The sequence below is a fragment of the Chryseobacterium urinae genome, assembly GCF_030518295.1.
GTDB lineage: Bacteria > Bacteroidota > Bacteroidia > Flavobacteriales > Weeksellaceae > Chryseobacterium > Chryseobacterium mucoviscidosis.
On sequence record NZ_JAULSJ010000011.1, the window covers coordinates 1 to 57,671 of the forward strand.

Sequence of the window (57,671 nt, forward strand, 5' to 3'; positions counted from 1 at the left end):
CATCCCTTAATTTCGCGGCTTTAATAAAATCAAGATTTTTCGCAGCAGCTTCCATTTCCTTCTGCTTTTGCGCGATTACTTTTTCCATGTCTTCAGAAGTGTAGCTTGCTTTGGCTTCAGCAACTTTCTGTAAAATTTCTTTTTGTGTATATTTTTCATCCGGAAAATCTTTGCTTCTTCCGACGAGGCTTTCAGAAATCTTCTTATTTAAAGCTACCGGAACTTTGCCGTGTTCTTCGTTGTACTGCATTTGTTTTGCACGTCGGTATTCAGTCTCATCAAGCGTTGCCTGCATCGATTTTGTGATCTTATCGGCATACATAATGGCTCTTCCGTTAAGGTTTCTTGCGGCACGGCCAACGGTTTGGATCATCGATCTTCGGCTTCTCAACATCCCTTCTTTATCAGCATCGAGGATGGCTACTAAAGATACTTCCGGTAAATCCAGACCTTCTCGCAATAAATTTACCCCGATTAAAACATCAAAAAGTCCCACACGCAGATCCTGCATGATCTGGATACGTTCCAAAGTTTCTACATCGGAATGGATGTACCGTGTTCTGATCCCGAATTTGGTAAAATATTTTGTTAATTCCTCCGCCATTTTCTTGGTTAACGTCGTTACCAGAACCCTTTCGTCAAGATCCGCTCTCTTCTGGATTTCCTCCATTAAATCATCAATCTGATTCTGGGTAGGCCGGATTTCAATAATAGGGTCTAAAAGTCCGGTCGGACGGATAATCTGCTCAATATAAGCACCTCCTGTTTTTTCCAGTTCATAATCCGCAGGAGTTGCCGAAACATAAATAACCTGATTCTGAATGGCTTCAAATTCTTCAAATTTCAAAGGACGGTTATCCATTGCGGCAGGAAGCCTGAATCCGTATTCCACCAAAGCTTCTTTGCGGCTACGGTCGCCTCCGTACATCGCATGAACCTGTGGAACTGTAACGTGGCTCTCGTCAATCACCATCAAATAATCTTTAGGGAAATAATCCAATAAACAGAAAGGTCTTGTTCCCGGTAATCTTCCGTCGAGATACCTCGAATAATTTTCAATTCCGGAACAGTAACCCAGCTCTTTAATCATCTCCAAATCGAGTTCGGTTCTTTCCTGTAATCTTTTGGCTTCCAGTGGTTTTTCAATAGAATTGAAAAAATCAACCTGCTTTACCAGATCATCCTGAATATCGCGGATTGCGCCGTTCAAAGTTTCTTTTGAGGTTACAAAAAGATTGGCAGGATAAATCTGAATCTGTTCAAAAGCTCCCGTCACATTTCCTGAAACCGGATCAAAGCTCTGGATTTTTTCAATTTCGTCCCCGAAAAACTGAATTCTGATTGCGTTATCCGCATAAGCCGGGAAAACATCAATCACATCTCCCTTTACACGGAATGTACCTCTTTGGAACTCGTTTAATGTTCTGGAATATAGTGCATTAACTAAAGAATGAAGAAGTGCGGTTCTGGTCACTTTTTCACCAATCGCAATGGAAATTAAAGATTTGTGAAATTCTGTCGGGTTTCCGATACCATAAATACATGATACGGAAGCAACAATCAGAACGTCCCGTCTTCCGGAAAGTAAACTCGCGGTTGCGGAAAGTCTTAGTTTTTCAACTTCTTCGTTGATACTCAGGTCTTTTTCGATGTAAGTTCCGGTTGTGGCGATGTAAGCTTCGGGTTGATAATAATCGTAGTAACTTACAAAATATTCAACGGCATTTTCAGGGAAGAATTCTTTAAACTCCATGAAAAGCTGTGCCGCCAAAGTTTTGTTATGAGCTAAAACCAAAGTCGGCTTTTGGACATTCTGCACCACATTGGCAACGGTAAATGTTTTTCCGGATCCGGTAACTCCTAAAAGCGTTTGGTATTTTTCCCCGATTTCGATTCCTTCGGTGAGCTTTTCTATCGCTTGTGGCTGATCTCCGGTAGGTTTATATTCTGATTGAAGTTTAAAATTCATAAAAATTGTGATGTTATCCTAACAAAAATACGAAAGATATATTTGACATCAGAAAGTATTTCATACCACAGATTCAGCTTTAAATAAAAGTTCAAACAGATTTTATATGTAAAACAAAAACAGCACCCAATCTGAATGCTGTTTTATTTTAAAAAAATCGATCCTAATTTTGAAAAGACATCGTTAGTGGAATTCTCATTCTGTAGCGAACTTGTTTTCCGTCTTTTTCAGCGGGTTTCCAAACGATGTTTTCATTGGCTTTTTTGAAAGAATTTATTGCTTCTGTATTAAATGCTTCATTGTTTCCTGATGCTTTTATATCCGCAATATTTCCGTCTTCCAGAACAGTGTAGTTGATTTCAGTTCTGTACGGTTCTTTGCTTACATTAACTTTATTTCCGTCAAATGATTTTGACATTTTATTCCTCATTTCGTTAATTCCTCCCGGATATTGAGGAAGCAATGTGGGCTCATCTTTTACCATTTCATTTATAGTACTTTGTGAAGTTTCCTGCTTTAATATTGTGTTTTTATCCTCTTTTGGTCGGATGGTATCCTGAACTGCTTTTTCAGTATTTGCTTTTTTTAAAAGTTCTGCAACGTTCTCAGTTTCGTTATGTAAAGCATCATTTTTGAAAGCATTACTATTTTCTTCATTATTTTCAATGATCCGATCTTTCACAGGTTCTGAAATTGTTTCATGTGTTTTTTCGATCATCTTTTCGATTGGAGTTGCATAGGTTTTCTGTACAAATAATCCAAAAGCAATCAGTAAAATCGGAATGCTGATTACTTTTTTTAAGTCTGCCAGCTTAGATTTTTTGGTGTTCATCATAATAAATCGTTTTTTGGTGTTTTTGAAATTGAATGTATGGGTAAGGTTATAGTTTTGGCTTGAAATAATTTCTTCCAGAATTAAATTCTGATAGTCTTTTATGGTAAAATCATTTTTTAAGACAGATTCGTCCGCCAGAAATTCATGATTGGTAATCATTGCTTTTTTGTAGAAATACACAGACGGATTGAACCACGTAAAAGCCTTTATGATTTCAACAATAATAATATCAATGCTGTGTTTCTGTTCCAGATGACTCTTTTCGTGAAGAAATATTCTGGAATCTATTTTGTTGTCAATCAGATAGTTTTTTCCTAAATAAATTGTATTCCAGAAGCTGAAAGGCGAAATAGGTTCATTTGTGATGATGATATTTTGATTCTGATAGATCATTTTTTCACCCTTCAGATTTTTAATTTTTACATATGAAATAATAGTTCTTATCAGGAAAATCAATGTTACGATTCCGTACAATATCCAGATCAGATTCATCCAGTTAAAACTTTCCTGTTTCGGCGTAATGTCCATAACCTGTTGTGTTGCTTCAATCGTTTTCTGCAAACGATTAACAGTTTTTTGAGCTTCCGATTGAATGGAAATGAACGGAACGGTGCAAGAAAATACAAGGGAAAACAAAAGGTAAAACCTATTGAAACCATACATTTTCTCCTTCTGCAAAGACACGTAATATCCAGCCAAAAGCAAGGAAGAACACAGAATTATTTTTAAAATGATCATCATTTTTCGTCGATTTGCTGGTCGATAATTTCACGGAGTTCTTTCAGTTGTTTTTGAGAAAGCTTTGCATTGGACGTAAAAAACGATGCAAACTGCGTTACGGAACTGTTGAAAAAACGGTCAATCATGGAAGTCATTTCTTCTTTGAAATAAGCTCCTTTCGCGATCTTTGGATAATATTCGCGGGAATTTCCATACAATTTGTAGCCAACAAAATCTTTGTTCTGCATTCTTTTCAGAAGGGTAGCAATAGTGGTTGTGGCTGGTTTTGGTTCAGGGTAGGATTCTAAAATGTCCTTCATGAAAACTTTTTCTTTTTCCCAAAGAATTTCCATGAGATCTTTCTCAGAATCGGTCAGTTTTATTTCTTTCATATTCTACGGATTGTTATTTGTTTCTACAAATGTAGAATAAAAATTTAAACTACCAAATTTTATGGCATTATTTTTCCATTTGAAATTAAAATGATAATCCTAATTCAATGAAAATCAGTAAATTTTATATTTCAGCAATCAGTTTAATTCTCCTGTTTTCATCATGCAAAGAAAATAAACTTAATGCCCAAAAGCTCGGAAAAGACGGAAGCGTAGAAACGAAAGAGCCTAATTCTCCCGAATATAAACCTGCTTTTGCCGGACAGACCAGAATAAAAGCTGTAAAAACCTCGACGCCTTACAAGGTTGAAATTTTAAATAAAGATCTTGGAAAACCTTGGGGAATTGTCAATTTACCGGACGGAAAATTTTTAATTACGGACAAAAGAGGATATATGAATGTGGTTTCTGCCGACGGAAAAGAAATTTCAAAAATCGAAGGCTTCCCGAAAGTAGATTCCAAAGGGCAGGGCGGAATGTTAGACGTAGCTTTAGATCCTGATTTTAAAACAAACAATTTCATTTATTTCAGTTTTTCAGAACCTTATGAAAATGGAAATCATACTGCGGTTGCAAAAGGAAAACTTTCTCAGGATTTAAAAATGATTTCTGAAGTAAAAGTAATTTTCAGAGCAACTCCAACGTACGACGGAGACAAGCACTATGGAAGCCGATTGGCGTTTGATAAAGACGGAAATCTCTTTGTAAGTACAGGAGAAAGATCAGATAAGCAAACCAGAGTTTATGCTCAGAGAACAGATAATTATTTAGGTAAAATCTTAAAAATAACGAAAGAAGGACAGCCGGCTCCCGGAAATCCTTTCATGGGAAAAACAGGATTTAAACCTGAAATTTATGCGTACGGAATCAGAAATCCGCAAGGTATGGCAATCGATCCGAATGGAAATTTGTGGGATGTAGAAATGGGACCGAGAGGCGGAGATGAGATCAATCTAATAAAACCCGGGAAAAATTACGGTTGGGGAGATGTAACCTATGGAATCGAATATTCCGGAGATAAAATCAATAAAGGAACCACTCAAAAAGTGGGAACAGAACAGCCTGTTTATTATTGGGATCCTGTGATTTCGCCAAGCGGAGTTACTTTCTACACCGGAAATATCGAAGAATGGAAAGGAAATCTGATGATTGGCTGTTTAAGCGGGGAACACATCAACCGAATTGTAATGAAAGATAACAAAGTGGTGGGTGAAGAAAGGCTTCTGGAAGATCAGAACGAAAGATTCCGCGATGTTCTCAATGGAAGCGACGGAGATTTGTACGCTGTTACGGACAGCGGAAAATTGTATAAAATTTCTAAGAAATAAATAGTTTTAACCGAATAAATAAGGACTTCTGAATTTACGGAAGTCCTTATTTATTATTGGTATAAAGATTAAAATTTGAAATTAAATCTTGCAAAAGCCTGTCTTCCTGCAAATCCCATCTGTACAGGATCAAAAATACCTCCCGATTCTGTATTTCCGGCTGAAGCTGCCTCTCTTTGCAACGTAGGATATCGGTTGAAGAGATTTTTACTTCCGATCGTCAGATTAATATTTTTAGAAAATTCGTAGCCGAAAGAAAGATCCGTGGTTACTTTTGGATTGTATATTTGGTAATCGTCCGGTCCGTTATAGCCTACAAGAGTCACTTTATCAAATCTTACCAACTGTAAATTAGCATTGAATTTACTGATCTTATAATTCAGGTTTAGATTGATCTTCGTTTTCGGTGCAGAAGCTAAAATAAAAGCCCTTTCTCTCGGACTGAGATAAATGTCTTCTTTTCCTTTCAGCCTGTCGGAAGTATTCACTTTTGTGATCTCCATTTCATTGTAGTTTCCGGCTAATGTTGCTGTCAGTTTTCCTTTTCCGATATTTTCGTTAAAACTTAAAATAACATCAACCCCTTTAGTTCTTGTATCTATTGCGTTGGTGAAAAACTGAGCCTGATCGATGCGGTTTTCAATTAAAATATTCCCGATCGCATCATCATCCTGCGAGAAATTTCCCGTTAAAACAATTCTGTCTTTTACCTTGATGTAATATCCATCTACTGTTGCCGTAAATTTCCCTGTGTTAAAGGTAAATCCTGCACTTCCATTCACAGAAGTTTCCTGTTTAAGCTGCGGAATTCCTACTGCTTTCGCCAGATTACTGTCATTAGACGCCAGTTGAATGGTTACCAGATTTCCGCCCTGAAAATTGGTAAACTGTAAGCTGTAATATTTCTGAGCCAGAGACGGTGCTCTGAAGCCTGTAGAAAAAGATCCTCGGAATGCAAACTGTGGCGTTATTTTGTATCGTGTTGCAAGTTTTCCGTTCAGTGTGCTTCCAAAATCATTATAATTTTCGAATCTTCCGGCAACACTTACCATCCAGTTTTTGGTAATGTCGAGTTCAGTATCTACATACGCTGCAAAATTATTTCTGGACTTGTTAATTTCCTGAGAATTTCCGGGAAAACCCTGAGAACCGCCCGGTCTTACATCTCCGCTTAAAGGATTGATTACCAATAATGTTGAAGGGGTACTTGCCGTCACGACATTTCCGTTCACGTCATACATCGCGTAAGAAGCTTCTTCTCCTTTGATAATATTGAATTTTTCATATCTGAATTCTGAACCGAATGCCACATTCAGCCCTTCCAGAACCGAAAACTGTCGGGTTGCATTGAAACCTGTTGTATTCTGCAGCAGAGAATGTCCTCCCGCATCAAAACTCGTAGGTGATTTTACGCCTAATGTTGCATTGATGGTATGATCGATCTGATAGGTAAATCTGTTGCTTCCAAACGCATTATACGCATCCACTTCCCAGTCTGCCACTTTAAATTTTAAGCCATTGTCAAAAGTAAAATCTGAAATGCTTGTATCCTGAACGGGATTGAAGCCATTAGGATAAACCTGCGGAATATTTCCGTCTGCATCCGCGCTTCTTGTCCATGCATAAGCGTCTGTATTTCTGTGCGAAAAGCCCTGTCTGGAATAAAATTTTAAATTATCTGATATAGGAATCTCAATATTTCCGAAAAAATAAAAATTCTGTGATTTTGCATCCCCGAATCGTTGTCTCGGAGCATCATATTTTTCAGGATTGGCATTACGGATCGCATATTCTTTATTCACAAATTCTGCCGTAAAATTTCCGAAACCGCCTTTAGAACCTATTTTTGTTCCGTAATTTCCGTAAAAGTCAAAAGTATTTCCGTCTATTTTTCGGTCAGAAACCACATCCTTGTCTCCCGGACTTTTAAAAAGATTCACTCCGTAAAAAGCATTGCCTTCAAAACCGTGATTACGGTCATTTAAGATAACGTTAATCACTCCCGCAATCGCATCCGAACCATATTGCGCAGAAGCTCCGTCACGAAGAACTTCAATTCTTTTGATAGCTCCGATAGGAATCGTGTTCATATCCGATCCTGTATTTCCACGGCCTTTTGTACCAAAAAGATTGATTAATGAAGACTGATGATATCTTTTTCCGTTGAGCAAAAGCAAAGTCTGATCGGGACCAAGTCCTCTTAATGTTGCAGGATCTACTGCATCCGCTCCGTCTGATCCGGATTGTTTATTGGAATTGAATGAAGGTGCTGAAAACTGTAAAAGCTGGTTGACTTCAATCTGCCCTGTTGACTGGCTTACCTGTTTAATGTCGATGATGTCAATCGGAACCGGAGTGTCTACAACTGTTCTTTTTTTATTCCGGCTTCCTGTAATGGCAACTTCATCAATTTTTCCTTCTTTTGATATGGTGTCGTTAATCTGCTGAGAATACAGAACGGAAGATGCTCCAAGAAAAAATGCACTTATGTATTTAATTTTCATATTGTATTAGATTTAAATTGACAATTATATCAAAAATATTAATTTTTATTTTTAAATCGTTAATAAAATATGGGTTTGTTTGATAAATGTATTTAAATTAAATAAAAATTATGATATCATGGAAAAAATGAATGGTATTTTAAATAAAGAAAAAAAAGTTTTCGGGAAAAAGTTTTAGCCTTTTTTAATTAAATCGCAAAAGCAGTTAAGTCTGAAATTAGGGTAAGATATATTTGAAAAAAAACGGATTCAAGTTTTATTGAATCCGCTTCTGTATTTTTTAAAAACTATTGATTATTCTGTTCAGTCCTTCGGTGAGGATTTCCTGTGAGGTTGAAAAACATATTCTTACGTGTCCTTCAGCGCCTTTTCCGAACCACCGTTCCGAGCCGGGAACAATCGCTACTTTTCCTTCTTTTAAAACGTGTTGTGCAAATTCGTCACTCGACATACCGTTGTTGATTTTAGGAAAAATAACAAAAGTGGCTTCGGGAAGATTAGGAATTAGAACGCCCGAATTGCTCAGCATACTGTGGGCTAAATCTCTGTTGTGCTGTAAATGCGTAAGAAAATCATTAAACCACGGTTTTGCTTTATCAATGGCAACGCTTGCTGCAATCTGCGATAATGTAGAAACGCCTTCGATGGTAGAATTGAACATGGATTTTTCTGTGAAATCATCCATTAATTCCTGATCGTTGCATAAGACCGCACCAATTCTCAATCCTGCAATTCCAAACGATTTTGAAAATCCGAAAACGGTAAAACTTTTCTTTTTAGCATTCTCGGAAACAGAAGAGTAGGTGTTGAATTCTTTTTTATCATAGACAATATCGCTCCAGATTTCATCGCTCATTACCCAAAGATCATGAGCTGCCGCAATGTCTGCAATTTTCTGTAAAATTTCTCTGGAATATATTCTTCCGACTGGATTGTGAGGATTACATATGCTGATGAGTTTTGTTTTCGGAGAAATTAAAGAAACCAACATTTCAAAGTCGATATCTCCGGTTTTAGAATCTACCGCGCACAATTTAATGTTTCCGCCAACCGAATCCACTGTTTTTTTGAAAAGGAAATCCACCGGATCGAAAATAATCGCTTCGTCTCCGGGATTCAGCACATATTTGGCAACCATATACATGCCCATTGCGGCACTGTTAACAGCCAATACGTTTTCTGTTGTAAAGCTGCCTTTTTTACCCGTGTTAAAATGCTCTGCAACGCTTTTCTTAAATTCAGGAAGTCCGGAAAAAGGGCCATAGCTTAAATAGCCGTCCTTAATGTATTCTATGATTCCGTTTTCTATTTCTTTAGACATTCTGAAGTCCGGATCTGCTGCCGTTAAAGGGATAATTCCTTCTTCCAGGGTTGCCCATCTTCCGTTGTAGGCTTTTCTTTTCAGCGCTTCAAAATTGATATCGTTGTTTGTAAACATTTTATTTGTATGAAATTGGTAAAGTGTTTTTAGGCTGTTCGTTCAGAGGTAAAAGGAATTGTTCCAGCAGGGCTCTTCCGTTTCTGATGTGGATTTCGATTTCAGATTTCCGGTCTGCCTCGTATTTGCTGAACGTTTCCTGAAGATCATTTCCTTCGGCTAAAAGTTGGGTTAAGGTGAAAGAGTCTTTCAACGCTGAGGTAACGCCCTGACTTGTAAAAGGAATCAGCGGATGTGCTGCATCGCCGATGAAAACAACATTCTGATGATAAAAAGGATTTAATTTTTCAAGCTCATAAACTCTCCAGATGTGTGCATTTTCATAGCCAGAACCTTCGATAATGGATGAAATCAGAGTATTCCAGTTGCCAAAATTATCCAGCATAAACTGCCTGATGCAATCCGGAGTGTAATCTTCGTTGATGAAATGTTTGGTGATATCAAACTGGCAGTACCAAAGGATTTTTGAGGATGAAAGTTTTAAAACGCCAAAAGTAAGTCCGCCGTTTTCATGATGGAATTTCAGAAAATTGCTTTCGATTTTGCCTGCCAGTTCTTCGTTTTCAATGATGTTTACCACTTCATTTTCCAGAACGGCTTTCATGATTTCATCCTGAAAAATAGTTCTTCTGATGCGGCTTCTTGATCCGTCTGAAGCAACAACCACATCTGCTTCCAGAATAGTATTTTCGTCCAGTGTAATTTCTGCTTTTCCCTCCGAAAATCCGTTCAGCGCAACCGTTGAATTGTAAGAAATTTTATCTGAAGGAATTCCTTTGGCAAGAATCTCGATCAGGGCGCTTCTGGAAACTACAAAAACATCATCCAGATCTTTTTCGGAAAGAATTTCTCCGCTTTGGTTATAATGGATGTATTTTTTCAGAAAACTTCCTTTTGCGTAAAGGTCATTAATATCAATAATGGCTGAAAGATGTTCAATTCCTTCTTTGGGAAGGATAAATCCGTGTCCTTTCAGATCATTTGGGGTTCTTCTTTCGTAGAGATGATAGTCGATATTATTTTTTTCCAAATAATTTGCCATACTCAGACCGGATACACCGGCTCCTATGATTGCAACTTTGCCCATCTTTTTTATTGTTGTTAGTTTTGTTTTAATTTGTAAAATTTTCATTAAAAATGAATAATCTGCGAAAAAAATTTATTCTAAAAATCAGATGTATTCTTTTAATGAACAGGATAAATGTTTTCTTTAGTGCTGTATTCAGCTAAATAAAGAAAATGATCGCAGAGAAGATCTTCTGCAATAGTATTTAAGTAAAAAAGAAAGACTATTCCGGTGCCTTGAAAATATTATCATCCGAATGGAACCCTGCAACACCGCCGCTTACCGCAAATTTCATTGCCGAAGCCGCCGTCATCCCTACAACAGGTTTAATGTTTTTTTCTTCGGTAACGATTACCCAGCCCGAAATAGCATAAGAATGGGGGAGGTATACCGCTACATAATTGTGTTTTTCAACGTCTGCCATTTCTTTTTGCGTTAAAAAACCAATTCTCCATATTTCAGGATTTTCGTTGGTTTTTACCCAGACAGGATCGTTGAATTTTTTTTTGTCTCCTACAAACGAGGACATTACATCTTTTGTTGGAGTATAAATGTGCTTTACACCGGGAGTTTTTTCAAGAAGACGGTCCATAGAATCGAAAAAGAACTTTCCGACTACGAATTTGTTTCCTAAAAACCCAAGAAGTGCCGTAATTAAAATGGTGGAAATAAAAACCAGCCCCGGAATTTCCTTGGCGACAGAAGGAATAATATTATCAATAGACGTTACAACATACCAGATAACAAAAATTGTCAGCCCGATCGGACCGATAATGACGAGTCCCTGAAAGAAATTTTTCAGAAAAAAATTGGCAATATTTTCAAACGTCAGTTTTTTCAATGTATCTTTTTTTATCCGTGGATGGTTTCGCCTTTTCCGTAAGACTGAATGACTTTGGCTTCATATTCCAGCCATTCTTCCCAGCGTTTGTTTACTTTTTCTTCGTCTCCGAGCTGTCTTGCAAACCCGATGAAAGTGGTGTAATGGTTGGCTTCCGAAATCATCAGTTCTCTGTAGAAGGTTTTAAGCTCTTCATCTTTAATATTTTCAGTCAGAACTTTAAATCTTTCGCAGCTTCTGGCTTCGATCATGGCTGCAAAAAGCATTTTATCGACAATAAGATCATCCCTGTTGCCGCCTTTCTGGATAAAATTCACCAGTTCGTTTACATAATCGTCTTTTCGGGTGCGCCCGAAAGTATAGCCTCTTTTTTTAATAATCTCATGAACCTGACGAAAATGCTCCAACTCTTCCTGCGCAATCGCAAGAAGTTCCGTTACAATTTCCGGATATTCAGGAAGCATGGTAATTAATCCTATCGCGTTGGTAGCGGCTTTTTGCTCGCACCATGCATGATCCGTTAAAATTTCTTCGATGTTTCCTTCAGCAATATTTGCCCACCTTGGATCGGTAGGAAGTTTCAACTTAAACATGTTTTAAAATTTTCTGTAAAATTAAAATAATTTGCGATACGATTAAAGTTTATTTAAATATTCAGAATGTTTAAAAAATATTTTTCTTAATAATTTAAAAATCTTGGTATTTAATTTGTTTTAACTAAGAAACCAAATTAAAAATATAAACAATGGAAACTATTACCACTTTAAAATCTAAAGCAGGAGCTATACTTTCAGCAATGCTTATTCTATTCATGTCGGCTTTCAGCTTTGCTCAGGAAACAGCAACGGGCGGCGGAACGGTAACTACTGAACAAACAACCACCACGACAACAGAATGGTACACCAATCCAACGTACATCATTATCGGAGCTGTTGTTTTAATCGTTATTGTTGCCCTTATTGCACGAGGCGGAAGAAGCAGAGATTAATGAGAAGCCGTTTTGCTTCTTAAAAACTCTAATATTTTCCAACCCCATTCATCAACTTTTTTCAAGCCGGCTGAAATGATGAATGCCAGAATAATATTGATCCCGTAGATTAAAATCATTAAAATCCACCAAGGCATATTTCCCTTCATTGGAACAACTAAAAAGTAAACCAGTGAAGAGCTTATCCCTTGTGCGAAATAGAAAAATATCGCGTTTTTACCAATGTAGGTCACCACATTTTCTTTTGTGATCTTTAATCGGTTATAAAAAACAAAAAGCGTTACCAAAGAGAAGAAAGTCCAGATAATGTACGGGATTTGTGGCGGAAATTTATTTTTATTGATTTTGTAAAATATTTCCTGTCCGTAAAACCCGAACAGTCCTGCCAGTGCAACCGCAACCAATCCGTATAATACAGGAATCATCCTGTCGGGAATTTTCTTGCCTTTCATTCTGTTTCCAGTTAGAAATACAGTCATGTAAAAAGCAACATATCCCACCTGTCCCGAAGGATAAATTTCCGGAAAAATATTAAATAATAAAGTTAATCCGGCACAGAGTCCAATGAACCAGTTAACATGTTTCGGAAAGAATTTTAATATTAAAACTCCGAAAACCGTTAAAATATAATAGACTTTTAAATACCAGAAGCTCCCCATTACCACTGGGAAAGTATCTGCATTGATGTATTGGTGAAGATACCAGTTGCCCAAATTTTCCCATTGCGGAGCGGTAGAAATACTTGTGGTGGCGTACTTTGATCCGAAGGTTGAATAAAAATTCCGCAGCCATTCCAGAGAAAAGAAAGTGAGTCCGAAAACTTTAAAGAAATAATCCAGAAAGAAGAGAAGCGTTACAAAAATCATATACGTGATCTGCAGTTTCAGCAGTCTGTATAATGTTTTTTCGATATTGGAACCGGATGTAATTCCACTTAAGGCATAAAACAGGGCAACATCGAAAACTAAAGAGAAAACCCTTACTTCCGGCTGAATATAAAACTGTCCCGACCAGAAAGCGGTATGGATAAAGATAATTGAAATGGTAGCCAGTCCTTTTGCGAAATCAATATAGAGGTCTCTGTTCATTTGTTACGTATGATGCTTCAAAAGTAAGAAACTTTACGAATATCCAGATAAAGAAAAGAGACAGGAATAATGTCCTGCCTCCCGAGAAAGATATTTCAAAAATGATGATTTACTTTAAGTTTTTAAATTCTTCAGCAGAAATTTCGCCGGTCTGAATTTGTTTCAGCTCATCAAGATACTGCTTCATGTAAGCATCAAGTTCCGGATACTGGCTGTTTTTTGCCATTTTGTAGGTTCCGTTTAAAACTCCCTGATAATAATAGAAGAAGTTGTAATCGAAATCTGCTGCAGTAAGGCTGTACTGTCCTAATAAAAATCCTAAACGGACTGCGGATCTTCTCTGCGGAGGTGTTCCGTGGTGTCCCGGACTTGTGGTCTGATAATCTCCGATGCTCTGTGCAAATTCATAAGCGGCTGCAATCTGTGCAAAACTTGTCTGGTTGTAGCCGTTGGGTCTTCTCAGGTAATATCCTGCAAAGCCGTCTGCTTCCAGTTCATTGGGTCTTGCTGTGGATTCTGTTACCGTAGGAAGTCCGAAAATATACTGTAACTGGTGACCATACTCATGGGCAAGGATCATTGCATTTACAATATCTCCTCCTTTTGCTTTTGCATCATAATAAATGGCATAGCCGTAATAAATTTTTCCTGTAGAATACGAAATGGCATTGTAGGTAGAGTTAAAATTTGAGGGATCATTCACAAACCTTAAAGTCGGGTTGCTTCTTCCCCACATACTGGCAATTTTTGTCATCTGGGAATTCATAAAGTTGGTGTCTGCAGAATTCTGTAGTGAAGTAAGCAATACAGATGAAGAACTCCAGTACTGATCTACGTAATAACAAACTTTTTCAAGAGCATTCGGCTGTTCCGGTTTCAGGTTTTCTGCCTGTTGTTCCGGTTTTACAGGCGTTTCCATGGTGTCGTCGTTACATGCTGACAAAGAAAGTGCAGCGATGGCTCCCAAAAGAATCGGGAATTGGATTTTTCTTTTCATATATATAAATATTTTGGTGAAAACGAAGATATACATAAAAACGGAATTACATATCACTTTATTGTGAAAAATTATTCAAAACATAGTTAAAATTTTATTTTAAAAAAGATTGAATTGAATTTGAACAGATTAGAAAATATTTCTTATATTTGCACCTCGAAATAACTAAAAATCTATAAACAATGTTTGCAATTGTAGAAATAGCAGGGCTTCAATACAAAGTTGAGCAAGACCAGAAGTTGTTTGTAAACCGTTTAAAAGGAGATAAAGGAGGAAAAGTATCTTTTGATAAAGTACTTCTTACTGTAAACGGAGCAATCACGGTAGGCGCCCCAGCTGTAAGCGGAATCACTGTAGAAGCAGAGATCCTGGATCATGTAAAAGCTGATAAAGTAATCGTTTTCAAAAAGAAAAGAAGAAAAGGTTACAAAGTGAAAAATGGTCACAGACAATCTTTAACTCAAATTCAGATTACTGGTATTACAGGATTTGAAGGAGCTAAAAAAGCAGAAAAACCTGCTAAAAAGACAACTAAAAAAGCTGACGCTGAAGCAACTGAAGGCGCAGAATAATTTTTTAAACCAAAAAACCTTAAAATAAAATGGCACACAAGAAAGGAGTTGGTAGTTCCAAAAACGGTAGAGAATCTCACTCTAAAAGATTAGGTGTAAAGATTTTCGGTGGTCAAGATGCTATTGCGGGTAACATCATCGTTAGACAAAGAGGTACTCAGCACCACCCAGGTGCAAACGTGGGTATCGGTAAAGATCACACTTTGTTCGCATTAGTTGACGGAAAAGTAGTTTTCAGAAAGAAAGCAAACAACAGATCTTTTGTATCTGTAGAAGCAAACGCATAATTTCAGCGTTTTATAAAAATTAAAAGCCTTGGCAATTTTGCTGAGGCTTTTTTTTGTGCAATGAAGTAAGGAAAAGTTAAAGTTTTTATATTTATTCAATTTAACGGGAAATATTTATATATTTGGTAACTATCAAATAACTAATATATTGCGTAAGCCGAAAAGCAAACAGAGTAGGCGACAAATTAAACCAAACTAATATGAAAAATCTAAAAAAATTAACAAAAAGACAGCTTAAAGCTATTGCTGGAGGAGAAAGATGTCCGATTCCCGCAAATTGGTGTTACGAATGGTGTACGTGGACAGCATGGCAAAAACAACACTGTATTAATTCGGTTATTGATGTAATGCCTTGTGACTGTTAAATCTGAAACTCAAGCTTCATGTCGGGGCTTTTTGTCAACTTTATAAAATCTATTACTATGAAAAATTTAAAAAAAATCAAAAGACAGGATCTTAAAAATGTAATGGGAGGAGCTTCTCCGGATCAGGGATGTTTACCGTGCGATGTCTATTGCAGCATTCCGGAAGGGCAGAGACCGCCGTGTAAAATTGTGTACATTGTAGCGCATTGCAATAGCTGCAAAGGTTATGGTGAAGAATCTTAAGAAATAAAAAAAACTCCTTCGCGCTGAAGGAGTTTTGTATTTTAAAAGCCGACCTGAAAACCTGCTTTAATTCCGAAAGTTGAAATATCCGGTCTGTTGAGGTAATTTCCGCGCCAGTTGAAATCCACTCTGAAAATTCTAAGGTTTCCGAAGCCGATATTTTCGATTCCGAAACCGTATTCATAATAAACGTGTTCGCTTGGAGCAGAATATTTGAATCCTTCCACATTAATTGCTTTTGAAGCATCGCTTAATGTTCCGTAGGCTCCTCTGATAAACGCAATTTCTCTTAATTTCAATTTCTTGATCAAAGGAATATAAGAAAGGATTTTTCCGTTAAAATGATGCTCTAAATGCAGCGTTGTATAAGTGTCTGCAACAAATTCATAATAATTAAGCTGTGCAAAAGTATTTTGCGCCAGACTGTACGACTGGTTCCCCGGAATTACATTCTGCAAAGCCAACGGAACCGTATCGAAGTTCTTTCCGGCTTCAAAGTTGATTAATGTTTTTCCCCAGCTTCCAATTAAGACGGGTTTATAGAACATGAACTGCAGTTTGTTATAATTAAAATCTGACCCGAATAATCCCTCAATTCCTCTTGTGTATTTTAAGACAATGGTCGGAGCCAAAGTTCCGTGCTCATATCGGTCGATTCCTGTTTGGGAGAATTTTGCACCAGGTCTTGCAATTAAACTTAAAGTAAAATGCGAATCGTTGGTTGTTTTTCTCAGATCTCCGTTTTTGTAATACATCAGATTAAATCCGTCTGGATTTGCCGATTTAATGCTTTGCATGGTTCCGTCTAACCTGATCTGGAAGTTTTTCCATGGCTCAATAGACGTAAACAGGTTGGTTTGATTAACGGAGCTTAAAGAAGCATTTTCCCCCCTTGCGAAAAGCGTTGAAGAAGCAAACGTTCTTGCCATAATTCCGTCATCATTCGTGAGCTGAACTCCAAGCTGTAAAATGTCTCTTCTGGTTCCTGCGCCTACTGTAAAACGGTTTACTCTGTTAAACATAAATCTTGCTTCAGCACCATATTTCACCTGTTGGTCTTTAAAGCCGTAAGCGGTGTAAAACTGAACTCTCCAAGGATCATTTCTTGTGAAATACGTTCTTGCTCCGATTCTGATTCGGTCTCCTTCCACATCATTTTTTCCGTAAACGGAGAAAATAGGACCTAAATCTATTCCTTTTGTAATGTTGTAATATCCTGAACCCAATGTTTCGTAAAGTTTCACAATACGGTTGAATTTTGGGGTCTGCTGAAGTTTATCAAGCATGTCATAAATTCCCTGTTCGCTTTTTGAGAGAGAATCCGGTCTGGCTTTTACCCAATATGCATCGTCTTTTTCTACGAATTTATCATCATATTCTTCCTCGGTTCTTTTGAAAATTTTATCTTCAAGAGGTTTGTTGAACTGATATTCCGAATAATCGACTGATCTTTTAGCAATGATGCTTTTAGATGTTTTTTTCTTGGAAAAAGGCGTCATTTCAATTTCCGTCACAAATTTTCTTGGCAGAAAAGTATTTTCGTCTGGATTATCATATTCCAGTTCTGTAGAAATTCCGTTGATGAAGTTTACGTTGATTTTTTGAGTCGATTTCAAAGTTGCCCCTAAAACTGCATAACTATCGGTGTCAATATATAAGTATCCCTGAAATGCCAAAACTTCCGTTCTTTTCGGCTGATAACGGATTTTGAAAGCGTTTTCTCCGCGCATGGAAATGGTATCAACCAAATTATAATCATACGTACTGAACCCAGTTTCTCCAACGGGACTTGGGAATCCGATGTCGAAATAATTTAACGTGTTATCGTAAATGTTGATGTCACGGTAAAGGTTTTTTGCCGTTAAAGTAATGATCTGATTGTCCTGAAAGCCTGATGTTTTCTGAGCAGTCAAAAGCCTTTTTGATCTTTTTGAAGGTCTGTTTTCACCGTAATTTTCGTAGATCGCTTCATTCAGGAAAACGGGAAGTCCAATTTTTCCGCTTGCGGTAGAATCTTTATAATCGAAAATAAATTCGAGTTTATTAAAGATTTTTCTCTTCATAAATGCACTGTCCAGATTGTTGGCATCAAACTGAATTTTTTCGTATTCTTTATAGGTATAGGTATCGAATTTATCTAAACCGTTATTTCTTTTTCGTTCCCAGACTTTCTGCATGATGGCATAAGCGGGATTTTCTTTTTTGTTTTTGTATTTCGGCTTTTCGTTGTGGATAACGACTTCCTGTATGCTGCTTACTTTTTCCTGAGCCAGTTTTACAAAAATATTGGTGGCATTTTGAGGAGTTATGTCTATACTTTCTAAGGAATAGTTTTTTCTTAAAAACCGAAGTTTATAGATTATGCTGTCCGACTGTACGGAAAAGTTTCCCGAAGTTGTGGTAAGAGCAGCTTTTTCATTTTCATTGATGAAAATATCCACTCCGGAAACTTCTTTATTGGTTTTTGCGTCTACAATTCTGCCGTTTGCCGAATTTTGTGAGTATACGAGATCCGCAAAAAATAGAAATAGAAAGAGGGAGTAATATTTGGAATTATTAATTAACATTTGTTGTTTCTTCAAGCTATTTGCATAAACAAAAATTATGCACTTTTATTATAAAAAAATAAATATTATTTAAACTTTTGATGGTTTAAATACAAAACTGCAAATGTAATGAAATAACACCATCGTTTTGATGATGTTATAGTTATTGTTTTGTTAAAATATAATGATGTTTAAAAATAATTATTTTTCAGTTGATCGGACTCAAAAAGGACAAATAAAAAAGACCTACATTTCTGTAAGTCTTTTTGCTCCTCCTGCTGGGCTCGAACCAGCGACCCTCTGATTAACAGTCAGATGCTCTAACCAACTGAGCTAAGGAGGAATTTCCTATTGTTTTAGTGGTGCAAATATAACAGGAATATTAATATCAAACAAATTTTTATTTTAAAAATATCTAAATTTTTCCTTTGATAATGGGTGTTTTGAAGCTATTTGACTATTTATCAGATAATTAAATTTAATGATAATTGTAAAAAAATCTTTGATGAGACCACATAAAAAAAGACCTACATTTCTGTAAGTCTTTCTGCTCCTCCTGCTGGGCTCGAACCAGCGACCCTCTGATTAACAGTCAGATGCTCTAACCAACTGAGCTAAGGAGGAATGTCCTTTGTTTTAAGTGGTGCAAATATAGGACGAATATTTATACCCTGCAAATATTTTTTTTAAAATTTTGTGAAAATATTATAGTTTTCCGGCGAAGATCTTGAAAATGTCGCTTCCGAAGATCAGTAACATCAAGCCTAACAGGAAGATAACACCGATCATCTGTGCGTTTTCCAAAACTTTTTGAGGGACAGGTTTGCCTACAATCATCTCGTAAAGCGTGAAAAGAACGTGTCCTCCATCTAGTCCCGGAATAGGAATCAGGTTTAGAAATGCCAGCCAAACCGAGAACATTGCGGTAAAACCCCAAAATGCAGCCCAATTGATAGAAATTTCGCCATTGGCATTTCTGTCTACTGGCATATTTTTAACAATCGCAATCGGTCCTCCTACATTTTTGTATCCCTGAATCTTAGAATTAAACATAATTTTAAACTGCTTCACCTGCATGGTTAAAGACTCAATGGATCTTTCAAAACCTCTGGGAATAGATTCTCCGAAAGAATATTTTTTATCCGTAATAACGTTCGCTAATGCTTTCTGATCTACGCCAACACCTAATTTTCCGTTTTTGTCAACAGACGCAGCAATTGTTTCAGGTTTTCCGTTTCTTACAACTTCTATGTTTACGGTTTTTCCTTTGTTTTCAGATAAAGAAGAACTTACTTCATCAAAATAAGGTGTCTGTTTTCCGTTAATCGCAACAATTCGATCCCCTTTTTTCAGCCCTGAAGCCTGAGAAGAAGGAGTTGCCAGAGAATCGATAATCATTGGAAATCTCGGCGTAATATAAAGTTTAGCCTCTCTTTGTTTTAACACTTCTGCAACACCATCTTTATTAATAGGGAAAGTAACTTCTTTTCCGTTTCTAAGTACGGTTACTTCATCTCCCAAAAGAATATTAATAGACGCGTTTTCTAATCTTTCAGCAGGTTTTCCATCGATAGTAATGATCTTGTCACCATTCTGGAAGCCCATTTTTTTTCCGGCTTCCGTAACCCCGATTCCGTTGTTGAATTTGGTAAGATCTGTGTATGTTTCACCGTTAAAAAGCGAAAGGCACGAGTAAATTAACCAGGCTAAGAAAAAGTTAACTGTAACACCGCCCAACATGATAATCAGTCTTTGCCAAGCCGGTTTTGCTCGGAATTCCCATGGTTGTGCAGGTTGTTTCAATTGTTCGGTATCCATGCTTTCATCCACCATTCCGGCAATTTTTACATATCCTCCGAAAGGAAGCCATCCGATTCCGTATTCTGTTTCGCCGATTTTTTTCTTGGCTAAAGAAAACCATGGATCGAAGAACAGATAGAATTTTTCAACTTTGGTTTTAAAGTATTTGGCGGGTAAGAAATGCCCAAGTTCGTGTAGGATAACCAGGATAGAAATGCTCAATATAAATTGAAACAGTTTGATTGCTATTTCCATTAATGCTTTTTATGTTTAATTTGCAAAGGTAACAATTATCAAAACTATGCCAAATAAAAAAGCTCCCCGAAACGAGAAGCTTTGTCATATAATGTAATGATTTATTATAAATTAATCGAAACACCGAGACTGCCATTGTTGCCGACTTCTGCAAAAACGCCGATTCTTTCAGTAAAAAAGTACCTCGCTCCGATGTGAGCTCCCAACCCGAAATTGCTGCCTACAACTCCCACATCTGCCCCCGGATAAATATCAAGTTTTTCAGGAAGCTGTAGAGCGTCTTTCAGATGAAAATTGATTCTTCCGAATACAAAAGCACGGTTTTTATCATCATTATTCTTATAATTATCGAAATAAATGTTCAATCCGGCTCCTACAGAAATTAATTTATTCAATCCATAATCATAAGTTCCGGTAATTCCTGTTCCGTAACCCCATGCGCTGAGTCCGACATTGATTTTCTGATCTCCTTTTCCTGTCCACGCCTGAGCATTGGCAAATGTTCCCGCAAGCATGAGAACAAACATAAAAAACAACTTCTTCATAATTTTACTTTTTACTAATTATTAAAATGATTTTGCCTTTTCTTTAATTGTTGGTTAATCGCAGGACGCAAAGTTTTTGACTATCATGACGTTTTAAGACGCAAGAAAATCATAGATTTTCACCAAGTTTACAGTGTCAAATTTTATCGAAGATAAAATCCTTGCGCCTTAAAACCATCAATTGAATAAAAATTTGCGTCTCTGCGATTAACCAACAGAAAAATATCCGCATCAAAAATAAAACCGAATCATTGAAAAATAGTATTTTTAGGGAAGTTTTTTAACAAAGTTTATGAAGATTACGGGACTTAATTTAGATATCATCTGGAAAAACAAAGCAGAAAACTTTAACATCATTGAAAAGGAATTACAGAATCAGGACGCGGATCTCTTTCTTTTGCCTGAAATGTTTTCCACAGGCTTTTGTATGGATGCTTCCGAAGTTTCCGATAGAAATCTGGAATCGCTGGAGTTTTTAAAAAAGATGGCTAAGGAAAAAAACGCTGCATTTTGCGGAAGTGCTCCGGTTGAAGAAAACGGAAAGTTCTACAACAGAATGTATTTTGTGCAGCCCGATTCTCAGGTTGAATTTTATGATAAAAGACATTTGTTTTCTTTTTCGGGGGAAGATAAAGTGTACACTCCCGGAAAAGAAAGGGTGATCGTAAATTATCTTGGATTCAGAATTCTTTTGCAGGTTTGCTATGATCTCCGTTTTCCGGTTTTTGCAAGAAATAATGACGATTATGATGCGGTCTTATATGTGGCAAACTGGCCCGAAAAAAGAGTAGGAGCATGGGAACATCTGTTAAAAGCGAGAGCTATTGAAAATCTGTCCTTCGTTTTTGGATTAAACAGAATCGGGACCGATGGAAATAACCTGTTTTATCAGGAAAGTTCACACTGTTTTTTTGCAGACGGAAAAGAAATTTCACAGAAAAACGGAAATCTTGTAACAGCAGAATTAAATTTAGAAGAACTGAAAGATTTCAGAAGTCATTTTCAGTTTTTAAATGACCGCGATTCATTTTCAATTGAATTTTAAAGAAAATACATCAAAATTAAAGGCTAAAATTTTCTCAATCTTAGCCTTAATCTTAAATATTTAAGCATATTGTTTTAAAAGTTGCGTCAGTGTATTCACATCATGCACACCGCTCTCTTTCCACAGCATTTCTCCCTGTTTGAAGATCGCTAATGTCGGAACACCACGAACGCCGTACTGATTGGCAAGAGCAGGATACTGATCCACATCTACTTTAATAATTCTAGCTGCGGTTCCTATATTTTCCTTTACCGTATTTAAAACAGATGACTGTACTTTGCAAGGTTGACACCACGTTGCAAAAAAGTCGATTAGAACAGGTCTTTCGGAGTTGATAATTTCCTGAAATGCTTGAGACATAGTTGTTGGTTTTATTTTAAAAGAAACACTTTAGTTTAAATTTTTGAAAAGCTTGACATTTAAAATCACTTAAAAAAATCGGAGATTACCGAAAAATTTGTGCTGTTAAATGCGTTTCAGTCAATAAACTAAAGCGCTGTGACATTTATATTTAATGCAATAATTCTAAAAATCTTAATATTACATTGTTTTCGACTGACATACGAAATCCGAAGTCGGGAATTTTTCCGTTTTCTTAATTGCGCCGAAACCTCCTTCTATTTCAGTAAAGTTTCTGATTCCGTTAGAGTTAAGAATGCTTGCTGCAATCATGCTTCTGTAGCCTCCTGCACAATGAAGGAAAAAATGCTCAGAATCATCAATCGTATGAACCCAGTCACTGATTACATCCAAAGGTTTGTTGTAGGCATTATCAATATGTTCCGCAGAATATTCCGAGATCTTGCGAACGTCAATTACTTTTGAGTTTTCATTATAAAGTTCTGCAAATTCTGCAGAAGAAATTCTTTTTACCTCATCTGTTTCTTTTCCGCTGTTTTTCCATGCTTCAAAACCTCCTTTAAGATAGCCAAGAACATTGTCGAATCCAACGCGGCTGAGTCTTGTAATTGCTTCTTCTTCCATGCCTTCATCTACAATAAGTAACAAAGGATGCTTTACGTCAACAATCAGAGTTCCTACCCAAGGTGCAAAATCTCCTTTTAATCCTATATTTATGGAATTCGGAACAAATCCTTTATAAAACTCTCCCGGACTTCTGGTATCTAAAATTAACGCGCCCGTTTCTTCTGTAAAAGCTTCAAAGTCTTCAACGGAAACTGCCGTTAAACCTTTATCCATTACCGCATCAAGACTTTCATAACCGCCTTTGTTCATGGCAACATTCATCCCGAAATATTTCGGTGGAGCCGTTAAACCGTCTAAAACTTCGCGGATAAAAGATTCTTTATCAGGCTGATTCAAAGCATAATTTGTTCTTTTCTGATTTCCAAGAATATCAACCGTTTCCTTCTGCATATTCTTTCCGCATGCAGAACCCGCTCCATGAGCCGGATAAACTGTAATGCTGTCATCCAAAGGCATAATTTTCGTGTGAAGGCTGTCATATAAAATTCCTGCAAGATCTTCCTGAGTAATACTTCCTGCTTTCTGGGCAAGATCCGGTCTTCCCACGTCTCCTAAAAATAAAGTGTCTCCTGTGAAAATTGCTGTTTCAACTCCTTTTTCGTCGATCAGAAGGTAAGTGGTGCTTTCCATCGTGTGACCGGGAGTGTGAAGAGCTTTTATTTTTACTTTTCCGATTTCAAAAACCTGGTTGTCTTCTGCAATAATGGCTTCAAACTCAGGCTGAGCGGTAGGTCCGTAAACAATAGGCGCTCCTGTCTTTTTGCTTAAATCCAAATGTCCCGAGACAAAGTCTGCATGGAAATGCGTTTCAAAAATATATTTTAAAGTTACACCGTCTTTTTCCAACCGATCCAGATAAGGTTTTACTTCCCTTAGCGGATCGATAATCGCTGCTTCATTCTCAGATACGATGTAGTACGCACCCTGAGCCAGACATCCCGTGTATATTTGTTCGACTTTCATTATGTGATTGTAACCGTTTTAATGTTTTATATTTGAAATACAAAAATCGGATTTATTTTTTTAAATACCACCAAAATAAAAAATGGATACTGATAGAATAAATCTATATAGTCTCCACATCACTGCAATCTGTAAAAAATTTTGTAGAAAATTTCATTGGTATCTTCAGAGATGTTTTTATCAATTTTAAACTGAATATAATCTGCTTTTCTGGATTCTCCTTCCGGATAATCGATCAAGCCGTGATATTTTTCGTAGATATGGTCTTTCAGTCTGCCATTTTCAGCAATTCTTGTCATTTCTTCAAAATACTTTTTTGTATCCGGATTCATCTTACAGTCGTTCTCATGAGTTTTGTAAAATTCAAGCATTTTTTCGATAGAATAGATTTCTGAGTCTATTTTCATATCATGAAATCCTGTTAAGATTTCTTTTTTCTCAAGATTTTTAGATAACCATACAATTTTAGCCTGTGCCGCTTCAGTTATTGCTTTCGTCATCATAGAATCTCTTTTTACTGAAGACGATAAGATAATATCGGGAACTTTATGAATGGGAAGAGTTTTTATAGAAGCCAAATCAAGGATTCCGAAATAATTTTCAACTTTGTCTTTAAGGTCTTTCAATTGATCTTTCGTCATATCATCACTGGAAATCCTTGTTTTGAAAGTCCAGCCGCCGCATTCATAAATAGAAAGAAGAGAATTTTTATTAACGTATTTTACACCGTTGAAAAAATCCTGTTGTCCCATTGCATTGTTAAATAAAGCATACACAAATCCCACTTTTAAATTTTCATTGGAAAGAGTTGCGAATAAAGGCTTTATTTCTACATGATCATTGGAGTTCTGGTTTAAGGCATAATCGTAGGTGTAAAATTCATCTCTCAGAAGCTGGTTGTCAATATATTTCTTGGGATAAATATAAATTGTGAGAACAGTTTTATTTTTTTTTGAAGTTTTCTGGATATAACTTACTCCCACATTGGTATCGGCTGCATCATAAGAAGTAATACTTTCGCGCTGAAATCCGGACCACAGTTCAGGAAACAGAGTCTGGGTTGCTTCGTGTTTGTAATCTCCTTTTACTTTCAGCTCTAAAGCCTGTTGTCTTTTCTGTGAGAAAACAATGGTGGCAATAAAAAATAAAAGCAGTTGTATGTATTTTATCATGGCTTTTTTATAAGAATTAAACTCAGACAAAAGTATTTATAAATTATTGATAAAAGATCATGATGATATTATTAGTCTTACTGAAGAATATTTTACAAAAAACTTTATATTTATAGGTTAAAAAAGAGCAAATGGCAGACAAAACACAATTCATTGAAGAATTAAATGCAAGATACACTCCCAAAGGAGATCATATTATATTAGGAAAAGGAATGCTGGATGGCGAAGTCGTTCCTGAAGTTAATGTTACCATTCCGTTAAAAACCATCAACCGCCACGGATTAATTGCCGGAGCAACCGGAACCGGAAAAACAAAAACATTACAGGTTTTCGCAGAACAGCTTTCGCATCAGGGAATTCCGTCTCTGGTATTGGATATTAAAGGAGATTTTTCAGGGATTGCAGAAGCGGGAACTGAAAATCCGGCTATTCAGGAAAGATATGCCAAAACGCAGCTTCCGTACAATCCGCAGGCTTTTCCTGTAGAATTAATGACCATTTCCGGCGAAAGAGGCGTGAAATTAAGAGCCACTGTTACAGAATTCGGTCCGGTTTTATTAAGCAAGATCTTACAGTTGAATGATACTCAGCAAAGCATCATGTCGATTGTATTTAAATATTGTGATGATAAAGGTCTCCCTTTAATTGATCTGAATGACCTGAAAAAAGTCCTTCAGTACGTCACAGAAAATCCGCAGGGAAAAGCAGAACTTTCTTCCAATTACGGCTCAATAGCTTCTGCTTCTCTGGGTGCAATTTTAAGATCCATTGTTGCATTGGAACAGCAGGGAGCTTCCGGTTTCTTTGGAGAACTGAGTTTTGACGTTCACGATTTACTGGAAACAAGAGACGGAAAAGGAGTGGTAAACATTCTGAGAGTTGCAGACATTCAAAGCAAGCCGCAGTTGTTTTCAACATTTATGCTTTCCCTCTTTGCGGAAATTTACATGACCTTTCCGGAGGAAGGCGACAGCGGAAAACCGAAGCTGGTTTTGTTTATTGATGAAGCGCATTTAATTTTTGATGAATCTTCAAAAGCTTTGGTCTCACAGATTGAAACCATGGTAAAACTGATCCGTTCAAAAGGAGTCGGAATTTATTTTATCACGCAAATTCCGGGTGATGTTCCCGAATCGGTGCTTTCTCAGCTCGGTCTGAAAATTCAGCACGCATTACGAGGATTTACCGCTAAAGATAAAAAAGAAATCTCCAAAGCAGTAGAAAATTATCCGACTACAGAATTTTATGATGCTCCAACGCTGATCCAGAATCTGGGAATCGGGGAAGCTTTCGTTACCGCTCTGGATGAAAAAGGAATTCCTACACCGCTGGTTCATACCTATCTTATTTCTCCCGAATCCAGAATGGATGTTCTGAATGACGCTGAAATTTCAGATTTAACAAAAAGATCAGCTTTGGTTGCCAAATATGAAAAAGTAGTGGATAACGAATCTGCATATGAAATTTTAGTGGGCAGAATGGAACAGGCTGCACAGGAAGCATCGCAGAGTTCTAACCAGAAGACAAAGCCTGTAAAAGAAGAACCCGGAATTTTTGAGCAGGTTTTACAGAGTAAGGCGGGAAGAACGTTTACCAGCACACTCATGCGCGAAGGCGCAAAAGCAATTCTGGGAATGCTTGGTCTGGGAGGAAGACGAAGATAAATATTTTTATTATTTTAGCAGAATTGCCTTATTCCTATTGATGTATTGGCATAAGTTATGTTTCCAGAAGTAAAGGAAATGAATCGTTAATCTAAAAGAAGTTGTAAAAAATTTAAATGTATTCAATAATAGACATAGAAAGTAATGGTGCAGGTTACAGGAAAGAATGCATTATTGATATTGCGGTTTACAGATATGACGGTCAGAAAATTGTGGACCAGTTTATTTCATTGGTAAACCCCGAAAGTGATATTACCCCTTTTGTGCAGAAATTAACCAATATTACCCCGAAAATGGTTAAAACAGCACCGAAATTCCACGAAATAGCCCGAAGAATTGTTGAAATTACTGCAAATACAACTTTGGTAGGTCACAACATCGATTTTGATTACAGAATGCTTCGCCAATCGTTTCAAAGATTAGGATATGAATTTAAAATCAATACTTTAGATACAATTCCTTTAGCTAAAAAGCTGATTCCGGATGAGGTAAGCTATTCTCTCGGTAAACTGGTAAAATCTTTGGGAATACCTTTAACCAATCATCACAGAGCGGAAGGAGATGCAAGAGCAACGCTGGAATTATTCAAACTTCTGATTTCAAAAGACACAGAAAACGAAATTATTCAGAAACAGCATGATGAAACCAATTCCAAGACTTACATCAACAAAATCAAGGAATTAACGCAGGATCTTCCCAATGAAAAAGGCTTTGTATATTTTCAGAATGAAGCGGGAAAGATCATTTTTTCCGATCATGTTCAGGATGTTAACAAATTTTCAAAAAAAGTTTTCAATTCCAAATCTAAAAAATGGGAAACCATTCAGAAAGACGTTGAACAGATCAATTACGAACTTACCGGAACGGATATCATTGCCAAGCTGATTCTGAATTCAAAAGGAATTAAAAAAAGAGAAATCCTTCCTTTCGGTCTGTATTGCAGAAACGGAAAATACGTCGTGGAAAAAAACAAGCTGAATAAACTGGAAAAACCGATTTTGAAATTCAGATCTTTTACGCAAGGATCGAAAGCAGTACAGTTCATCGGAAAGTTTGAAGAATATAATGATATAGAGGTTTTTAAAAAGAAAATCGAATTCAGAAAACGAAATGAACTTTGGCTGGGACAAGGCAGGAAATTGGGAGAAAAACTGTTTTTGATTGTCGAAAACGGGAAAGTGGTTTCTTACGGTTTTTATGAGCTTTTCACACAGATTCAGACTTTAGGCAAGCTAAATAAATTAAAGATTGATCTTCTTTCACAGTCTGCAGATCTTGTAAATGAGCTGCAGTTGGCTTTGCTGAGAGGAGATTTTGAAACCCTGCCTTTACCGAAATAATACAACACGGCTGAATCTGAAAGGAATCATTTTAAAATCAGGTTTTTAAAAATAAAAAAGAATTAGTATTTTTGTAAAAAATTTAAAGAAAGCAATGCTAAATTTTAAACAACATAAAACCGGTAAAAAGGGAACTGTAAAGTTCTCTAAGGTTTGGAATGTATAAAAGAGTTGTATTGCATAAAAAATAATTATGAATGGCAGACTCTTTTTTCGAAGAATCTGCCTTTTTTATGCTAAAAAGAAATTATGAATTCAAAAGAATTATTAAAGATTGCCAATGAGTTTGGCACCCCGGTGTATGTTTATGATGCCGAATCCATTAAAACACAATACGAGAAACTTACCTCTTCTTTCCTAAAACACACAAAGTTTTTCTACGCAGCGAAAGCGCTTACCAATATCAACATCCTGAAGTATGTGAAAAATCTGGGAGCTTCATTAGATTGTGTATCCATCAATGAAGTAAAACTAGGTTTAAAAGCAGGTTTTCCAAAAGAAAAAATACTTTTTACACCCAATTGTGTGGATCTCGCCGAGATCGAAGAAGCGATGACTTTCGGGGTGCACATCAATATCGATAATATTTCTATTCTGGAGCAGTTCGGGAACAAATACGGAAACTCTTACCCGATTTTAGTAAGAATCAACCCGCATATTTTTGCCGGCGGAAACTATAAAATTTCTACAGGACATATCGACAGTAAATTCGGGATTTCCATCCATCAGGTTCGTCATATCGAAAGAGTGATGAAATCTACCAACCTTAATGTGGAAGGTCTTCATATGCACACCGGAAGCGAGATCAAAGATCCGGATGTTTTTCTTCAGGCTTTGGAGATCATGCTGGAATTATCCGAACATTTCCCGAATCTGAAATATCTGGATATGGGAAGTGGTTTCAAAATTCCTTATCAGGACACCGAAGAAGAAACCGACGTAAAAACATTAGGAAAAAAAGTGGAAAAAGTAATCTCCGAATTTTCAAAATCAACCGGAAAAAAATTCGAATTATGGTTTGAACCAGGTAAATTCCTTGTCGGAAAAAGCGGATATTTACTGGTGAAAGCCAATGTGATTAAACAAACAACGGCAACTGTTTTTGTCGGGGTGAATTCAGGATTCAACCATCTGATTCGTCCGATGTTCTACGATTCTTACCATGTGATCGAAAACTTATCGAACCCGAAAGGAGCGGAAAGAATTTATACCGTGGTAGGAAACATCTGCGAAACGGATACTTTTGCATGGGACAGAAAGCTTAATGAAGTAAGAGAAGGCGATATTCTGGCGTTCCACAATGCAGGAGCTTACGGTTTTGAGATGAGTTCCAATTTTAATTCAAGATTAAAACCTGCCGAAGTTCTGTTTTTAGACGGAAAAGCCCACCTTATCAGAAAAAGAGATGAATTCGAAGATCTTTTGAAAAATCAGATCGAAGTATTGTAGATTCTTAAAAAAGGCTTAACTTTATAAAACAAAATAGTAATAATTTATGAAAAAAATATTTTCAGTTTTGGCAGTAACGGTTTTTGCCTTTTCATTTTCCCAGACGTATGTAAATGTTTCTTCGGTTAAAAATCAGGTAGAAAATGTTTACAAAGGCGGACAGGAAAAATTTGAATATGATCTCACTAATAATTTGAGATATACAGCAAATTCATTTCAGGCAAATGGTGATTTTACATTGAATTTTAAAGTAAATGAAAACGGAGATATTACCGACGTTAAACTTTTGCCTGAGCTTTATGATAAAGGATTTGAAAGAGAAGTGAAGAGAGATTTGAGCAGAATGAAAAAACATTTTGCAGTAAATCAACCAAAAAATGTTTCCGTAGCATTAAGTTTCGGAAGAGATTTGAAACCTTCAGACGGCAGACTGGCGTTTCAGGGAAGAGATTCTTTTGCGAATCAGAATACAAGATAATCCGGCTCGAAGATATATTGAAGCTCCGCATTTTTTGCGGAGCTTTTTTTATTGTTTTTTAATATTTATTTTACGCTCTTGGCATAATCTTTACATCTCTACATTATCAGTCCATTCCAAAATATTTCTGAAACATCAACACTGAAACATCAACACTAAAACATCAAAATATGGCTAAAAATATTGCAGAGCAAATTGTAGAAATGCTCGAAAACGCCAATGTGAAAAGAATTTATGCCGTTACAGGCGACAGTTTAAACCATTTAAATATAGCCGTTAAAAAAAGCAGCATCGAATGGATTCACGTAAGACACGAAGAAGCAGGAGCGTATGCCGCCGCTGCGGAAGCGGAACTGGATGGTTTTGCAGTTTGTGCAGGAAGTTGCGGGCCGGGACACGTTCATTTAATCAATGGGGTTTATGAAGCGCACCGTTCTCATGTTCCGATGTTGGTTATTGCTTCCACGATTCCAAGTGAAGAAATGGGCATGGATTATTTTCAGGAGACCAATACCATTAAGTTATTCGATGATTGCAGTCATTACAACCAAATGATTACAAGACCGGAACAGGTTCAGCGGACGGTACAGACGGCTATTCAGCATGCAATTTCCAAAAAAGGCGTTGCCGTAATCGGTCTTCCGGGAGACGTTTCGGAACTGGATGCAGAAGAAGCGGGGACTTCCAATAAAATTTTCAGAACAAATCCTGTTATTCGTCCTTCAGATGAAGAATTAAAAGAACTCGCAGATTTAATCAACGACAGTAAAAAAGTGACGATCTATTGCGGAATCGGCGCAGAAAATGCCAATCCGGAAGTTGTGGAACTTTCAAAATATTTAAAAGCTCCGGTGGGATATTCTTTCCGCGGAAAAATGTCTATTCAGCCCAATAATCCCAATGAAGTAGGCTTAACCGGACTTCTGGGACTTCCTTCAGCTTATCATGCCATGCACGAAGCCGATCTTCTGCTTCTTTTGGGGACAGATTTTCCTTACGAGAAATTTATGCCCGTCAAAAACAAAATTGTACAAGTTGATGAAGCTCCTGAACGATTGGGAAGAAGAGCAAAACTGGAATTGGGATTAACGGGCGATGTAAAAGAAACCATCAAAGCACTTTTGCCATTATTGAAAGAAAAGACTGATGCCAATTTCCTTAAACAGCAGCTTGAGTTTTATGAAAAGGTTAAAGAAAATCAGCTTACGTATGTGAAAGATCCTGGAACCGAAAATGCCATTCAGCCGGAATTTGTTACCCATACATTGGATAAACTGACAAACAAAGATGCAATTTTTACCGTAGATACAGGAATGTGTTGTGTTTGGGGCGCAAGATACATCACAGGAACCGGAGAACGGAAAATGCTGGGTTCTTTCAATCACGGTTCGATGGCGAATGCGATGCCGATGGCGATTGGAGCATCTTTAGCGTATCCTGAAAGACAGGTTATTGCTCTATGCGGCGACGGAGGTTTATCCATGCTTTTGGGAGATATGGCAACGATTTTTCAGTATAAACTTCCGGTGAAAATTATTGTGTTCAATAACCGGTCTTTAGGAATGGTAAAACTGGAAATGGAAGTAGGAGGAATGCCGGATAATGAAACGGATATGGTGAATCCTGATTTTGCAATGATTGCCCAAGCAATGGGATATCCCGGAAAAAATGTAAACAAACCTGAAGATGTGGAAGCTGCCATTAAAGAATGTCTTGATTATAGCGGTTCTTATCTTTTAAATATTTTTACTAATCCGAATGCACTGGCTTTACCGCCGAAAATTGAAGCCGCTCAGGTTTTAGGAATGACAAAATCCATGGCTCAGCTTATGTTGGGAGGAAAAATGGAAGAAGCGCTCGACACTGTGAAAAGCAATTACAAACACATTAAAGATCTATTGTAATATCCATCATCAGATAATGCTTTTCTCTCATTGGTTTAAGTATTATCTTTGTTTAAGTAAATTTAATTTTAATGAAAAATCCTATGAGAACGATACTGATACTTCTTACGTTTTTTGCATCAAATTTTGCTTTTGCCCAATTTAATGATGTAGAAGAAAGAGACGATAATTTTATGACGGAGAACAATAAAAATATTCTCAAAATAGATATAAAAGAGCCTCTGTTGCAGGTAGCCGTAAAAAACTGTAACGATTTTAAGGCGGCAAGTTTCGAAGGCGGAATTCCCGCTTACAAAGAAATGCTGAGAAAATATATGTACGATTACCTGAATACGGATTTCTATGTGCTGAACGGTGATTTCACATTTACCCTTACCGTAGACCAAAACGGAAAAGTCACCAATATCGAAGGAAGCCCGAAAGTTTCAAACAGTCAGGTGTTTTTTGATGATATGAAGTATGTCGTAAGAAGAATCAAGAAAAACTGGATTCCTGCAAGCTGTAACGGACAGCCTGTAACATCTCAGATCAAAATAAAAATGAATCTGTCTTCCATTGCAACAGATGTATAAGATAACTTTTAATAACCATGAAAAAATATCTTTTAATTTTACCTTTATTGCTTATTGGTGGTAAAGGCTTTTCTCAGGAAAATACAACTCAGGTTCAGCAGACAGCGGAAAGTTACCAGAAAGCAGAATTTCCGGGAGGCGATCAGGCTTTTCAGAAAGAATTCATGAATATGGTTCATGCCTATATTGATATGGCTCTGTATGCTATTCAGGGAAAAGTTACCTTTGTGTTTAATATTGATTCCAGAGGAAAAATCAGCCAGATCGATGTTCTTCCGAAATTCAAAAACAATGAAATGTTTATCGACGATATGAAATATGCGGCGAAAAAAGTAAAAGGAAAATGGACTCCCGCAAAGAAAAACGGCGTTCCGGTCGATTCAAAATTTGTTATGAAGGTGAATTTCAGTACCAATACTTATGATCATGATTAAAAAGTTTTTGAGTTTTTCTGCAATCGTCATCTTTTTTGTATCGAATGCTCAGGTTTTAGATGAATACCCTAAAAATCAGGAATTTTATGAAGGCGGAATGGTAAATTTTTACAAAGAAGCTCATGATTATTTAGCAGCTGCTAACTTTAAAAAATGTAGCGATCAGGAAATTTATCAGCCAAGATTTGTGGTAACAAAAGATGCGGCTGTGAAATTGGTAAAAGACAACGATACTGCAAATATTGCAAAAAACAGATGTGCATACGATCTGTCGCTTGAACTTCTGAAAAATCTGAAACACTGGAAACCCGCGGAAGTAAAAGGAGGAAAATTCGGTGCTTTGGCAGAATTCATATTGTATCCGAATGATGTTATGGAAAATTATAAAGAAGGATATAATGCGAATAATTATGTTTTGTCTGCACAGTATCCAAAAGGGTACGAGAGATTTAGAAAGGATTTTCATGATGAGTTTATGAGTTTGTTCACAGACTATCACATTAATAGCAACGTTAATCTGGAGTTTTATATCAATCAAAAAGGAGAAATTACAAATCCCAGAATCTATCCTGAGATTTATGATCCAAAATTTAATATCGATTTTCTGAGAACTTTGTCTCGACTTAAAAAAGTCTGGAAACCAGCTTTATATTCCAACATTCCGATAAAAGAGAAAATAGTTTATCCCATAATTTTTTCCACAAATTTCTATGAAAGATAATCCTGACATTCTGTCACAATATTTTGTATCTTTGCAAATTCAATTGGTTCAAAGTTTTATGTTTTGAGTTCAAAGTCATATGCTCTAAACCTTAAACCTAAAACCTAAAATTCGATTATCGTGCAGGAAAAATATATAGACGAAACAAAACAGGGAGAAGCTTTTGCCATTGCGGAAAAAGCAGAAAACTCAAAGAAATTATTCTTGGAGAGCTACGGTTGTCAGATGAATTTCTCTGACTCTGAGATTGTTGCATCCATACTTAATGAACAGGGATATAATACCACTTTAAAAGCGGAAGAAGCAGATTTAATTCTTTTAAACACCTGTTCCATCCGTGAAAAAGCCGAGCAGACCGTAAGAATGCGTCTGTCTCAGTTCAAAAACCTGAAAAAAGAAAAACCGAACATGACGGTCGGTGTTTTGGGCTGCATGGCTGAAAGACTGAAAACCAAATTCTTAGAAGAAGAACAGTTGGTGGATCTTGTAGTTGGTCCCGATGCATACAGAGACTTGCCTAATCTTTTAAAAGAAACTGAAGACGGAAGAGATGCGATTAACGTAATCCTTTCCAAAGAAGAAACATATGCAGATATCAATCCGGTTCGTTTAGGCGGAAATGGGGTTACAGCTTTTGTAACGATTACAAGAGGCTGCGATAATATGTGTACGTTCTGCGTTGTTCCTTTCACGAGAGGAAGAGAAAGAAGCCGTGATCCACATTCTATTCTTGATGAGTGCAAAAGCCTTTGGGAAAGCGGGTATAAAGAAATTACCTTATTAGGACAAAACGTAGATTCTTACCTTTGGTATGGAGGCGGTCCTAAAAAAGATTTTGCCAAAGCATCTGAAATGCAGAAAGCTACAGCCGTGAATTTTGCCCAGTTGCTTGATCTGGTTGCGAAAGCCGTTCCTGAAATGAGAATCCGTTTCTCTACTTCAAATCCGCAGGATATGAGTCTGGATGTATTCAGAATGATGGCGAAACACGATAACATCTGTAAATATGTTCACCTTCCGGTTCAGAGTGGAAGCAACAATATGCTGGAAGCCATGAACAGACAGCACACCCGCGAAGAATATTTAGATTTAATTAAAAAAGCAAAAGAAATCGTTCCCGAAGTTGCTTTTTCTCAGGATATGATCGTCGGTTTCTGCAGCGAAACAGAAGAAGATCACCAGGATACATTAAGCTTAATGAGAGAAGTGGAATACGACTACGGTTATATGTTCGCCTACTCAGAAAGACCGGGAACTCCTGCTCACAAAAAGATGGAGGACAATATTCCGGCAGACATTAAACAGAGACGTTTGGCAGAAGTCATTGCTTTACAGGGAGAACTGTCTAGAAAAAGAATGAAATCTTATGTAGGAAGAGTTCACCAGATTTTAATTGAAGGAACTTCAAAAAAGAACGAAAACCAGTGGAAAGGAAGAAACTCCCAGAATGCGGTTTGCGTTTTCGATAAACTGGAAGGTCAGAAAATTGGTGACATTGTGGACGTTTTTGTTTTTGACAATACACAGGGCACACTTTTAGGGGAAACGGTTTCAAAATAAACTATGTCTGACGATTTAACGACAAAGCAACTTTTAAATGATATTTCTGCGTTATTGGAAAATGCCAGAAATAAAGTTGTTGTTGCCGTTAATCAAACCATCGTTCTTACTTATTACGAAATAGGAAGAATGATTGTTGAAGATGAACAGAATGGGGAAAACAGAGCAGAATATGGAAAAGCTGTTCTTAAAGATTTGTCATTACATCTTACAGAGAAATTTGGTAAGGGGTTTTCTGTTTCAAATCTTAAACAAATTAGGCAATTTTATATTGTCTATTCAAAAGGACAAACACCGTCTGTCTTTTTGCAAGATTCGGATAAGCATAATGAAAAAGGACAAACACTGTCTGACGAATCGAGAGTAATAAAAAATCAAAAACCAGCCCGGCAAGATTCTATAAAATTCAACCTTTCATGGTCTCATTATTTGAAGTTAATGAGAATCAATGATAGTAATGAAAGGAAGTTCTACGAAATTGAAAGTTATAAAAACAACTGGAGCCTAAGAGAATTGCAGAGACAGTACGATTCTGCTTTATATGCAAGACTGTCTTTAAGCAAAAATAAAGAAGAAATTCTTCAGCTTGCTGAAAAAGGACAAATTATAGAAAAGCCCAAAGACCTCATCAAAGATCCTTATGTTTTGGAATTTCTGGGACTGTCTGAAAAACCTTATTATTCTGAAAACGAATTAGAGTCCGAATTAATTGATAAACTGGAACATTTTCTTCTGGAATTAGGAACCGGATTTACCTTTGTTGCAAGACAGGACAGAATAACCTTTGATGAAAAGCAATTCCGTATAGATTTGGTGTTTTACAACAGAGTTTTGAGATGTTTTGTCTTAATTGATTTAAAAATCGGCGAACTCAAACATCAGGATATCGGGCAAATGCAGATGTACGTCAACTATTACGATAGAGAAAAACGCCTTGAAGGTGAAAATAAAACCATAGGCATTATTCTTTGTCAGGATAAAAGTGAAGCTTTGGTAAGATATACTTTACCGGAAGATAACGAACAGATTTTTGCAAGTAAGTATTTTACCATATTGCCAAGTAAACAAGATTTTATTAACATTTTAAACTCAGACAATGGAAAAATTTCATAAATATTGCCTAAGTGTATTGTTGGTAATAATCTGCAGCAATATTTCGGCTCAAATTTCCAACGGAACAGCCGAAAGTGAAGACTGTAAACATCTTTATGAGCTTTATAACCGGATTTTAAATCAGGGTTATGAAGATTTGCCGGAAACCTGTACAAAAGAAAAACCTGTACAGAATATAACGATCAGCCAAAAGCATAACGCGATTGATCTTATCGGTAAAATTTTCCCATATAAGCAAAAGAACAATTTTCAACAAAATAAAACGGGAGGAGATTTTTCTGAAAAAGAAAAACATGATCAGCTCCTGAAAAATTTTGAAAAGAACCGCAGAGAAACGCTCTTCGCTGAAATTTTATATTTTAAAACCAGAGTTTCAAAAGTCAGAAATAAAGATTATTTGGACGTTGTAAGTTAAATTTAAACTCAATTATTTTTAAACTAAACAGCAGATTTACAATTAATTAATGTAAATCCTATTCAAATCAATAATCTAAAAATTTACTTATGAGCAACGAGCTTCAAAATATAAAAAACCGTTTCGGAATCATCGGAAACTTTCCGGCTTTAAACCGTGCTTTGGAAAAAGCCATACAGGTCGCACCAACCGACATTTCAGTCCTTGTGATCGGGGAAAGTGGAGTGGGAAAGGAATTTATTCCGAAAATTATCCATTCAGAATCCAAAAGGAAACATCAGCCTTATATTGTCGTTAACTGTGGAGCAATTCCCGAAGGAACCATTGATTCCGAATTGTTCGGACACGAAAAAGGAGCATTTACAGGAGCTACAGCAACCAGAAAAGGATATTTCGAAGTTGCCGATGGCGGAACGATCTTTTTAGATGAGGTGGGAGAGCTTCCTTTACAGACGCAGGTTCGTTTGCTTCGTGTTTTGGAAAGCGGCGAATTTATGAAAGTAGGTTCTTCACAGGTTCAGAAAACGAATGTAAGAATTGTCGCTGCAACAAATGTGAACATGATGAAGGCAATTCAGGACGGAAGATTTCGTGAAGACCTTTATTACCGTCTGAATACAGTGCAGATTGATATGCCGCCTTTACGCGAAAGAAAAGGGGATATTCATTTGCTTTTCAGAAAATTTGCTATCGATTTTGCTGAAAAATACAGAATGCCGGAACTTGAACTTGAGCCAAGTGCGGTACATTATATCGAAAATTATACGTTCCCCGGAAATATTCGTCAGCTAAGAAATTTGGTAGAACAAATGACGGTTGTAGAAAGAAACAGACACGTAGAAGTTGAAAAACTGGCGGAATATATTCCCATGGAATCACATCTTCCCATGGTTGTCAATACTCCGAATACGCCAAAGCAGAACGATTTCGGAAGTGAAAGAGAAATCATGTACAAAATTCTATTTGACATGAGAAACGATATTAATGATTTAAAATCCTTAACTTCGGAATTGATAAAAAATCGCGGAACATCTGATCTGAGCAGTCACGAGAAAAATTTAATCAACAGAATTTATACTCCTGAAACACAGCAGAATGTGGCTCCCGGTTCTTTACTGTATTTTGAAAACAATAATAATCATAATCCGGTAGTTCAGAATCCGACAATTATTTCAGAGCCGGACAACAGCTACGAAGATATTGAAGATATTGAAATTGAAGAAAACAGACCCGAATCTTTATCGCTTCAGAATAATGAAAAAGATTTGATTATCAAAGCATTGGAAAAGCATAAAGGAAGAAGAAACAAAGCGGCAGACGAACTGGGAATTTCCCAAAGAACTTTATACAGAAAAATAAAACAATATAATTTAGAAGAATAATAAACTAAAAATTAAATCATGGTGAAAATTAATGCAAAACCGGTCAATTTCAAATTAGGAGATTACATCAGCGACGGATACGAATTCTACAAAGCAAATTTTGGAAATTTGTTGGGCGCTTTCTTCCTTGCAATGATTATGTCGATCATTCCTTTTTGCGGACTTTTGGCAGTGGGAAATTTTTATAAATATTGCCGTGATTTAAGAGCCGGAAGACAGGTAAGCGCAGGAGATATCTTCAATTTTGATAATTTTACGCCTTACTTTATGATTCAGCTTATTTTATTCGCAGGAATAATGGTTATTTATATTCCCATGTTTATCATGATGGTCGCAATGGGAGAACAGGATCCTTCCGCCGGGCCGCCCGCATTTTTTTTCATTTATATGTTTTTTGTGTATGTTGGGATTTTATTTGTAGCCCTGAAAGGTTTTTATATGCCCGCTTTAATTTCACTTGCAGGAGTTACAGAGATTAAACAGGCATGGAAAATCTCTTCGGTGATGAGTAAAGGAAACCTTTGGTCCATCTTTTTATATTCACTGGCGGTAGGATTTTTATCTCAGTTAGGAATTATAGCATGTTTTATTGGCTTGATTTTTACAATACCTTTTGCATATGCTTCTCATTATTTTGCATACGAAGATGCATTAAAGCAGGTTACTTATGACGAAATTCAGGAAATTGGAATTAAAAATGAATTTTAAAATTAAAAATATTAAAATCGAACAGCCGAAATTTTGGCTTTTGGTGCTGTGTTTATCAGTGCTTAATTCGTGTTACAGTTTTACGGGATCATCTCTTAAAGATGAAAAAACAATTCAGATCAATGAATTTCCCAACAATGCCCCTTTGGTAAATCCTACATTGTCTCAGCAGTTTTCTACGGATATCCAAAACAGGTTCCTTCAGAGAACCACTTTAAAAGGAACGAAGGAAAATCCGGACATTTTGGTAGAAGGTGAAATTACAGATTATTCTATTACACCCACAACCATCAGTTCCAATACGGTTTCTACCAATTCAGGAGGTGTAATACAGGAATCCCAGAATAAACTTACCATTACTGTAAAAGTTCATTACGAGAACAAACTTCATCCGGAGCTTAGTTTCGACAGAACATACAGTGATGAAGCGGTGTTCAACAGCAATCTTTCCCAGTCTGAGATAGAATCTTCTCAGGTGAAAATTGCAACAGACAGAATTATAAACAAGATATTTAACGATATTGTAGCGAACTGGTAAGATGAATCATAGAGTTTTAGAATTATTAAAGACCCCGAAAAACATTCAGTCAGAAGATCTCAATCTTCTGAAAGAAGAGATTAATTCTTTTCCCTATATTCAGAATATCAGAGCGTTGTATTTGTATGGGGTGCATTTGTATGATAAAGACAATTATCAGAAAGTACTTTCTACAACAGCCGCTTATACAACCGATAAAAAAATCCTTTATCAGCTGATTAACGGTAAAATTCAGCAGAAACCAAAACCTGAAATAAAACTGGAAACGGTAAAGGAAAAAAATATTCCTTCAGAAAATCCGCTTAAAATTCTATATCAGAAAAAAGCGGGAAGTTTTCCACTTAAAAGAGAGAAAAATCCTGCAAGCGAAACTCAACCGCAAATTGTTGAGGAATCTCTACCAGCCGTTGCAGAAACTAAAGAAACAGATCGTATTCTTCCGCCTCCGAGAGAAGAAATTAAACATTTGTATGTAAACGGAGAGCGAAACAGAATTCTGTTCGAAGGAGAGGAAAATTTCTTGGAAGAAGATACTTTTGAAACTATTGATCTCGAATCCACACTAGAATCCGGTTCTATCGTAACTCAGAAAGCTGAGAAAAAAGAAGAGACCGCTTCAGAAGAAAAATTTAACGAAAATCCTCTTCCGATTGCAGCAGAATACGAAGAATTCATTCCTGAAACTACAGTTGAAGAAGAAAATGTAAATTCTGAAGCTGAACAAGAGGTAATTTCAGATAATTCAGAGTCGGAATCTTCTAAAGAGGAAACTGTATCCGAGATTCAGATTCAGGAAGAAGAAAATAAATCAACAAAAGAGCAGTCTGATCATATTTCAGATGAAGCTGAAAACGAAGAGCTAAAACCGGCGGAAGAAATTTCAGAATTTACCCCTGAAACCATTGTTGAAGAGGAAAATCTAAATGCTGAAAAAGAAGATGTTGAAGACCTATCAGAATTAAGCATCCATGAAACAGAAGCTTTTCTTCCGGAAGTGCAGGTCTCTGCAAATGAATCTGTTGAAGAACCAAAAAATGAAAGCAGCCAGTCTGAAAATTCAGAAATAAACGCATCAGAAGAGTCCGCAGAATTTACGCCTGAAACCATTATTGATGAAGATGAAATTTCATCCGAGAAAGAAGAAAAGGTTGTTCAGAATGATGCTGAACTAAGCTTCCACGGAACAGAATCTTTCCTTCCGGAAGTGAAAATTCAGGCAAATACAGAAGATAAGATTACGGAAGCTCCTCAGCTTAACATCAATAAGCATGAAGACGAAATGCGCCGTCTCATTGAAGAAGTGGAGAAGAAAATGAAGGAAAAAGCGGCTGCGGAAGAACACAAAAAAGAAGAAGAACCTGAAAATATCGGTCACGATATAAGTTTTGCCGAAACGCAAAGCTTTGAGGTAAAACCTATTGAAACGGAAGCTCAGGAAGAAATTAAAACGGAAAATGCAGTAGCAGAAAACAGTTCTGAACAGGCAGAAGAACCAAAAGCCGAAGTCAGTAAAGAAAAAGAAGAAATTCCGACAAAAGGAGAAGAAACGGAAGTTCAGTCTGCGTGGAAACCTATGTCTTTCGATTCCAATCTTCCGGATTCTCTGATCAGTAAATCTCCCGAAGTTTCTCAGCCTAAAACTGAAGAGCTTAAAGCAGATGAAGCAGCAGAAATTCATCAATCAGAGATTGCAGAGCAGAAGCAAACAGCAGAAGCCGAAACTGAGTCGGATTCCGACGAAGAAAGCATAGTTTCTGAAATCTCTGAAGAAACAACTGAACAAAATACCGATGAAGATGTTTCTGAGAATTCAGAAGAAAATAAAGAGGAAGTTCCGGTAATGAACGTTTCGTTTTTCGGATCGGGATGGACGATTCCTCAACCAGAAAAAGAAAAAATGACAGAAGAACCCAAACAGGAAAGCAAAGAAGAAAAAACAGTTGAAATTCCTGTGGAAAAACCTGCAAAAACAGCCAAGCCAAATGTCTTCGACAGCAATGTTCCGGGATTCATCAATACATGGCAGAGCTGGCTGAAAATCGACAGAACGGAAGAAAAACCTAAAGAGGAGAAACCCGATCTGAAAACAAAAGTGATTGAAACTTTTATCGAAAACAATCCGAGAATCAGTCAGTTAAAAGAAGAAAGTACTTTTGTCGTGAAAGAAAAAGGAGACGATATCTCGCATTTGATGACAGAAACACTGGCAAATCTTTATTTTGAACAGAAATTATATACCAAAGCCATAAAAGCATTTGAAATTCTGATCAAGAAAACCCCTGAAAAGAGAAAATATTACGAAGGTAAAATTCAGGAAATTAAAGATTTCAGAACCAAAGGATAACCTAAAAAACGAACCAATGAGCTTATTGTCTATTAACGCTTTTCATATCCTTTTTGGTGCGGTTGCGGTCATCATCTTATACATTGCGGCAATTGCTGTTCTGTTGAGAACAAAATCTGGAATTCTCCCTTATATGGCGTTAATCCTTTTTCCCGTCATAGCTCCTTTAGGAATTCTTCTTGAAAATTATAACAGGAAAATAAAATAAATAAAAGAGCGGAAAATTTTTCCGCTCTTTATTTTTTATGTCTGTTGAGGAAGTTCTTTATTTTTCCTGAATTTCCGCCATAATCTGCGTCCGAACACGATAACACCTATAATGATTATAATAGCGCAGATTCCGGCAATAATAGGAGCTGCCATCGCCAGAAATGCCATGATTCCTGCTCCGGCTGTTTCTGCGGTTCCGACGACGGAATTTCCCAAACCTCCCGTTGTTGCAGTCGATGCAGCCCGAAGCCCCGCAAATCCAGAACTGATGGTGGCTGCGGTTCCGCCTCCCGCAATTAAGGCTAAAGCCCACTGTGGAAAAGTTCCCAGATCTGCAAACTGACTGGCAAACAGAACAGAACCTGCAATCGTCGCCATCGGAACAGAAATCGTGTCCAGCAAATGGTCTATAAAAGGAATGTAATAGGCTAAAACCTCAACAACGGTTGCAATTCCGGTGGTGATTAAAGTGGGAAGTCCGGAAAGCCATTCAAAATTTTCGCTCATGGGAATCCAGTGCATATACGAAGCAAGACTTACGGCAAACATCGGAAGAAATACCCGGAATCCGCTTGCTGCAGCCAGTCCGATACCCATAAACGCACTCAGGAGATAAGGTAAATAGGGAACGTTGTCTAACATGTTAATTTTCAGATTGATTGTTTTCCCTAAGGTACAAAAAAATAAATTCTGAGAAATTTTCTGATAAAAATATTCCCTTACATAAATTCAGCCTAAGAAATTCAACAAAAATAGGGGATAAAAAAAATTAAGACTTCTTCTGAGCCTGACAAAGTTTGATAAACTGCGCTTCTACATCCTGAAATTTTTCAGGCATTTCCGGGGAAGCCCAAAACATCATTGCCATTGTTTTATCGCCGAAAGCTTCTTTAAAAAGATCTTTATTCAGACGGTAACATTCTCTTAAAAGCCTTTTGATACGGTTTCTGTGAACCGCTTTTTTAAAATATTTTTTGGAAACCGAAACCGCAAATTTCGTGCTTTCTACAGGTGTTGTCGGTTTGTTTTTAAGAATAATTATTCGCAGATTCCCATTCGTTCTCCATTTACCTTTTTCGAAAAGTAAAGAGATCTCGGTATTTTTCTTGAGTTTTTCGGCTCTGGGATATCTGAAATTTGTCATGTACGGACTGTAAAGATAGGATTTGTATGATGTTTTTCCCACAGATTTTAAAAATTCAGGCAAAAATATCCGAAACTTTCGTAAAATCTGCGGGAAAAAATTAATTTTTCTTGGTTAAATAATTGATGACTTCCGCTGCGGCGTATAACCCGAAAATTGCCGGAATAAAGCTGATGGTTCCGTAAAAAGATCTTTTATAATTCGTTCCGTCCGTCATTTTTAAACTGTCGTCTTTTTGCAGCTCATCAGAAAAAACACATTTAAATCCTTTGTTTATTTTTTCTTTTCGAAGTCTTTTTCTTACCTGTTTTGCAAGATAGCAGTTCTGGGTTCTGCTGATGTCTTTCACCATCACTTTGCTCGGATCGGTTTTTCCTCCGGCTCCCATAGAACTTACAAGTTTTATTTTTCTCTTTTTTGCTGCTTTTATCAGGCAAAGTTTAGGCGTTACACTGTCGATGCAGTCCAGAACATAATCAAACTTTCCGTTGTCAAGAATTTCGTCCATTCTTTCAGGATTCAGGAATTCGTTGATTTTGATGAGGTTAAGTTTTGGATTAATGTCTAACAATCTTTCAGCAACTACTTCAACTTTATGTTTTCCTACTGTGGAATGTAGAGCAGGCAACTGTCTGTTAATGTTGGTGATATCTACCGTATCGCCGTCTACAATCGTCATGTTTCCGACTCCGGCTCTTGCAAGGAATTCTGCTGCAAAAGAACCGACACCACCCAAACCGACAACTAAAACTGTTGCTTTATTCAACTTTTCCAAACCTTCTTCTTTTAAGAGAAGTTCCGTTCTTTCCAACCAGTATTTATCCATTTTTTATTGTCTCTAAATTTTCTGCAATCTGTTTGTTTAAATTTTCCAGCGAAATTCCCTTTATTTCAGATGCTTTCTCATACAATTCTTCGATGCTGAAATCGTCATTGTCGGTTTCCAGAAAGATTTTATCTAAAGGAGTAATTTTCAAAGTATTTTGCAAAGATAAATTATACAAAACCGCTTTTCCAAAACTCAGGTAAAAATTATTTTTCAGCAGATCTTCCGCAATCCTTTCTTTTTTATTAAAACCATGAATAATCATGGGCTGTTCTGCATATTTTTTAAAAGAAATCACTTCATAAAACTTCCGTACACAATGAATGATTATTGGCTTTTTAACCTCATTTGCAAACCTTATCTGTCTTAAAAAAACTTCTTCCTGAATTTTCTCTTCAGCTTCAGCAAAAGAATCCAGACCGCATTCACCAATTGCAAAACAGTTTTCAGAAATCATGTTTCTCATCCATTTAAACTGATCATCAAGATTATTCACATCAATATCTTTCGGATGAATGCCTATTGAATACGGAACATCCGGCGGAATCTGCTCAATATTCAGATTATAAATTCCGTTTGGTATATTTTTTTTATGATGATGAAAATCAAAAAAATCCATACCTCAAAAATAGTATTAATTTAGATTTAACGTAAATTTCTTAAACGAACGTTTATAAATCTGTTAAAAATTTCATAACTTTACTTAAACTACACTTCATGAAGAAAAAATTTACAGAAAAGCAAATACATATTTTAGATATCGCGGAAGAACTTATTGCAAAAAAAGGATATGAGGGAACCTCCGTGAGAGATATTTGTTCGAAGGCGAATATCAATGTTGCAATGATTTCTTATTATTTTGGGTCGAAAGAAAAGATGATGTCGTATCTTTATCAGTACAGGGTTTTAAAAACAAGAGAGACTTTTTCAGAATTTGCAGATACCATTAAAGACGGCAAACCGGAAATGCAGCTCAAAGAAATTATTAAATATATTGTTTCTCAGTTATTTAAATATAATTATTTCCATGGGTTTGTTACACAGGAACTTCGTCATACAGAAAATTTAAAAGATGAACTGCTGGATTTTTATCAGCTTTTCGTTAAAAAATTAGACGAAGTCATTAAAAAAGGCGTGGCTTCGGGTGTTTTTACCTTCACTCCCAAACCAGAAGATATTTTAACCACCATTATCGGTTCTACTTTATTTGTAATTCGCAACCGGAATTTTTATGAATTGTATGTTCCGAACAAAAGCGAGGAAACCTACACAAAGGAAGCAGAGAAAAAAGTGAGAATGAATCTTTTAATGACCGTTTTTGCCATTTTGGGATACGCTGCAGACTAAATTTACGTTAAATAATCATAAAAAAAAATCTATTGGCAAAAAAGTTATATTTTTGCAAATTAGTAAATCGGCTGAATAATCCGAAAACTGTTGAACTTTTTATATGAAAAAATATATTTTAGGTATTTTTACTGTAGCAGTAGTAGCTTCGTGCGTAAGTAAGCAGGAAAGAGCAATGAAAAGTGCGGATAAAAATCTTATCTTAAAAACTGCCAATGAAAACTTTGCTAAAAAGAAGTGGAAAAACGCTTTAGCACTTTACGACAGGCTTCCAAACCTTGTTGCAGGTACAGATGATGCTCCCAATGTGGTTTTTAATTCGGCGTATGCGAATTATTATGACAAAAACTACAGATTAGCGGGAAATCAGTTTAAAAATTTTGCAATCAGCTTTCCTCAGGATAAAAGAAGGGAAGAGGCGGCATATATGTCTGCTCTGTGTTACTACGAAGGTTCAATGGATTATAATCTGGATCAGTCTACCACACAAACAGCAATTAACGAACTTCAGGATTTCTTAAATAATTATCCGAACTCCGAAAGATCTAAAAATATCAATACGCTTATTGACGAACTGTCTTATAAGCTTGAGTTCAAAGCGTACGAAAATGCAAGACAATACTACAAAATGGCAGAATACAAAGCTGCCAATGTAGCATTTGAAAACGTTCTGGAAGATTTCCCGAGTACAAAACTTCGTCCGCAGATTTATGATTATATCGTAAAGTCCCGTTACGAACTGGCTACAAAATCGGTATATGATCTTAAAGATGAACGTATAGAAAGCGCATTGGCCTTCACAAGGCAGATCGAAAAGGAAATGCCGAACACCGAAGTTTCTAAAACGGCTTTGGAGATCAGAAGCAAGCTTGAAAAAGAAAAGAAAGAATTTGCTGTAGTTAAGAAAAATACAGAAGCAAGAATTGCCGTTTTAACGGAAAGACAGAAAAAGCTGGAAGCGAAGAATGCGGAACAGGCAAAAACCATTCAGCAGGAGAAAGATCAGGTGGAAGCAGAAAAGAAAGCAATGCAGATCCAGAGGGACAGTGCAGCAATTAGCACACCTCCGCCGGCGGCGACTTTCAAAATTAAAAGATAATTCGTAAATTTGCGAACTTAAATAAAATTAATATTCTCAAAATGAGTGTAAAAGATACAAAAGCAGAAGTAAATACCATTACTTACGATAAGGATAAGATTGAAGACAAAGTAGGCTCAATCTACGAAGCGATTGTTATCATGGGAAAAAGAGCAGAGCAGATCAACGCTGAAATTCGTACAGAACTTCACAATAAGCTAGACGAGTTTGCTGTTCATAATTCTACATTGGAAGAAGTTTTCGAAAACAGAGAACAGATCGAGATCTCTAAACATTACGAAAAACTTCCAAAGCCGACTTCTATTGCAATTGAAGAATGGCTGAACGAAGATGTGTACTTCAGAAAAACTGAAGAGAGAAAATAAAAATCAGTGTATTTTTTATATATGAAGGTCATAAGGAAATCTTTTTCTTTATGACCTTTGTTGTTTGAACAGGTTTGTGAGAAAAAATAAGTAATTTAGTATTCTTAAAAAATTAAAATTGAATGAGTCTTTCCGGTAAAAAAATTCTCATTGCGATTTCCGGAGGAATTGCAGCCTATAAAATCCATTTTCTGATCAGAGATTTTGTGAAAAAAGGAGCCGAAGTTCAGGTGATTATGACACCTGATGCAGAACATTTCGTTACGAAGCTCAGTATTTCCACTTTATCCAAAAATCCGGTGTACTCAGATTTTTACAGCGATAACGGCACATGGAACAGCCATGTTGAAATGGCTTTGTGGGCAGATGTAATGGTTGTTGCGCCCTGTACAGCAGGTACATTGTCTAAAATGGTTCATGGATTATGCGATAATCTTCTGATTGCAACCTATATGTCTGCAAAATGTCCTGTTTTTATTGCTCCTGCAATGGATCTGGATATGTATGTGCATCCGTCCACAACAAAAAATCTGGAATTGGCAGAAAGTTTCGGACATCATATTATTCCGGCGGAAAGCGGTGAATTGGCAAGCGGATTAGTCGGGCAGGGAAGAATGGCAGAACCGGAAACCATAGCACATTCAGTCGAAGATTTTTTTGATTCTAAAATTGAAAAAACATTCGTAGGGAAAACGGTTTTAATTACAGCCGGACCAACGTATGAAGCCATTGATCCTGTGAGATTCATCGGAAATCATTCCTCTGGAAAGATGGGGTTTTCTCTGGCGGAAGAAGCCGCAAGAAGAGGTGCAAAAGTAATCTTAATTTCGGGACCGAGCTCTCAGAAAATCAATAATAAAAATGTTGAATTACACAAAGTAATCTCAGCAAAAGAAATGTTATCGAAAGTTCTGGAATTTTACGATACAACAGACATCGGAATTGCAAGTGCAGCCGTGGCAGATTACGCTCCGAAAGAAGTGGCAAAGGAAAAAATTAAAAAGAATGACGAAATTTTAACGATTGAACTGGTTAAAAATCCGGACATTCTTAAAACCATGGGGGAAAAGAAAACCCATCAGTTTTTAGTCGGTTTTGCGTTGGAAACTCAGAATGAAGAGGAAAATGCCAAAGGAAAACTGGAAAAGAAAAATCTGGATATGATCGTTTTAAATTCGCTTCGTGATGAAGGAGCCGGTTTTAAAAATGATACCAATAAAATAAAGATATTTACCAAAACGGAAAAAACAGAATTTGATCTGAAATCTAAAGATGAAGTGGCAAAAGACATTTTGGATTTTGTTGAGTCTCAACTTTTAAAATAATTTTAATAAATTTCCGTTCTCAATTTTTAGAAGATAATGAAAAAATTTTTAAGCATATTTTTACTTCTGTTTTTATTCAGTCAGAGTTTTTCTCAGGAGTTACTGGCAACCGTACAGGTAAATTCCCAACAATTGGGAGGAAGTAACCAGTCTGCCTACAAAGCTCTGGAGAAAAGTCTGAGAGATTTCATCAACAATACAAGCTGGACAGGAAAAAGACTTCAGAATTTTGAAAAAATAAAATCCAACTTCGCGATTGTGATCAGCGAAAGAGACGGAAACCGTTTCAGGGGAAGTATTGTGGTACAGGCAGTTCGTCCGGTTTTCAACACCACGTATGAATCTCCTTTGCTTAACCTTCAGGATACAAGATTTTCCTTTGATTATGTGGAAAATGAAAACCTTATCTTCAACGAAAGACAGTTTTCCGGAAAAAATTTGATTGATGTGATCAGTTTTTACGTTTATGTTATTTTGGGAATGGATGCAGACAGTTTTCAGTCGATGGCAGGAACACAATGGTATCAGAAAGCACAGCAGATTGCACAAAACGGAGAATCTCAGAATACCTACGACGGTTGGAAGCAGATCAATGAACCGAGAAGCCGTTCTATCCTCATCAAAGAAATCATGAGCCCGAACTGGAGCCAGCTTCGCGCAACCATTTATTCTTATCACAGAGCCGGACTGGATAATCTGTTCAATCAGGATCAGAGTCAGGGTAAAAAAGTAATTTTTGATGCTTTAATGCAGCTTAAACAATACGAAAACTCTTTTCAGCAGGCTTATTTCTTCAATCTTTTCATGGATTCCAAAGCAGATGAGATTTTCAATATCTTCAATAACGGAAATAACGGAGGAATTGTTTTGGGAGATCTTAAGAATGAAATGATCATCCTTTCGCCAAAAAATACCGAAGCAAGATGGAATAAATGGAAACAGTAATTCTCTTGAATTCTGAAATCTAAAGTTCTATATTTGCAATAGCCAAATAATCGCTATTATCAATGCTTTCGAGAATTTACATTAAAAACTTTGCCCTTATTGATACCCTTGAAGTATCATTACACAACGGTTTACAGGTGATTACCGGAGAAACCGGTGCGGGAAAATCTATCATTTTAGGTGCGCTCCGATTGATTCTGGGGGAAAGAGCAGATGTAAAATCGATCTCAAAAGCAGAAGAAAAAAGCATCGTAGAAACAGAATTTTCCCTGAACAATCAGTTCAAAAAATTCTTTATCGAAAATGATCTGGATTACGAACATCAGACCATTATCCGTCGAGAAATTTTACCTTCCGGAAAATCGAGGGCATTCATTAATGATGTTCCTGTAACACTGGATATTTTAAAGGAACTGTCTTCTCAGTTGATCGACATTCACTCCCAGTTTGAAACGTCGAATCTTTTTACGGCAGAATATCAGTTTAAAATCATTGACGGACTTTCTGAAAATAAACAGATCATTCATGAGTATCAGAATGAATTTTCAGATTTTCAAAGCCTTAAAACGCAACTCAAAAAACTACAGACACAGCTTTCGGATTCCAATAAAGAAAGTGACTATAAAGCGTTTCTTTTGAACGAGCTTGAGGAACTGCGTCTGGATAATGTGGATTATGAAGAACTTCAGAATCAGCTTTCCATTCAGGAAAATGCGGAAATGATCTCCGATAATCTGGCTCAGGTTTTATCAAGATTTCATCAGGAAGAAGTAGGAATTTTGTCATTTTTTAATGAAGCGAAGAACAAACTTGCCAAAATTGCGGAAGTTTCCCAGAGTTTTGCGGAACTTGATGAAAGGCTTGAAATGTCTTTTGTGGAATTAAAAGACATTATCTCCGAGCTGGAAGATGAAGCGGAAAGCATAGAAGTAAATCCTGAAAATTTAGCATTACTGGTTGAATTAAATAACAGAATCAATAATCTTTTTGTAAAACATAATGTTTCCGATCTTACGGAACTCAAAGAAATCAGAGATCAGTTAGCCGGAGAACAGCAGGGCGCTTCCGAACTGGAATCTCAGATTGAAGAAGTGGAGGAAAATATTTCTAAAAAGGAAAAAACACTTCAGATTCTGGTTGAAAAACTTTCGAAAAACAGAAAAAAAAGCATCCCTGTTTTCATCAAAAAAGCAGAATCATTGCTCAAAAAACTGGGGCTTGAAAAAGCCAGAGTTGATATTGAACTGCACGATTCTTCGGACTTCAATCCATTTGGAAAAGAAAATATCCAGCTTTTGTTTCAGGCAAACTCAGGATTTCCGTTAAAGCCGATACAGACGGCAATTTCCGGTGGTGAAAGATCAAGGGTAATGTTGGCGGTAAAAAAGATCATTGCAGAAAGTGATGAACTTCCAACCTTAATTTTAGACGAAATCGATACCGGAGTTTCAGGAAAAGTAGCCGAAGAAATCGGAAATCTAATGCGGGAAATGTCTGCGGATATGCAGCTTATCGTCATTTCTCACTTAGCACAGGTTGCCGCAAAAGGAAACAATAATTATAAAGTACTGAAACAGGACATAGCTGGAAAAACCCAGTCTACCATTGTTCCTTTAAGTGACGAGGAAAAGCTGAATGAGATTGCACAGTTGCTTTCCGGAAGTAAGATTACCGAAGCGGCTTTGGCGCAAGCGAAAGAGTTGATAGGATAGGTTTTAACGAAATAAATAATATAGGACTTCTGGATTTCAGAGGTCTTTTTTATTTTGGGGTCTATTTAACATAAAAACAAAGCTGTTTTTTCATTTCAAAAAAATGATTACTTTTGATTTATAATTTTAACGAAACAAGCGTAAGCTATCATTTTGGTATTAGAAAACCGCTAATCTTCTAAAAAGACCAAATTTTGATAGACTTACGCCCGTGTACCTATAACTGGCACAGGCGGAGTCTTTCTTGGTCTTTGGGTTCTTAGCGGTACCTCTAATACAGATTGGCTTTTGCTCCGTGCCTTTTGCATGATTCTATCTCCTGATCAATTTTTGTCTAAGGCTTTTTATTAAAATTAATACGACAGCTTTTGTCGTACCGCAAATTTATTTTTGCACATGAAAATGTTTAATTAAAAAATCTGAAAGCGATGAAAATACTGAATAGGTCGGGATAAAATAAACCGCATAACAAAAAATTTAAAATATAGGATTTTCCCTATGTTGAAATATCAAAAAAAACTAAGTACATGACAAAAATTGTAATACATTGATATTCATTTTTTATAATACTCCCAAGATTCTTCTGGTTTATTAAAGGAAACCAGAATTAAAGTATCTAATTTGCCCTCTTTGTCAAAACCCTTCACCCCAGATACATAGCATAGAGCATCGTTGATTTTCACTATTTTCGGATGATGATAAAACTCGCCTTTCTTTAATTTGTTAAACAGCCAAAACACAGGTTTTTCCTGATTTCTATCAAAGCAAAATACCTTGAAGTTTTTCCTTAGCCGAATATAATACCTTATGTTGTTTTTGTTTAAAAACTCCAGCCAGTGATGCCCTACAAATTCTCTGTCCGCCAGTAAGCAATTAATAAAATCCCTGCCAAACCAGGTGATGAACTGTCTTATTAATTCTATTCTTTCTGTGGTATCAGAATTACCTCTTTTATCTAATGTTCTGAACATGATTGGAATAGCAATATTTTTATAGCAGATTCCAAGCATCAGGATATTGATATTGGAACTTCCAAACTTCCAGTTAGTACGATCCAACACCAAAACCAGATTTTCCTTTTCAGGCAAAATATTAAATATAAAACCAGAAATCAACTTCATGGGCAAATCAAAATCTGCCATAAACCTTTGTATTCTCCGGAAGGAACTTCCCGCTGTGGCATTACTGTCAAAAGCATTAGCCAAAGACAGATAATTAACTGTTTTTACTTTACATAAAGCTAAAATCAAAAGTGAAATAAATTTCAATCGGGCTTTATTGATTTTTGTTTCAAAATTATGCTCTAAAACTGAATCTAATTCTATAATTTTATAATCTTGACTGGTATTGGTATACTTAGTTGAATGCCTGAGAAACATCTTCTAATTTACTAAATATCAGTCATTTAAACAAATAATAATACTTTATCTTGTTGATTTTCAATATTTTGAAACTTTTGTCATGTACTAAAATCTTACCGACAAAAACGGAATTTCCCTGGCTATGAGCGAACCTGAAGCAGGAAAGCACCATGATACCTATGAAATCCATACTCATTTTAACGAAGTGATTTCTATACTTAAGGATTCAAAGATCAGTGTGGATGGTTTATTTATGAATGCAGATTCTGGTTTTGATTGCCTTAGGCTCAGAGCACTATGCTTTCAGTATGGAATGATCCCGAACTTTGCAAGAAATAAAAGAAGCAAAACAATAGAAGATGATATCTACTTCGATCCAGAACTTTACAAAGAAAGATACTCTATTGAAAGAACAAACGCTTGGCTGGACAGCTTCAGATCACTCCTGAACAGATATGACACAACTGTGATCAGTTGGAAAGCTTTAAATTATATCGCGTTTATTGTGATTGGACTGAAGAAAAGTAAAAAGTTTAAATGAGCTCACTCAATAAGAATCCTGACCGAAGGTCAGGATTCTGTCGTTTGATAATAATCTGCAATATTTTTAATTTCATCGAGACTCAGGTTCCACATAAAGTTCAGGAACTGCTGATAACTTTCACTTTGATTTTTGGGATCTACCCGATCTAAATATCGATTTAAATTGTAGTTTTTTCTCGCTTCATAAATCTTGGCGAAACATTTTCCGAGCCAGTTTTTGTAATACTTTTCCTCTTCATTATCCTGCAAAAACTGAAGACTTGCATAAATTCCGACTCCATAATCTTCAGAGTGATAAAAATTAGGCAAGGTTTCCATTCTTGCGATTTTTTCTACCGTAGAATAAGAATCGGAAGGTTTTTCATCCGGAACATCATTTTTAAGTTCAGGAAACACTTTTTTGAGGTTATTGATTCTTAAAACCATTTCAGGATGCGATCTCAGAGAATCTTTATTCAGCTTTTCCTTGAAATGATTGTAATTATACAGAGAAAAATCTTCTTTTTTCAGCCATTTGTCTTTAAATTCCTGCTTCGGAAGGTTGAAATATTTTTTATAGGTTTCCACTTTCAGCTCTCTTGGCGAAATGGTATCAAAATCTTCCAGTCTTTTCAGAGCATTAACGTATTCAGTTTTCTTAAAATCGCTGTTTTTAAAAACCACATATCCTAGAGAATCTGCCTGCATTTCCTGCTTTCTGTTTTCAGCCCCTTTTCTGTAGATTCTGTTTTTCATCACATCAAAAGCCCTCTGATTACGGTTTTCCTTCGTCGATTTTATATCCTGAACCACCATTTTGTCCATTTTATCCTGTTCGATCATACTCAGAAAAGTTTTCAGCGTATGCTCGGAAATTTTATGTCCTAATTCATGGGAAATTACGGCAGCAAGCTGATCGTCATTATTCAGCCAGTTGAAAAGCCCCATATTGATGACAAAAGTGCCGTCTGCAAAACAGTATGCATTCGGAGTATTGTCTCTGGCGATAAGAATTTTTAAATTTTGCGGAATCTGGGAATTGTTTTTTCTTAACCGTTCGATAAGATTTTTAACCTTTGCATCAAACACAGAATTGAAAGCAAAATCTTTTTCCTTTACTTTTTTTTCAAACTCTTTGTCGAATTCTTTATAAATTTTAGAAAGCTCATTGCCCGTCTTTCCGGGATAATCGGATCTGCTTTTTTTACTTAAACTTTCGGTATTCGCCGTGAAATTTCTCAGAAATTCTTTTCTCTGGGCATAATCTGCCGTATCGAGAGGTTTATACATCTGTCCGAAAGCGGTGATAACGAAATGGATAAGCAATAAGGAAATTAGTTTTTTCATCATCTTTTACATCAATAATCACAAAAATAAATCATTTCGTTTCATGTTTTCAAATTTATTTTAAATTTGTTTAAGATCAATTGCTATGACAATTCTTATTTATTTTGTGACATTTATTGTCATTGCCGTACTTCTCTTTTATGTTTTGGGATATGGTTATATTTTCAACGGAATATCCAAAACCTATTTAAGGGGAAAACTCAGCGCCAATATTGATGACGGAACATTGTTTTCCGGCAACCTCATCGCTACAGAATCTCCTGAACTTTGGGAGGAATCTCCCGAATACAACAAAAAACAATTACCGAAAAATATCGTTGAAGATTTAACACATTCCAATACCGCATCTTTTATTGTGGTGAAAAACGGAAAGCTGCTTCACGAAGAGTATTGGAACGGCTACAATCAGCTATCGAAAACCAATTCTTTCTCTATGGCAAAAGCAGTTACGGTAATGCTTTTGGGCAAAGCATTGGAAGAGAGAAAAATTAAAAGTCTTGATGATAAGTTTTCGGATTATTTTGAGGAATTTAAAAATAAAGATTTTGCTAAAAATTTAACGTTAAAAAATCTGGCTCAGATGGAATCGGGACTGGACTGGGATGAAAATTATAAGAATCCTTTTCTGCCCAATGCGAAAGCTTATTACGGAAAAAATTTAATGAACGCTACTTTTTCAAGGAAATTTAAAGAAAATCCGGGAGAAAGATTTGAATATCAGAGCGGTTCTACGCAGCTTTTAGGGTTTGCCATTAAAAAAGCTGTCGGACAGTCTTTGGCAAGTTATTTATCCGAAAAATTCTGGATTCCGATGGGAATGGAGCAAAATGCAACATGGAGCACGGACGAAAGCGGAATGGAAAAAACATATTGCTGCATCCATTCTAATTCAAGGGATTTTGCAAAACTGGGACAGTTATTTCTTAATGATGGAAAAGTTGAGGATAAGCAGATTTTAAATCCGGACTTCATCAATACAATGCGGAACCCGACTAAAAATTCTGATGAAATTTACGGAATGGGATTCTGGATCAACCACGACAATCCTATAAAGCATTATTATTTTTTAGGACTTCAGGGACAATACATCATTATGATTCCGGAACATGATATGGTGATTGTAAGGACAGGAAGCTATAATAATCTTCCGAAAAACGACAGGGGAAGACCAGATCAGGTGAAATTTCTGGTGAATGAAACGGTAAAATTATTTCAATAAAAATATGGAAAAATACAGCCCGAAAGTTGATGAATACATTGAAAAATCTCAGGATTTTGCAAAACCTATTCTGAATTATATCCGAGAAACCGTTCACGAATTCTGTCCTGATGCAGAAGAAGCGATTAAGTGGAAGTTTCCCACGTTCCTGTATAAAGGGAAGATTCTTTGTTCAATGGTTGCTTTTAAACAATACTGCAGTATGGGATTTTGGCTTCATGATGAGATGACATCGCTGAAAGAGTTTGAAACGGAGGCTGAAAAAACGAATATGTTCAGTTTAGGTAAAATTACAGAAACAGAAAATCTTCCTTCAAAACCTCAGCTTAAAAAGATGATTACTGAAGCGATGGAACTGACAGATATGGGCGTTACTTTGAAAAAAGCAGCTCCATCGAAAACGGAAACAGAGGTTCCTGATTATTTTCAAAATGCTTTGAATGAAAATATAAAAGCTCTGGAAATTTTTAAAAAAGCTTCGTCCTCTTTCCGTAAAGAATATATCAACTGGATCAAGGAAGCTAAAACGGAATCAACCAAAAACAAAAGAATGGAACAGGCTTTAGAGTGGATCTCTGAAGGAAAAGGCAGGAACTGGAAGTATGAAAAAAGGTAGTTTTAAATTTAATGAAATCTGAAATTCGCCTCTTTAAGCGTATTATTTTTTAAAAAAGCTTCATATTCGGGAGACATCTGTTTTCGTCCGAAAGTATTTTCGCCGCTCATGCTTCCGAGACGCACTTTATCTTTGCCGTATTTTCTGTTCATGGCATCCATTGCTTTCATCACCGGCAAATGCAGATTCTGGGTATCTTCTTCAAAAAGATTAATCAATCTTTGATCTTCCGGCACAAAATCGTTCACAATAACGCCAGCTTTTTTATAATGAAATCCTTCTTTGAAAATATCTTCGAACAGCTCATTTACGACTCTGCCAATTAAAATTGATGAATTGGTAGGATTGGGAAGAATTCTGGTTGCGGCATTCCGATATTCGGGAAGATCCTTCCTGAATCGGTTGGTCTGTACAAAAACCGTTACCATTTTGCAGCAGGTATTCTGTTTTCTCAGGCGTTCGGAACAGTACATTCCGAAGGTTTCCACACGTTCGCGAACATCTTCTTTTTTGGTAAGCATTTCCATGAAGCTTCTGGTGACGGCAATGGATTTTTTCGGAGACGGCGCATTCAATTCTAACTGACGGATTCCTTTCAGTTCGTTCACCATTCTTACTCCATGAATTCCCATGATCTTCCGAACCCACATTTCAGGCTTTTGAAGAAGATCCCATGCTTTATGCACTCCATTGTCATGCATTTTTACGGCAAGACGTCTTCCGATTCCCCAAACGTCATCAATTTTTAACCATTTTAAGGCTTTTTCTATTTTTTTTTGGGTATCTAAAATATAAATTCCGTTAAACTTTTCTGGAAATTGCTTTACAATGCGGTTCGCCACCTTACAAAGTGTTTTTGTAGCGGCAACTCCTATACTCACAGGAATTTTTTCCTGCTCATCAATTTCATTTTTGATTTTAAGACAGTAGTCGTAAATATCAATATATTTGAAACTTTTAAGATCCAGAAAAAGCTCATCAATTGAATACACTTCATAATCAGACTTATCCACATACGCTGTGGATACCTCTATAACACGCTGACTTTTAAAATTATACAATTCGAATTTTGCGGAAAAACATTGTACATCATGTTCTTTAAATAATTCCTTATACTTAAAAGCCGGAGCTGCCATCGGAATTCCCAGATCTTTAGCTTCTTTACTTCTGGACACTACACAGCCATCGTTGTTGGAAAGTACCACAACGGGTTTATTTTCTAGTTTCGGATCAAGCGTTCTTTCGCAGGAAACAAAGAAATTATTGCAATCTACCAAAGCATACATAATAGTGGATACTGCAGAACAAAATTAGATACTATTTGTATCATTTTTAGTATATTTGCTGATACAATTTGTATCAATGTCGATTTTTTCAGATAACATCAGGTTTTTAAGGACTCAAAAGAACTTATCTCAACAGGAACTTGCGGAGAACCTCTCCATGAGCCGTGTCCGGTATTCCAAATACGAGGACGGGCGTTCTGAACCGCCTTATGAACTGCTCATCAGAATTTCGAAGTATTTCAATATAAGTATTGATCTGCTTCTTACGGTAGATATCCGCAAATATCCGCTGGAAGATGTATTAAAACTTCCGGATAACAGAATTGTTCTTCCGGTTGTAGTGGATCAATCGGGAAACAACAGCATTGAAATTGTTCCTCAAAAAGCATCGATGGGTTATTTATCCGGTTACAGTGATCCGGAATATATTGAGAGTCTGCAAAGGATTTCCTTACCTTTTTTAATTAACGGAAAATATCGTGCATTTCCCGCGAAAGGAGACTCAATGCCGCCATTTAAAGATGGTTCTTACATTATTGGTAAATATGTTGAAAATATTGACGACCTAAAACCAAATAAAAGTTATGTTTTTGTGACTTTGAATGACGGTATTTCTTACAAAAGATTTAAAACCAAAAAGAAAAAAGCAATAACAGTAGCCTCAGACAATTCATTTTATAAACCTTATGATATTCCTTTGGGGGAAATTTTTGAAATCTGGCAATATGCTTCAGGAATTTTTCCGGAAGATTTTGAACCTGATCATTTTGAGCATTATC

General features: G+C 36.5%; 56 protein-coding genes and 2 tRNA genes (1 of these 58 running past the window's edge). 33 read left to right on the forward strand and 25 right to left on the reverse strand.

The genetic code is table 11. The features are described from left to right. The 3 genes from uvrB to QWT87_RS08635 all read right to left on the reverse strand — a co-directional run. Positions 1–1,969 (reverse strand): excinuclease ABC subunit UvrB (gene uvrB, locus QWT87_RS08625; protein ID WP_302715692.1); only part of this gene is annotated, 1,969 nt, incomplete at its 3' end. A gap of 163 nt (positions 1,970–2,132) precedes the next feature. Further along, positions 2,133–3,545 carry a M56 family metallopeptidase gene (locus QWT87_RS08630; protein ID WP_337250573.1) on the reverse strand — a complete coding sequence of 471 codons (1,413 nt, stop codon included), beginning with the start codon at positions 3,543–3,545 and terminating at the stop codon, positions 2,133–2,135. Next, a complete protein-coding gene (locus tag QWT87_RS08635; protein WP_076391278.1) occupies positions 3,542–3,916 on the reverse strand; it encodes a BlaI/MecI/CopY family transcriptional regulator in 375 nt (124 codons plus the stop codon). Before QWT87_RS08635 ends, QWT87_RS08630 begins: the two co-directional genes overlap by 4 nt. Before the next feature lie 107 nt (positions 3,917–4,023). Between QWT87_RS08635 and QWT87_RS08640 the strand changes: the two genes are divergently transcribed. Continuing rightward, the gene (locus QWT87_RS08640) at positions 4,024–5,244 is read left to right on the forward strand and encodes a PQQ-dependent sugar dehydrogenase (RefSeq protein ID WP_302715694.1); all 1,221 of its coding nucleotides are present in this window, start codon (positions 4,024–4,026) and stop codon (positions 5,242–5,244) included. 68 nt (positions 5,245–5,312) lie between these two features. Here the strand turns inward: QWT87_RS08640 and QWT87_RS08645 are convergent, their stop codons facing one another. The 5 genes from QWT87_RS08645 to miaE form a co-directional block, all read right to left on the reverse strand. Then, entirely contained in the window at positions 5,313–7,748 is a 2,436-nt protein-coding gene (locus QWT87_RS08645) for a TonB-dependent receptor plug domain-containing protein (RefSeq protein WP_302715695.1), read from the reverse strand. Positions 7,749–8,028: 280 nt separating this feature from the next. Then, positions 8,029–9,186: a pyridoxal phosphate-dependent aminotransferase gene (locus tag QWT87_RS08650; protein WP_302715696.1), complete on the reverse strand. Its 1,158-nt coding sequence runs from the start codon at positions 9,184–9,186 to the stop codon at positions 8,029–8,031. A gap of 1 nt (position 9,187) precedes the next feature. Then, a complete protein-coding gene (locus QWT87_RS08655) occupies positions 9,188–10,273 on the reverse strand; it encodes an FAD-dependent oxidoreductase (RefSeq protein ID WP_302715697.1) in 1,086 nt (361 codons plus the stop codon). A gap of 202 nt (positions 10,274–10,475) precedes the next feature. Continuing rightward, positions 10,476–11,093: a DUF502 domain-containing protein gene (locus tag QWT87_RS08660; RefSeq protein ID WP_076391288.1), complete on the reverse strand. Its 618-nt coding sequence runs from the start codon at positions 11,091–11,093 to the stop codon at positions 10,476–10,478. 11 nt (positions 11,094–11,104) lie between these two features. Next, complete coding sequence (gene miaE, locus QWT87_RS08665; RefSeq protein ID WP_076391290.1) at positions 11,105–11,686, reverse strand: tRNA-(ms[2]io[6]A)-hydroxylase; 582 nt, start codon at positions 11,684–11,686, stop codon at positions 11,105–11,107. 152 nt (positions 11,687–11,838) lie between these two features. Here miaE and QWT87_RS08670 point away from each other — a divergent pair, with 152 nt between their 5' ends. Beyond that, positions 11,839–12,081 (forward strand): hypothetical protein, encoded by a 243-nt coding sequence (locus tag QWT87_RS08670; RefSeq protein ID WP_076391292.1) that lies wholly within the window; start codon positions 11,839–11,841, stop codon positions 12,079–12,081. Here the strand turns inward: QWT87_RS08670 and QWT87_RS08675 are convergent. Together QWT87_RS08675 and QWT87_RS08680 are read right to left on the reverse strand one after the other, a co-directional pair. Then, entirely contained in the window at positions 12,078–13,169 is a 1,092-nt protein-coding gene (locus tag QWT87_RS08675) for an acyltransferase family protein (protein ID WP_302715699.1), read from the reverse strand. The genes QWT87_RS08670 and QWT87_RS08675 overlap by 4 nt on opposite strands. Positions 13,170–13,278: 109 nt before the next feature. Continuing rightward, on the reverse strand, positions 13,279–14,166 hold the full coding sequence (locus QWT87_RS08680; protein WP_302715701.1) for a neutral zinc metallopeptidase: 888 nt from the start codon (positions 14,164–14,166) through the stop codon (positions 13,279–13,281). A gap of 182 nt (positions 14,167–14,348) precedes the next feature. Between QWT87_RS08680 and rplU the strand changes: the two genes are divergently transcribed. The 4 genes from rplU to QWT87_RS08695 all read left to right on the forward strand — a co-directional run bounded on the left by rplU (position 14,349) and on the right by QWT87_RS08695 (position 15,633). Further along, on the forward strand, positions 14,349–14,738 hold the full coding sequence (gene rplU / locus QWT87_RS08685) for a 50S ribosomal protein L21 (protein ID WP_185207426.1): 390 nt from the start codon (positions 14,349–14,351) through the stop codon (positions 14,736–14,738). 29 nt (positions 14,739–14,767) lie between these two features. Then, positions 14,768–15,025 (forward strand): 50S ribosomal protein L27, encoded by a 258-nt coding sequence (gene rpmA / locus QWT87_RS08690; protein WP_047399085.1) that lies wholly within the window; start codon positions 14,768–14,770, stop codon positions 15,023–15,025. A gap of 200 nt (positions 15,026–15,225) precedes the next feature. Further along, positions 15,226–15,390 (forward strand): bacteriocin-like protein, encoded by a 165-nt coding sequence (locus QWT87_RS21280; RefSeq protein WP_165796691.1) that lies wholly within the window; start codon positions 15,226–15,228, stop codon positions 15,388–15,390. Between the two features lie 57 nt (positions 15,391–15,447). Further along, the gene (locus tag QWT87_RS08695) at positions 15,448–15,633 is read left to right on the forward strand and encodes a bacteriocin-like protein (RefSeq protein ID WP_185207424.1); all 186 of its coding nucleotides are present in this window, start codon (positions 15,448–15,450) and stop codon (positions 15,631–15,633) included. A gap of 41 nt (positions 15,634–15,674) precedes the next feature. Here QWT87_RS08695 and QWT87_RS08700 read toward each other — a convergent pair whose 3' ends face one another. The 5 genes from QWT87_RS08700 to QWT87_RS08720 form a co-directional block, all read right to left on the reverse strand. After that, positions 15,675–18,200, reverse strand: coding sequence for a DUF5686 family protein (locus QWT87_RS08700; protein WP_302715703.1), 2,526 nt, complete (start codon positions 18,198–18,200; stop codon positions 15,675–15,677). Between the two features lie 248 nt (positions 18,201–18,448). Next, positions 18,449–18,522, reverse strand: a tRNA-Asn gene (locus QWT87_RS08705). A 207-nt stretch (positions 18,523–18,729) separates the two neighbouring features. Next, positions 18,730–18,803: transfer RNA gene (locus QWT87_RS08710), tRNA-Asn, on the reverse strand. An 81-nt stretch (positions 18,804–18,884) separates the two neighbouring features. Beyond that, entirely contained in the window at positions 18,885–20,234 is a 1,350-nt protein-coding gene (rseP, locus tag QWT87_RS08715) for an RIP metalloprotease RseP (RefSeq protein WP_302715705.1), read from the reverse strand. A gap of 104 nt (positions 20,235–20,338) precedes the next feature. Next, the gene (locus QWT87_RS08720; protein ID WP_302715706.1) at positions 20,339–20,779 is read right to left on the reverse strand and encodes a DUF6646 family protein; all 441 of its coding nucleotides are present in this window, start codon (positions 20,777–20,779) and stop codon (positions 20,339–20,341) included. A 292-nt stretch (positions 20,780–21,071) separates the two neighbouring features. On the opposite strand from QWT87_RS08720, the gene QWT87_RS08725 reads away from it, so the two are divergent. Continuing rightward, positions 21,072–21,824: a nitrilase family protein gene (locus QWT87_RS08725; protein WP_302715707.1), complete on the forward strand. Its 753-nt coding sequence runs from the start codon at positions 21,072–21,074 to the stop codon at positions 21,822–21,824. A 60-nt stretch (positions 21,825–21,884) separates the two neighbouring features. Here the strand turns inward: QWT87_RS08725 and QWT87_RS08730 are convergent, their stop codons facing one another. From QWT87_RS08730 to QWT87_RS08740, 3 genes are all read right to left on the reverse strand, one after another. Continuing rightward, positions 21,885–22,184, reverse strand: coding sequence for a thioredoxin family protein (locus tag QWT87_RS08730; RefSeq protein WP_087708488.1), 300 nt, complete (start codon positions 22,182–22,184; stop codon positions 21,885–21,887). Between the two features lie 180 nt (positions 22,185–22,364). Then, the gene (locus QWT87_RS08735; RefSeq protein ID WP_302715708.1) at positions 22,365–23,774 is read right to left on the reverse strand and encodes an MBL fold metallo-hydrolase; all 1,410 of its coding nucleotides are present in this window, start codon (positions 23,772–23,774) and stop codon (positions 22,365–22,367) included. 119 nt (positions 23,775–23,893) lie between these two features. Then, a complete protein-coding gene (locus tag QWT87_RS08740; RefSeq protein WP_302715709.1) occupies positions 23,894–24,946 on the reverse strand; it encodes a hypothetical protein in 1,053 nt (350 codons plus the stop codon). 131 nt (positions 24,947–25,077) lie between these two features. Here QWT87_RS08740 and QWT87_RS08745 point away from each other — a divergent pair, with 131 nt between their 5' ends. The 16 genes from QWT87_RS08745 (at position 25,078) to QWT87_RS08820 (ending at position 41,776) form a co-directional block, all read left to right on the forward strand. Next, complete coding sequence (locus QWT87_RS08745) at positions 25,078–26,610, forward strand: helicase HerA-like domain-containing protein (RefSeq protein WP_302715710.1); 1,533 nt, start codon at positions 25,078–25,080, stop codon at positions 26,608–26,610. A gap of 116 nt (positions 26,611–26,726) precedes the next feature. Further along, positions 26,727–27,950: a 3'-5' exonuclease gene (locus tag QWT87_RS08750; RefSeq protein ID WP_302715711.1), complete on the forward strand. Its 1,224-nt coding sequence runs from the start codon at positions 26,727–26,729 to the stop codon at positions 27,948–27,950. A 249-nt stretch (positions 27,951–28,199) separates the two neighbouring features. Beyond that, positions 28,200–29,399: a diaminopimelate decarboxylase gene (gene lysA, locus QWT87_RS08755; protein WP_185117447.1), complete on the forward strand. Its 1,200-nt coding sequence runs from the start codon at positions 28,200–28,202 to the stop codon at positions 29,397–29,399. A 46-nt stretch (positions 29,400–29,445) separates the two neighbouring features. Beyond that, positions 29,446–29,877 (forward strand): hypothetical protein, encoded by a 432-nt coding sequence (locus QWT87_RS08760; RefSeq protein WP_302715712.1) that lies wholly within the window; start codon positions 29,446–29,448, stop codon positions 29,875–29,877. Positions 29,878–30,047: 170 nt separating this feature from the next. Next, on the forward strand, positions 30,048–31,781 hold the full coding sequence (locus QWT87_RS08765; RefSeq protein ID WP_302715714.1) for a thiamine pyrophosphate-dependent enzyme: 1,734 nt from the start codon (positions 30,048–30,050) through the stop codon (positions 31,779–31,781). A gap of 71 nt (positions 31,782–31,852) precedes the next feature. Continuing rightward, positions 31,853–32,353 (forward strand): hypothetical protein, encoded by a 501-nt coding sequence (locus tag QWT87_RS08770; protein ID WP_302715716.1) that lies wholly within the window; start codon positions 31,853–31,855, stop codon positions 32,351–32,353. A 17-nt stretch (positions 32,354–32,370) separates the two neighbouring features. Further along, positions 32,371–32,787: an energy transducer TonB gene (locus QWT87_RS08775; protein ID WP_087708496.1), complete on the forward strand. Its 417-nt coding sequence runs from the start codon at positions 32,371–32,373 to the stop codon at positions 32,785–32,787. After that, the gene (locus tag QWT87_RS08780; protein ID WP_302715718.1) at positions 32,780–33,508 is read left to right on the forward strand and encodes a hypothetical protein; all 729 of its coding nucleotides are present in this window, start codon (positions 32,780–32,782) and stop codon (positions 33,506–33,508) included. The genes QWT87_RS08775 and QWT87_RS08780 overlap by 8 nt, the downstream gene beginning before the upstream one ends. Positions 33,509–33,628: 120 nt before the next feature. Then, the gene (gene miaB / locus QWT87_RS08785) at positions 33,629–35,068 is read left to right on the forward strand and encodes a tRNA (N6-isopentenyl adenosine(37)-C2)-methylthiotransferase MiaB (protein WP_302715719.1); all 1,440 of its coding nucleotides are present in this window, start codon (positions 33,629–33,631) and stop codon (positions 35,066–35,068) included. Positions 35,069–35,071: 3 nt separating this feature from the next. Beyond that, entirely contained in the window at positions 35,072–36,181 is a 1,110-nt protein-coding gene (locus QWT87_RS08790) for a PDDEXK nuclease domain-containing protein (RefSeq protein WP_302715720.1), read from the forward strand. Continuing rightward, positions 36,165–36,596 (forward strand): hypothetical protein, encoded by a 432-nt coding sequence (locus tag QWT87_RS08795; protein ID WP_302715721.1) that lies wholly within the window; start codon positions 36,165–36,167, stop codon positions 36,594–36,596. The genes QWT87_RS08790 and QWT87_RS08795 overlap by 17 nt, the downstream gene beginning before the upstream one ends. Positions 36,597–36,685: 89 nt before the next feature. Continuing rightward, a complete protein-coding gene (locus tag QWT87_RS08800; RefSeq protein ID WP_108409752.1) occupies positions 36,686–37,978 on the forward strand; it encodes a sigma-54 interaction domain-containing protein in 1,293 nt (430 codons plus the stop codon). A gap of 18 nt (positions 37,979–37,996) precedes the next feature. Then, a complete protein-coding gene (locus QWT87_RS08805; protein WP_302715722.1) occupies positions 37,997–38,686 on the forward strand; it encodes a hypothetical protein in 690 nt (229 codons plus the stop codon). Further along, positions 38,676–39,224 (forward strand): LptE family protein, encoded by a 549-nt coding sequence (locus tag QWT87_RS08810; RefSeq protein WP_302715723.1) that lies wholly within the window; start codon positions 38,676–38,678, stop codon positions 39,222–39,224. The genes QWT87_RS08805 and QWT87_RS08810 overlap by 11 nt, the downstream gene beginning before the upstream one ends. A gap of 1 nt (position 39,225) precedes the next feature. Further along, positions 39,226–41,568 (forward strand): prolipoprotein diacylglyceryl transferase, encoded by a 2,343-nt coding sequence (locus QWT87_RS08815; protein WP_302715724.1) that lies wholly within the window; start codon positions 39,226–39,228, stop codon positions 41,566–41,568. Between the two features lie 16 nt (positions 41,569–41,584). Then, on the forward strand, positions 41,585–41,776 hold the full coding sequence (locus tag QWT87_RS08820; RefSeq protein WP_302715725.1) for a hypothetical protein: 192 nt from the start codon (positions 41,585–41,587) through the stop codon (positions 41,774–41,776). A gap of 35 nt (positions 41,777–41,811) precedes the next feature. Here the strand turns inward: QWT87_RS08820 and QWT87_RS08825 are convergent, their stop codons facing one another. The 4 genes from QWT87_RS08825 to QWT87_RS08840 form a co-directional block, all read right to left on the reverse strand. Next, positions 41,812–42,420, reverse strand: a complete 609-nt coding sequence (locus tag QWT87_RS08825) for a DUF4126 domain-containing protein (protein ID WP_302715726.1) — start codon at positions 42,418–42,420, stop codon at positions 41,812–41,814. Positions 42,421–42,547: 127 nt separating this feature from the next. Beyond that, positions 42,548–42,922 (reverse strand): ribonuclease P protein component, encoded by a 375-nt coding sequence (gene rnpA / locus QWT87_RS08830; protein WP_076391353.1) that lies wholly within the window; start codon positions 42,920–42,922, stop codon positions 42,548–42,550. A 100-nt stretch (positions 42,923–43,022) separates the two neighbouring features. After that, complete coding sequence (locus tag QWT87_RS08835) at positions 43,023–43,748, reverse strand: tRNA threonylcarbamoyladenosine dehydratase (protein ID WP_302715727.1); 726 nt, start codon at positions 43,746–43,748, stop codon at positions 43,023–43,025. Further along, on the reverse strand, positions 43,741–44,367 hold the full coding sequence (locus tag QWT87_RS08840) for a TatD family hydrolase (RefSeq protein ID WP_302715728.1): 627 nt from the start codon (positions 44,365–44,367) through the stop codon (positions 43,741–43,743). Before QWT87_RS08840 ends, QWT87_RS08835 begins: the two co-directional genes overlap by 8 nt. A 98-nt stretch (positions 44,368–44,465) precedes the next feature. Between QWT87_RS08840 and QWT87_RS08845 the strand changes: the two genes are divergently transcribed. The 6 genes from QWT87_RS08845 to QWT87_RS08870 all read left to right on the forward strand — a co-directional run bounded on the left by QWT87_RS08845 (position 44,466) and on the right by QWT87_RS08870 (position 50,541). Continuing rightward, complete coding sequence (locus tag QWT87_RS08845; protein WP_087708520.1) at positions 44,466–45,095, forward strand: TetR/AcrR family transcriptional regulator; 630 nt, start codon at positions 44,466–44,468, stop codon at positions 45,093–45,095. 103 nt (positions 45,096–45,198) lie between these two features. Next, positions 45,199–46,194: an outer membrane protein assembly factor BamD gene (locus QWT87_RS08850; protein ID WP_302715730.1), complete on the forward strand. Its 996-nt coding sequence runs from the start codon at positions 45,199–45,201 to the stop codon at positions 46,192–46,194. A gap of 41 nt (positions 46,195–46,235) precedes the next feature. Beyond that, a complete protein-coding gene (locus QWT87_RS08855) occupies positions 46,236–46,559 on the forward strand; it encodes a DNA-directed RNA polymerase subunit omega (RefSeq protein WP_034681463.1) in 324 nt (107 codons plus the stop codon). 122 nt (positions 46,560–46,681) lie between these two features. Further along, positions 46,682–47,884, forward strand: coding sequence for a bifunctional phosphopantothenoylcysteine decarboxylase/phosphopantothenate--cysteine ligase CoaBC (coaBC, locus tag QWT87_RS08860; protein WP_302715734.1), 1,203 nt, complete (start codon positions 46,682–46,684; stop codon positions 47,882–47,884). Between the two features lie 36 nt (positions 47,885–47,920). Next, complete coding sequence (gene porD / locus QWT87_RS08865; protein WP_302715735.1) at positions 47,921–48,829, forward strand: type IX secretion system protein PorD; 909 nt, start codon at positions 47,921–47,923, stop codon at positions 48,827–48,829. A 62-nt stretch (positions 48,830–48,891) separates the two neighbouring features. Then, positions 48,892–50,541: a DNA repair protein RecN gene (locus QWT87_RS08870; RefSeq protein WP_302715736.1), complete on the forward strand. Its 1,650-nt coding sequence runs from the start codon at positions 48,892–48,894 to the stop codon at positions 50,539–50,541. 554 nt (positions 50,542–51,095) lie between these two features. Here the strand turns inward: QWT87_RS08870 and QWT87_RS08875 are convergent. Next, positions 51,096–51,809 (reverse strand): hypothetical protein, encoded by a 714-nt coding sequence (locus QWT87_RS08875; RefSeq protein ID WP_302715737.1) that lies wholly within the window; start codon positions 51,807–51,809, stop codon positions 51,096–51,098. Positions 51,810–52,044: 235 nt separating this feature from the next. Here QWT87_RS08875 and QWT87_RS08880 point away from each other — a divergent pair, with 235 nt between their 5' ends. Then, on the forward strand, positions 52,045–52,443 hold the full coding sequence (locus QWT87_RS08880) for a transposase (RefSeq protein WP_185207372.1): 399 nt from the start codon (positions 52,045–52,047) through the stop codon (positions 52,441–52,443). A gap of 29 nt (positions 52,444–52,472) precedes the next feature. Here the strand turns inward: QWT87_RS08880 and QWT87_RS08885 are convergent, their stop codons facing one another. Then, positions 52,473–53,774 carry a M48 family metalloprotease gene (locus tag QWT87_RS08885; protein WP_302715739.1) on the reverse strand — a complete coding sequence of 434 codons (1,302 nt, stop codon included), beginning with the start codon at positions 53,772–53,774 and terminating at the stop codon, positions 52,473–52,475. Between the two features lie 82 nt (positions 53,775–53,856). Here QWT87_RS08885 and QWT87_RS08890 point away from each other — a divergent pair, with 82 nt between their 5' ends. Together QWT87_RS08890 and QWT87_RS08895 are read left to right on the forward strand one after the other, a co-directional pair. Further along, positions 53,857–54,990: a serine hydrolase domain-containing protein gene (locus QWT87_RS08890; protein WP_302715740.1), complete on the forward strand. Its 1,134-nt coding sequence runs from the start codon at positions 53,857–53,859 to the stop codon at positions 54,988–54,990. A gap of 4 nt (positions 54,991–54,994) precedes the next feature. Next, complete coding sequence (locus tag QWT87_RS08895) at positions 54,995–55,606, forward strand: YdeI/OmpD-associated family protein (RefSeq protein ID WP_302715742.1); 612 nt, start codon at positions 54,995–54,997, stop codon at positions 55,604–55,606. 8 nt (positions 55,607–55,614) lie between these two features. On the opposite strand, the gene QWT87_RS08900 is transcribed toward QWT87_RS08895, so the two are convergent. Then, positions 55,615–56,892, reverse strand: coding sequence for a Y-family DNA polymerase (locus tag QWT87_RS08900; protein WP_302715743.1), 1,278 nt, complete (start codon positions 56,890–56,892; stop codon positions 55,615–55,617). A 76-nt stretch (positions 56,893–56,968) separates the two neighbouring features. Between QWT87_RS08900 and QWT87_RS08905 the strand changes: the two genes are divergently transcribed. Continuing rightward, positions 56,969–57,671, forward strand: the 5' portion of a protein-coding gene (locus tag QWT87_RS08905) for an XRE family transcriptional regulator (protein ID WP_302715744.1). Its footprint extends 65 nt past the window's final position; 703 of the gene's 768 nt are visible here — the first part of the coding sequence; the start codon lies at positions 56,969–56,971; its stop codon lies off the right edge, out of view.

Excerpts from the sequence above, each read along its gene's own strand:
- QWT87_RS08630 (WP_337250573.1), bottom strand. The coding sequence starts at position 3,545 with ATGATGATCATTTTAAAAATAATTCTGTGTTCTTCCTTGCTTTTGGCT.
- QWT87_RS08635 (WP_076391278.1), bottom strand. The coding sequence starts at position 3,916 with ATGAAAGAAATAAAACTGACCGATTCTGAGAAAGATCTCATGGAAATT.
- QWT87_RS08640 (WP_302715694.1), top strand. The coding sequence starts at position 4,024 with ATGAAAATCAGTAAATTTTATATTTCAGCAATCAGTTTAATTCTCCTG.
- QWT87_RS08645 (WP_302715695.1), bottom strand. The coding sequence starts at position 7,748 with ATGAAAATTAAATACATAAGTGCATTTTTTCTTGGAGCATCTTCCGTT.
- QWT87_RS08650 (WP_302715696.1), bottom strand. The coding sequence starts at position 9,186 with ATGTTTACAAACAACGATATCAATTTTGAAGCGCTGAAAAGAAAAGCC.
- QWT87_RS08655 (WP_302715697.1), bottom strand. The coding sequence starts at position 10,273 with ATGGGCAAAGTTGCAATCATAGGAGCCGGTGTATCCGGTCTGAGTATG.
- miaE (WP_076391290.1), bottom strand. The coding sequence starts at position 11,686 with ATGTTTAAGTTGAAACTTCCTACCGATCCAAGGTGGGCAAATATTGCT.
- QWT87_RS08670 (WP_076391292.1), top strand. The coding sequence starts at position 11,839 with ATGGAAACTATTACCACTTTAAAATCTAAAGCAGGAGCTATACTTTCA.
- QWT87_RS08675 (WP_302715699.1), bottom strand. The coding sequence starts at position 13,169 with ATGAACAGAGACCTCTATATTGATTTCGCAAAAGGACTGGCTACCATT.
- QWT87_RS08680 (WP_302715701.1), bottom strand. The coding sequence starts at position 14,166 with ATGAAAAGAAAAATCCAATTCCCGATTCTTTTGGGAGCCATCGCTGCA.
- rplU (WP_185207426.1), top strand. The coding sequence starts at position 14,349 with ATGTTTGCAATTGTAGAAATAGCAGGGCTTCAATACAAAGTTGAGCAA.
- rpmA (WP_047399085.1), top strand. The coding sequence starts at position 14,768 with ATGGCACACAAGAAAGGAGTTGGTAGTTCCAAAAACGGTAGAGAATCT.
- QWT87_RS21280 (WP_165796691.1), top strand. The coding sequence starts at position 15,226 with ATGAAAAATCTAAAAAAATTAACAAAAAGACAGCTTAAAGCTATTGCT.
- QWT87_RS08695 (WP_185207424.1), top strand. The coding sequence starts at position 15,448 with ATGAAAAATTTAAAAAAAATCAAAAGACAGGATCTTAAAAATGTAATG.
- QWT87_RS08700 (WP_302715703.1), bottom strand. The coding sequence starts at position 18,200 with ATGTTAATTAATAATTCCAAATATTACTCCCTCTTTCTATTTCTATTT.
- rseP (WP_302715705.1), bottom strand. The coding sequence starts at position 20,234 with ATGGAAATAGCAATCAAACTGTTTCAATTTATATTGAGCATTTCTATC.
- QWT87_RS08720 (WP_302715706.1), bottom strand. The coding sequence starts at position 20,779 with ATGAAGAAGTTGTTTTTTATGTTTGTTCTCATGCTTGCGGGAACATTT.
- QWT87_RS08725 (WP_302715707.1), top strand. The coding sequence starts at position 21,072 with ATGAAGATTACGGGACTTAATTTAGATATCATCTGGAAAAACAAAGCA.
- QWT87_RS08730 (WP_087708488.1), bottom strand. The coding sequence starts at position 22,184 with ATGTCTCAAGCATTTCAGGAAATTATCAACTCCGAAAGACCTGTTCTA.
- QWT87_RS08735 (WP_302715708.1), bottom strand. The coding sequence starts at position 23,774 with ATGAAAGTCGAACAAATATACACGGGATGTCTGGCTCAGGGTGCGTAC.
- QWT87_RS08740 (WP_302715709.1), bottom strand. The coding sequence starts at position 24,946 with ATGATAAAATACATACAACTGCTTTTATTTTTTATTGCCACCATTGTT.
- QWT87_RS08745 (WP_302715710.1), top strand. The coding sequence starts at position 25,078 with ATGGCAGACAAAACACAATTCATTGAAGAATTAAATGCAAGATACACT.
- QWT87_RS08750 (WP_302715711.1), top strand. The coding sequence starts at position 26,727 with ATGTATTCAATAATAGACATAGAAAGTAATGGTGCAGGTTACAGGAAA.
- lysA (WP_185117447.1), top strand. The coding sequence starts at position 28,200 with ATGAATTCAAAAGAATTATTAAAGATTGCCAATGAGTTTGGCACCCCG.
- QWT87_RS08760 (WP_302715712.1), top strand. The coding sequence starts at position 29,446 with ATGAAAAAAATATTTTCAGTTTTGGCAGTAACGGTTTTTGCCTTTTCA.
- QWT87_RS08765 (WP_302715714.1), top strand. The coding sequence starts at position 30,048 with ATGGCTAAAAATATTGCAGAGCAAATTGTAGAAATGCTCGAAAACGCC.
- QWT87_RS08770 (WP_302715716.1), top strand. The coding sequence starts at position 31,853 with ATGAAAAATCCTATGAGAACGATACTGATACTTCTTACGTTTTTTGCA.
- QWT87_RS08775 (WP_087708496.1), top strand. The coding sequence starts at position 32,371 with ATGAAAAAATATCTTTTAATTTTACCTTTATTGCTTATTGGTGGTAAA.
- QWT87_RS08780 (WP_302715718.1), top strand. The coding sequence starts at position 32,780 with ATGATTAAAAAGTTTTTGAGTTTTTCTGCAATCGTCATCTTTTTTGTA.
- QWT87_RS08790 (WP_302715720.1), top strand. The coding sequence starts at position 35,072 with ATGTCTGACGATTTAACGACAAAGCAACTTTTAAATGATATTTCTGCG.
- QWT87_RS08795 (WP_302715721.1), top strand. The coding sequence starts at position 36,165 with ATGGAAAAATTTCATAAATATTGCCTAAGTGTATTGTTGGTAATAATC.
- QWT87_RS08800 (WP_108409752.1), top strand. The coding sequence starts at position 36,686 with ATGAGCAACGAGCTTCAAAATATAAAAAACCGTTTCGGAATCATCGGA.
- QWT87_RS08805 (WP_302715722.1), top strand. The coding sequence starts at position 37,997 with ATGGTGAAAATTAATGCAAAACCGGTCAATTTCAAATTAGGAGATTAC.
- QWT87_RS08810 (WP_302715723.1), top strand. The coding sequence starts at position 38,676 with ATGAATTTTAAAATTAAAAATATTAAAATCGAACAGCCGAAATTTTGG.
- QWT87_RS08815 (WP_302715724.1), top strand. The coding sequence starts at position 39,226 with ATGAATCATAGAGTTTTAGAATTATTAAAGACCCCGAAAAACATTCAG.
- QWT87_RS08820 (WP_302715725.1), top strand. The coding sequence starts at position 41,585 with ATGAGCTTATTGTCTATTAACGCTTTTCATATCCTTTTTGGTGCGGTT.
- QWT87_RS08825 (WP_302715726.1), bottom strand. The coding sequence starts at position 42,420 with ATGTTAGACAACGTTCCCTATTTACCTTATCTCCTGAGTGCGTTTATG.
- rnpA (WP_076391353.1), bottom strand. The coding sequence starts at position 42,922 with ATGACAAATTTCAGATATCCCAGAGCCGAAAAACTCAAGAAAAATACC.
- QWT87_RS08835 (WP_302715727.1), bottom strand. The coding sequence starts at position 43,748 with ATGGATAAATACTGGTTGGAAAGAACGGAACTTCTCTTAAAAGAAGAA.
- QWT87_RS08840 (WP_302715728.1), bottom strand. The coding sequence starts at position 44,367 with ATGGATTTTTTTGATTTTCATCATCATAAAAAAAATATACCAAACGGA.
- QWT87_RS08845 (WP_087708520.1), top strand. The coding sequence starts at position 44,466 with ATGAAGAAAAAATTTACAGAAAAGCAAATACATATTTTAGATATCGCG.
- QWT87_RS08850 (WP_302715730.1), top strand. The coding sequence starts at position 45,199 with ATGAAAAAATATATTTTAGGTATTTTTACTGTAGCAGTAGTAGCTTCG.
- QWT87_RS08855 (WP_034681463.1), top strand. The coding sequence starts at position 46,236 with ATGAGTGTAAAAGATACAAAAGCAGAAGTAAATACCATTACTTACGAT.
- coaBC (WP_302715734.1), top strand. The coding sequence starts at position 46,682 with ATGAGTCTTTCCGGTAAAAAAATTCTCATTGCGATTTCCGGAGGAATT.
- porD (WP_302715735.1), top strand. The coding sequence starts at position 47,921 with ATGAAAAAATTTTTAAGCATATTTTTACTTCTGTTTTTATTCAGTCAG.
- QWT87_RS08870 (WP_302715736.1), top strand. The coding sequence starts at position 48,892 with ATGCTTTCGAGAATTTACATTAAAAACTTTGCCCTTATTGATACCCTT.
- QWT87_RS08880 (WP_185207372.1), top strand. The coding sequence starts at position 52,045 with ATGAGCGAACCTGAAGCAGGAAAGCACCATGATACCTATGAAATCCAT.
- QWT87_RS08885 (WP_302715739.1), bottom strand. The coding sequence starts at position 53,774 with ATGATGAAAAAACTAATTTCCTTATTGCTTATCCATTTCGTTATCACC.
- QWT87_RS08890 (WP_302715740.1), top strand. The coding sequence starts at position 53,857 with ATGACAATTCTTATTTATTTTGTGACATTTATTGTCATTGCCGTACTT.
- QWT87_RS08895 (WP_302715742.1), top strand. The coding sequence starts at position 54,995 with ATGGAAAAATACAGCCCGAAAGTTGATGAATACATTGAAAAATCTCAG.
- QWT87_RS08900 (WP_302715743.1), bottom strand. The coding sequence starts at position 56,892 with ATGTATGCTTTGGTAGATTGCAATAATTTCTTTGTTTCCTGCGAAAGA.